This is a genomic window from Glutamicibacter sp. X7 (genome assembly GCF_054889245.1).
Genome location: NZ_CM142678.1, coordinates 2,275,752 through 2,333,422 on the forward strand (window position 1 = coordinate 2,275,752; position 57,671 = coordinate 2,333,422).

Here is a 57,671-nt window from a genome sequence, read left to right on the forward strand (position 1 = left end):
ATTGAGCCCATGCTCACCCTTGGCACCATCGAATGGGATATGTGGGCCGATGACTGGACCGTGACGACCAAGGACCGCAAGCGCACCGCCCAATTCGAACACACTCTGCTGGTGACCGAATCCGGCGCCGAGATCCTCACCCTGCCCTAGCGGCTCCCCTCACGCAAAGGACACCCCCATGAGCGCGCACCCGCAAGCAACCCCGGCCCTGGCTCTCGGCATCGATATCGGCGGCACCGGTATCAAGGGCGGAATCGTCGATCTCGGCACCGGAGAACTATGCGGTGAACGCTTCCGCATCGACACCCCTTCCCCGGCAACCCCGCCGGAGGTAGCCGAGGTCGTCGGTGAGATCTACCGGGAGCTGCTCACGCGCGATCCGAATGTGGGGGTCCAAACCCCGGTGGGCATCACCTTCCCGGGCATCATCCACCACGGGGTGGCGCGTTCCGGAGCCAACGTGGGTAAGCACTGGGTGGGCACCGATATTGCCACGCTCTTTGCTGAGGAACTCGGGCGCGAGGTGCTTGTTCTGAACGACGCCGATGCCGCCGGTCTGGCGGAAGCCGAATACGGTGCGGGGCGTAACCGCAGTGGAACGGTACTGACCCTGACCCTTGGCACCGGCATCGGCTCGGCCTTGGTCCACGATGGCGTGCTGGTGCCGAATTTTGAGCTGGGGCACCTCGAAATTGGTGGGGTGGCTGCCGAAAAGAAGGCGAGCTCGGCCGCGCGCAAACGTGATGACATCAGCTGGGAAAAGTACGCTCGTCGGCTCGAAAAGTACCTGCGGCACGTGCAGTTCCTTTTCTCTCCGGAACTGATCATCCTCGGGGGCGGCATTTCGAAAAAGCCCGAGAAGTTCCTGCCCTATATTGAGTTGGAAACCCCGATCGAAATTGCCCGTAGCGCCAACAACGCCGGAATCATCGGTGCGGCTCTGCAAGCGCAGCGGCTGAACGCACATTAAAACGACGCAGGCTCGATGATCTTACCGACCATCGAGCCTGCGTCTACAGTTTGAGCGTCTGCGGGCAGATCTAACGCCCCCAGGCTACTCGGCCGACAACGGGCGTTGGGTACCACGCGGGGAATTCGAGCGCTGTTCACGCAAACTGGCAATAGCTTTCTCAAAGTCGCCGAGCGACTGGAATCCCTGATACACGCTGGCAAAACGCAAGTAGGCGACCTCGTCGAGGCGCTGCAATGGTTCAAGGATCGCCAGGCCTACCTGATGGGCCGGGATCTCTGCGGCACCGGTGGTGCGCACCGACTCTTCCACTTCCTGTGCGAGAACCGCCAGGTCATGATCCGTTACCGGGCGCCCCTGGCAGGCCTTGCGCACACCGTTGATCACCTTGTTCCGCGAGAACGGTTCGACGGCACCCGACTGCTTGAGCACACTCAAGCTGGCCGTTTCGGTCGTGGTAAAGCGGCGCGAACAGGCACTGCACTGACGGCGTCGACGAATGGAGACGCCATCGTCGGCGACTCGGCTGTCAACCACACGGGAATCCGAGTTTCGACAATACGGGCAGTTCATGGCACCTCCAACAAAGTTGCACTAGGGGTTCGGGACACACCGTCACCGGCTGTCCTCTCACGTCACAGACAGTTTACCGGTTATTGGAATAACGCGCCTTGACGGCATCCCCGTGCGCCGGAAGATCCTCAGCATTCGCAAGATTCACCACGTGCGCGGCCACGTCGTTCAGGGCGTCCTGCCCATAGTTAATGACCTGCACGGCCTTGAGGAAGGTGTTCACGTTCAGCCCCGACGCGTGCAGTGCGGTTCCGCTGGTGGGCAGTACGTGGTTGGACCCTGCACAGTAGTCACCGAGCGAAACCGGCGCATAGTCCCCGACGAAAATTGCCCCGGCCGCGGTAATTTGCTCGGCCACCGCCGAAGCGTTCTCGGTCATGATCTCCAAGTGCTCTGCCGCGTAGGCGTTGCACACCTCGATCCCCTGCGCCAAGTCATCGACCACGATGATGGCCGACTGACGTCCGGAGAGGGCAGCATTTACTCGTTCACGGTGCTTGGTGGCCGCCACCTGGCGCTCAAGTTCGCCACGTACGGCCGCCGCGAGCTGTTCGTCATCCGTGACCAGCACGGCCGCGGCGTTCTCGTCGTGTTCGGCCTGCGAGATCATATCGGCGGCGATCAAATCGGCGCGCGCCGTGCGGTCGGCAAGGATCGCGATCTCAGTTGGACCGGCCTCGGCATCGATGCCCACAACGCCCTTAACCAGCCGCTTGGCGGTGGCGACGAAAAGATTTCCGGGGCCCGAAATCACATCGACCGGGTCGATACCACCACGCGGATCCTCCGGCATGTTCACCCCGTAGGCCAAGGCCGCGATGGCCTGTGCCCCACCGACGGCGTGGACCTCGGTGATCCCCAGCAGCTGGGCGGCAGCCAGAATGGTCGGGTGCGGCAGTCCACCGAACTCACGTTGCGGTGGGCTGACCAAAGCCAGCGAGCTCACCCCGGCGGCCTGCGCCGGAACGGCGTTCATGATGACCGAGGACGGGTACACCGCCAGTCCCCCGGGGACATACAGTCCGACTCGGGTAACCGGAACCCAGCGCTGGGTGACGCTGGCCCCGTTGGGGTAATCAACCGTGGTGTCCTGTGGCAACTGGGCCGCTGCGAAGGTACGGGCGCGGGCAATGGACTCTTCGAGTCCGGCACGCACCTGCGGATCCAGCTGCTCTAGGGCCCGTTCCAACTCCTTAGCCGGAACCCGGGTATGTTCGAGCTCCACCTTATCGAACTGTGCGGCGAGCTGCACCAGGGCAGTCATCCCCTCACGGCGGACCCGCTCGATGATCTGCGAGACCACGTCGGCGGCGGTCTGCGCATTCACTTCGGGGCGCGGCAGAGTCAGCTTCAGCTGCGCGGCCGACAGCTCTTGGCCTCGCCAATCGAGGGTGGCCAGCTGCTCAAATACGGTGGATTCGTTGGTAGTCACCCGCCTAGTTTAACGCCCCACGCGGGGTGCTTTATAGCCGGGTTACTCACCGCGGTCACACGCAACGTCGCACGAGCGGCTACATGTCCACGCAGCTGGGTCCCAACAGTACCTTCAGGTCGCCAAAGAGCGCCGGATTCGGGTTGACCCGGTAGTTCATCCCCAAGCGCATCAGTGAGGTACCCCGGCTGCCGGAGAGCTTGACCCTCACCTCGGTATTTCCACGGTGGGTACGCAACACGTCGCCCAATTGCGAGACCAGTGACTCGGTGGCCTTGTGGGTGGGAATGGCAATAACCACCGGTCCGGTGCCGGAGGCATCGGATAGCTCGGGAATCATCATCTCTTGAGCGTTGAGGGTGATGGAACCATCGTCACGTCGTTGCACGCGCCCCTTGATCACCACGATGAGGTCATCGGCTAGGACTTCGGCGATCGGCTGGTAGGCCTGCCCAAAGAACATAACCTCCATGGAACCGGAAAGGTCCTCGACTTCGCAGCGCGCGTAGGGGTTACCGCTCTTCTTGGCGATACGCCGCTGCAACCCGGTGATCATGCCGGCAATGGAGATGATGTGTCCATCGGCTGGGCCATCGTCTGAGAGCACATGGGTCACGGGCATATCCGCATACTGTTCCAGTGCCGAGCCGAGTCCCTGCAGCGGGTGATCGGAGACGTAGAGCCCCAGCATTTCGCGCTCGTAGCCCAGCTTCTCCTTCTTATCCCAGTCGGGGATGTCGGGAATCGCTACGCTCATCGACTCGCCCGCCTCGGTGGCACCCAGCGCACTGAACAGGTCGAATTGGTTCGCCGCTTCATTGCGCTTGACCGAAATAACCGAGTCAACGGCCTCTTCGTGGATGGCCAGCAAGGCACGTCGCGGGTGGTTCATCGAGTCAAAGGCCCCGGCCTTGATCAACGATTCGATGGTGCGCTTATTGCATACGACCGCCGGCACCTTGTTGAGGTAGTCGGTGAAGTCGGTGAAGGCGCCCTTTTCTTCGCGCGCCTTGACCATCCCATCAACCACGTTTGCGCCCACGTTGCGGATCGCGCCCATACCGAAGCGAATATCGCGGCCCACCGGGGTAAAGGTCATTGCCGATTCGTTGACATCTGGTGGCAGCACGGTGATGCCAATGCGGCGGCACTCATTGAGGTACATGGCCAGCTTGTCTTTGTCGTCACCGACCGAGGTAAGCAACGCGGCCATGTACTCGGCCGGATAATGGGCCTTGAGGTAGGCGGTCCAGAATGAGACCACACCGTAGGCGGCCGAGTGGGCCTTGTTGAATGCGTAGTCGGAGAACGGCAGCAGGATATCCCACAGGGTCTGCACGGCTTCGTCCGAGTAGCCATTGTCGTTCATACCCTGCTTGAAGCCAACGAACTGCTTATCCAGTTCGGACTTCTTCTTCTTACCCATGGCACGACGCAAGATATCCGCTTGGCCCAGCGAGTAGCCGGCCAATTTCTGCGCGATGGCCATAACCTGCTCCTGATACACGATCAGGCCGAAGGTGCCTCCGAGAATATCTTCGAGCGGTTCAGCCAACTCCGGGTGGATCGGCACAACATCTTGAAGCTTGTTCTTACGCAGGGCGTAGTTCGTATGCGCGTTTGCGCCCATAGGTCCCGGGCGATAGAGCGCGAGCACCGCGGAGATATCTTCGAAGTTGTCCGGTCGCATGAGCTTGAGCAGCGAACGCATCGGCCCACCATCGAGCTGGAACACGCCGAGGGTGTCGCCGCGGGCCAGCAACTTATAGGCCTCGGGGTCATCGAGCGGCAAGGTTTCCAGGTCGATGTCGATGTCCTGGTTGTACTTCACGTTCTCCAGCGCGTCGGAGATAATCGTGAGGTTACGCAGGCCCAAGAAGTCCATCTTGATCAGCCCCAAGCCTTCGCAGGTTGGGTAATCGAACTGGGTGATGACCTGGCCGTCCTGCAAACGACGCATAATCGGGATGACGTCGATGATGGGGTCCGAACTCATGATCACGCCGGCTGCGTGTACACCCCATTGGCGCTTCAGCCCTTCGAGACCCTTCGCCGTCTCAAAGACGCGTGCGGCCTCGGGATCGGTCGCGATCAGGTTACGAAAATCCCCGGCCTCGGAGTACCGCTTGGAATTGGGATTCTCGATATCGTTGAGCGGAATATCCTTGGCCATAACCGCCGGCGGCAGTGCCTTGGTGAGGGTCTCGCCCATGCTGAAGGGGTACCCCAGCACACGCGAAGAGTCCTTCAGCGCCTGTTTGGTTTTAATCGAACCGTAGGTGACGATCATCGACACACGCTCGTCGCCGTACTTTTCGGTGACGTATTTGATCACCTCAGAACGGCGCCGATCATCGAAGTCGACGTCGAAGTCGGGCATGGAGACACGTTCCGGGTTCAGGAAGCGCTCGAAAATCAACCCATGCTTGAGCGGATCGAGGTCGGTAATACGCATGGCATAGGCCACCATGGACCCGGCACCCGAACCACGACCGGGGCCCACGCGGATACCGTTGTCCTTGGACCAGTTGATGAAGTCGGCCACGACGAGGAAGTAGCCGGGGAAACCCATCTTGATGATCACATCGAGTTCGTAGTCGGCTTGGCGCCGCACCTCCTCGGGGATCCCGCCCGGGTAACGGTAGTGAAGGCCCTTATCGACTTCCTTGATGAGCCAGCTGGTTTCGTCCTCCCCCGGCGGGCAGGGGAACTTTGGCATGTAGTTGGCGTTGGTATCGAAGCTGACCTCGGCGCGCTCGGCGATCTCAAGGGTGTTATCGCACGCTTGGGGGAACTCGCGGAATAGTTCACGCATTTCGCGCGGGGATTTCAGGTAGTAGCCCGAACCGCTGAAAGCGAAGCGGCTACCGCCCTGATCATAGGTCGGCTCATCGAGGGTGGAACCAGAGTTAATCGCTAGCAAGGCCTCGTGCGCCTTGGCATCCGACTCGTGCGTGTAGTGCAAGTCGTTCGTGGCCAAAAGGGGAATATCGAGTTCCTTGGCCAGGCGCAGCAGATCCTTGGTGACTCGGCGCTCAATGTCTAGGCCGTGGTCCATCAGCTCGCAGTAGTAGTTGCCTTTGCCGAAGATATCTTGGAATTCGGCGGCCGCAGCCTTGGCTTCCTCGTACTGGCCCAAACGGAGCTTGGTTTGCACTTCGCCAGAGGGGCAGCCGGTGGTAGCGATCAGTCCTTCAGCATGGCGGTTCAGTAGCTCGCGGTCCCACCGTGGGTACTTGCCGAACACCGAATCCAAGGAAGCGGTGGAGGAACCCTTGAACAGGTTGTCCATCCCGGTGTTGTTGTAGGAGAGCAGGGTCATATGCGTATATAGACCACCACCGGAGACGTCATCGCCCTTTTGGGCTTCTTCGGTACGCCACTTCACGCGGGTCTTATCGCCGCGTTCGGTGCCCGGAGTTACATAGGCTTCGACGCCGATAATGGGTTTCACTCCGGCGCTGGTCGCCTTGCTCCAGAAGTCGAAGGCTCCGAATAGGTACCCATGGTCGGTGATGGCCATGGCGTCCATGCCGTGCCGGTTGGCTTCCTCGAAGAGTTCAGTAAGCCGTGCCGCACCGTCCAGCATGGAGTATTCGGTGTGGGTATGCAGGTGTACGAATCCATCACGTGTCGCGCTCACCAAAACAGTCTACTAGGCCACCTAGGGCCCAGCGGTGGAAGCTAGGTGAGAACTCTCATGTTGAGGTTCGCGCTAGACCGTTCCCTCGCGTAGCAACTCCAAGGCACCGGCGAGATCATGCGGGTACTGGCTCTCGTAGCTCATCCAATCACCGGAGACCGGGTGGGTGAATCCTAGACGTTTGGCATGAAGCCACTGGCGGGTCAGGCCCAACGCCGCTCCGAGTTTGGGGTTGGCCCCGTAGGTTTGGTCGCCCACGCAGGGATGACCGAAGGCAGAAAAATGCACGCGGATCTGGTGGGTGCGCCCGGTTTCCAGATGCACTTCAACAAGGCTTGCTTTCCCGAAGGCCTCGATGACCTTGTAATGGGTAACCGAGTCCCGTCCCCCGTCAAGCACCCCAAACTTCCAATCGTGGCCCGGGTGCCGGCCAATCGGGGCGTCGATGGTTCCCTGTAGCGGATCGGGCAGCCCTTGGACGACGGCGTGGTAGACCTTCTCCGGCGTGCGTTCCTTGAACGCGTTTTTCAGCACGCTGTAGGCGCGTTCGGATTTGGCGACGACCATCAGACCACTGGTGCCCACGTCCAGACGGTGCACGATGCCCTGTCGTTCTGGTGCACCGGAGGTGGAGATCGAGTAACCTTCAGCGGCAAGCGCCCCCACGACGGTCGGACCAACCCAGCCCGGGGATGGATGTGCGGCCACGCCGACCGGCTTGTCGATCACGACATAGTCCGGATCGTCGGCGATGATCTTGAGGTTCTCCACTTTTTCCACCTTCACAGCCAGAGGGTCTTCACGTTCCGGAATGTTCACGACGATCTGATCGCCGGTCTTGAGCTTTCCCGATTTGGCGACCGTCTTACCATTGAGCCGAATCATTCCGGTCTTGCACAGCTCGGCTGCGAAAGCGCGTGGCAGGTCAAGGGTGTGCGAAATAAAGGCGTCGAGGCGCTGCCCGGCGGCTACCTCTGAAACACTTAGTTCGTGGGTCGCTGCCTCGTATGGTCCACCGCTCACTTCTCGTCGTCCTCATCAACGGGCTTATCGCCACTGAGCTCTCCGCCCTTCGGCTCGGAGCTTTCCCGGGTACCGTCGAAGTTCACACCACGGATCAGCAGCAGTGCGACCATGATCATGGAGCAAACGATAAACGAGTCGGCCACGTTGAAAATCGCGAAGCCGTGGACCGAAAACATGTCCACCACATGCCCCATGCCGAAGGACGGTTCACGGAACAAACGGTCGTAGAGGTTCCCGGCCACGCCCCCGAGCAGACACCCAAGGACGATCCCCCAGCTTAGGGTGCTGACCTTGCGAATCAGCAGGTACCCGCAGTACACCGCAACGGCGGCCTGCAGGAGGGTAAAGACCACGGTGAACTGCTCGCCGAAGGAGAACGCTGCACCGGAATTGAGAATGTAGTGGATGTCGAAGAATCCGGGAATCACTTCGATAGCTTGACCTAGGGTCATATTTGCTTCGACGCTGAACTTGACGACTTGGTCCGCGACGAAGGCCAGGGCAGCAAGTGCTAGCCCGAGCCAGAGAAATTTGCGGCCTGCCGTGGCGGGAGTCGCCGGGTTCACACCGGATGTCATATTTGTTGTCCTTGGTTAAAAAATCAACGGTGGCACCGGATCATTCCGGAGCCACCGTTAACTTTACTGATGTTTGTTTCAGCCCAACAAACTAGCCTTGACTAGTTCGCCTTAGCCGCGCCGCCGTCAACCGGGGCCGAGGCCTCGAGTTCACGCAGCTGGCCTTCGATGTAGGTCTTCAGGCGTGCACGGTAGTCACGCTCGAAGCTACGCAGCTGATCGAGCTTGCGCTCAAGGACGGCCTTCTGCTGCTCCAGGGCCGACAAAGTCTTCTTGCTCTTCTCTTCGGCGGAGGTGACCAGGTTGTTGGCCTCGGTCTTCGCCTCGGAGATGATCTTATCGCGCTGCTCGACACCGGATGCGACGTACTCGTCGTGCAGGCGCTGAGCCATGGCCAACACGTTGGCTGCAGACTCGGCAGTGTTTTCGGTAGCAGGCTTGGCAGCCGCGGCAGGTGCTGCCGGCGCCGCAGCGGGCGCTGCATCCTTCTTGGCTTCGGCAGGCTTCGCCGGAGCTTCGGCCTTCTTCTCCTCGGCAGGCTTCGCCGGGGCTTCGGCCTTCTTCTCCTCGGCAGGCTTCGCCGGGGCTTCAGCCTTCTTCTCCTCGGCAGGCTTGCCCGGAGCGGCGGCCACTGGAGCGGGCACGGCCTGCTCCTTCGAACCGGCCACGTCTTCACCAAGGGCGGCTAGACGGCTGCGGAGCTCGTCGTTCTCAGCGTTCAGGCGACGGAGTTCGACGACGATCTCGTCGAGGAAATCATCTACCTCGTCCTGATCGTAGCCCTCGCGAAACTTGGTCGGCTGAAACCGCTTATTGACTACGTCTTCTGGCGTCAAAGCCATTTGGTCACCTCAATACTGGGGTCTTTTCCGCTCGACCATTAGTTTGGTTGGCGAAACACTTACCGTTCTACAGTGCCACAGCCTGCGAAGCCGAAGCACCATTTCTTAAAGGATATAACGATTTGGTCACTGATGACGAAACCAGACGGGCTGTCTGCTCTCTCAATCATGAATCTACATGGTCATTTGTCCTAAGACAACACTAGTCAGTGAGAGATTCACGGACTACAGCGAAGTTTGAATGCCTAAGTTGCGAACAATGGCGTGCGCGATAATGACCACAATAAACAGGATGATGAAGGACAAATCCAAACGGATTCCGCCGAAATCGACGGGTTTAATCCAACGCCGTAGCCAGCGTAGGGGTGGATCCGTAATTGTCACAATCACGGTGGCCGTCAACAACGCTATTCCCGCTGGTCGCCATGAACGAGCGAAATTTTCCGTCACGTCAAGGACAATTCTCATCAGCAGCAGGATCTGCAGGATGCTGAGTGCGAGATAGAGGGTGCCGAAAATCATGAAACTCTGACCGGTCGCGATCCGCTACTAGCTCTGGTTAAAGAAGGTAGCCTGCGCCTCGGACTGCTTGCGGTCCTCGCCGAGCACCTCGACGGTTGACGGTGAGAGCAGGAAGACCTTGTTCGTGACTCGCTCGATGGAGCCATGCAGCGCGAATACGAGGCCGGCGGAGAAATCCACCAGGCGCTTGGCGTCGGTCTCACCCATGTCGGTAACGTTCATAATCACCGGGATACCGTCACGGAAGTTCTCTCCAATAATCTTCGCATCATTGTAAGAGCGCGGGTGGACGGTTGTAATCTGACGCAATTCGGAATCCTCATCCCGTACTGAAGGGGCACGCTTGATCGGGGTAACCGGTGCCCGATACTCGGTGTCCGGTTCATTGACTTCTGGACGCGGAACAGCGGCCTTGGCCGGAGCTGGCGCCGGGGTGCGGGGAGTTTCCGCAGGTTTGCTGTATTCGGGTTCTTCCACCACTCGAACCTGGCTCTTGGCCTCAGGCTTCTCGACCGGAGTCTCGTCCTGCTCGACGGCGTCGGCCAGACCGAGATAGACCATTGCTTTACGCAGTCCGTCAGCTGCCATGATTCTTCTCCTCGTTATCCCTTGCATGCCACCGCAAGTTGCATGATTCCGCTACTTCGACGCTACAGCACCGTGCGCCGTTTGCCAGCGTTCATCCGCTGACTTTCGCGGGCGTGTCGCCCGGGAATTCGCTGACTTTATCTTCGCCACACAACTCCGGCCAGCCGTCCGCACCCCGAGTCTCGACGGTAGGAATAGAAACGTTCATCTTCAAGCGTGCATGGCTGGTGCGATCGTACGCTCACATCCAAGGATTCAAGGTACCGCCGAGCCGTTCCAGGTAAATCCAGGCCGGCACTGCCCCAACGGGTCTGACTTGAGATTCCTGGCATGAGCGATTCGGACTCGAGCTGCATGTGCTCGGGCACTTCATAGCAGGAGCCGCAGATAGCCGGTCCGATCACAGCCTCGATTTCTTCGGCACCCCATTGATGCAAGCGTTCAACGGTGACACCAAGAATTCCGTCCAACAGACCGCGGCGTCCAGCGTGCACCGCCGCAGTTGCCAACTGCCCTTCGGCATGTCGAGCCACGAAGAGCACCGGCAGGCAATCTGCCACCATGACGGCCAGCGGTGTGGCAGCACCGAAGGAGAGGAGACCGTCACAGGTTGGGGCCGCCGGGTCGCTCCAACTAGTGCGCTGCCCCGGCTCCACCTGAACAACGTCGGCGGAGTGGACCTGATTCATGAAGGCCAAGGAAAAACGAGGGACCCCGATCCGTTCCTCCAACATGGTCCGATTGGCCTCGACAAGCGAGGGATCGTCATTCACGTGCAGTGCGAGGTTACCCTCTGCCTGCGTGGTGAATGCCAGTTGGATGGACGGATCGAGGTCCGACGTGAAACGTAGCACGGGATATAACGCCCTTAGTTACTTCAAGAACTCCGGGACGTCCAGGTCGTCGCTCGAACCCTTGAGGTCAGAGTCAACCACGTCGGGCAGGTCCTGGAAGGAGGAGTTCTGCTCGGCGGCAACCGGCTTCGACTCCACTGGAGCGCTGGCGACCGGCGTAGCGGTCGGTTCCGGCTTGCTCTCAGCAACCGGAGCCTGCTCGGTTTCGGCCGGGCGTGCGGCGACCGGGCGCGCAGCTGGCTGAACGGCTGGCTTGCTGGTCACATCCGGCTCGTCGAAGCCGGCGGCGATGACGGTCACGCGAGCCTCATCACCCAGTGCATCGTCGATCACGGCACCGAAGATGATGTTGGCTTCGGGGTGGGCGACTTCCTGCACCAGACGTGCCGCTTCGTTGATTTCGAACAGGCCCAAGTCCGAGCCACCCTGAATCGAGAGCAGCACACCGTGGGCGCCGTCGATCGAGGCCTCCAGCAGCGGAGAAGCTATTGCCAATTCGGCGGCCTTGACGGCGCGATCTTCACCCCGTGCCGAACCGATACCCATGAGGGCCGAGCCAGCACCCTGCATCACAGACTTGACGTCGGCGAAGTCGAGGTTGATCAGACCCGAGGTGGTGATCAGGTCGGTGATGCCCTGCACGCCGGAGAGCAGGACCTGGTCGGCCTGACGGAAGGCATCCAGTACCGAGACGTTGCGGTCCGAGATGGAGAGCAAACGGTCGTTCGGGATCACGATCAGCGTGTCGACTTCGTCGCGCAGGGCTTCAATGCCCGACTCGGCGGAGTTGGCACGGCGGCGACCTTCGAAGGTGAATGGACGAGTGACCACACCGATGGTCAGCGCGCCGAGCGAGCGTGCCACGCGGGCGACAACTGGCGCACCACCGGTACCGGTGCCACCACCTTCACCGGCAGTGACGAAGACCATGTCGGCGCCGCGCAGGACGTCTTCGATCTCCTCCACGTGGTCTTCGGCTGCCTGGCGTCCCACATCGGGGTTGGCGCCGGCGCCGAGGCCGCGAGTAAGTTCGCGTCCCACGTCGAGCTTCACGTCTGCGTCGCTCATCAGCAGCGCCTGGGCATCCGTATTAATGGCGATGAATTCAACGCCCTTGAGGCCGACTTCGATCATGCGGTTTACGGCGTTGACACCGCCACCGCCGATGCCTACGACTTTAATGACCGCGAGGTAATTCTGTGGAGCTGCCACGTCCCGCTTCCCTTGTTAGTTGTGCTACGTATTCACGACTTGCGTTTCGAACCTTCACCCTGAGCCATAAGGTGTTAGTTCCTCATGCTTCCGCTAGTTGAACGCTATGAGCCATGGTGTCTTTCTGCAACGACCGCCTTGGCGTGTCGTCTATCCCCTACTATCTTTCCAGATGTTCGATGCGCCTTGGTTCACCACACACCACGAGTTGAGAAACTTTCGTTCAAGCTAGTACGTGACTGGGCTTTCAGGGTTGGAAATATCAATTGACTTCGGCGCGTCGTTGTTTTCCTTCAGGTCCTTCAGGAAGATCGCCGCAACCTTATTCTTCAAAGCGGCATCACTTCCATCACCCCAGACGAGGACGCGCTTCTTCGGTAGTTGGAGCTCGACGAAACCTGCCTTGGTCACGGTCGCGGCACTCGACTGGGCAAGCACCTTCTCATCTACCGTAGCCAATACCTCGGTCAGCAGAGCGAAAGACTCCGGGCTCTTGGCCTCGTCGCTCAATTTCACCGTGGGTAGTTTGGTCTTGTCTTTCTTCCCGAGTTTCTTGAGTTTATCGCCCTCGGAGGAGACCAGATACCGGGTCTTGCCCTCCACCAGGATGGCTACGGGTACCTGTTCGACGACCTCAACCACGAGCGTGTCGGGCATCTGGGCGCGCACCACAAGTTCCTTAATCGCCGGCTGGTCACCGATCAGGTCGCTGACCCTGCCTTCGGAGATGCGCGGTAGCGGCACGCCTTGGAGGGTTTGGAGCTTCTCGGTGAGTTGCTTTTCGCTCACGAGCTTCGTGCCCGTCACAGAAATATTTCGCGCCGCCAGCAATGGCGAAAAGCTCAACACGAGCACTGCTGCAACACTCAGCGCCACGATCGCGCCGATAATGATGAACAGTAGCTTGCGGCGCCGCGCCTGGTCGGTGACCGGTAGCGGTAGAACTTTCGAATTTTCTGACATCAGCGCACCGCTCCCCTAGCGTGCTTCGAGGGCTCGAACGATTTGGTCTCCAAGCGCCGTGACGTCCCCGGCACCCACGGTCATGATGAGATCTCCGGCGACCGCATCGGCGACCACGGCCTGAACCGCCTGTTCGGGTGTCAGCACGCGTGCCGGTACCTGAACTCGCTCGGCCACCAGTTCGCTGGTAATGCCGGCGATCGGTTCTTCACGCGCCGGATAGATCTCGAGCAGATTGACGGAGTCCGCCAGCGATAACGCCTCGGCAAACTCCGCATAGAACTCGGCGGTGCGGGAGAACAGGTGCGGCTGGAACACCACGTGTAGCCGTCCATCTTCGGCCACGGCACGACCGGCGCGCAGTGCGGCGGTGACCTCCGTGGGATGGTGTGCGTAGTCGTCATACACGCACACGCCTGCCGCTTCGCCCTTGAATTCAAAGCGTCGAGCCGCCCCGGAGAAGCTCGCTAGTGCGCGCAACGCCTCGTCGGCTTCCAGACCGGCGTCCAGTCCCACGGCTAATGCGGCGACCGCATTGAGCAGATTGTGCTGCCCTGGCACGTTCAGAACCAGCTCGTGGCTCTGTCCGCTGCCCCATTCGATCGTCGCGGCGAACCGGCCATCGGCCAGCGGGCGCGCATCGCTCAGTCGGCGATCGGCGTTCGGGGCAAAACCATAGGTCTGCACCCGCAGTCCCGGTCGCCGTACTCGCATGGTGTTCGCCAGCGCGTGAGCACCGGGGTCATCGGCGCAGCAGATCAGCAATCCACCATCGGGCAGCAGTCCGGCGAACTCTTCGAAGGCGCGGTGCACGGCGTCGGCGCTGCCGTAGTGATCCAGATGGTCGGCCTCGACGTTGGTCACCACCACCACGTCGGGACGGTAGTTCAAGAAGGAGGCGTCGGACTCGTCGGCTTCGGCCACGAAGATCTTGCCGTCACCCAGTTCGGCATTAGTGCCCAAGGACGGGATATTCGCCCCCACCGCGTAGCTCGGCGCCAAGCCAGCGGCCTTCAACATGTGGGCCGTCAACGAGGTCGTCGTCGTTTTACCGTGGGTACCGGCAATAGTCACCACGCACTGGTGTCCACGCATGGTGGCGGCCAAACCTTCGGAGCGGTGCAAAATGCGTAGCCCCTTATCGAGGGCCAGATCGTATTCGGCATTGCCCGGTTTGATAATGGAGGAGGCAATCACCGTGTCGGCGTCCTGCAGGTTCGCCGGATCGTAGCCCACATGGATGCGCGCGCCGCGGTTACGCAAGTCGTGCATCACCGGCAGGTCCTTCGCGTCGCTGCCGGAAACCGGCACTCCGGCATCCAAGAGCAATCGCGCGACGGCGGAGACTCCGACCCCGCCCACACCCATGAGGTGGACGCGGCCCAATTCCGTCAGGTGTGCTGGTGCACCCATAGTTCTAGCCTTCCTTGAGCGCGGCGCGGCGCCCGGCAACTTCGTCAGTGATCAGCCGCGCCATTTGCTCGGCGGCGTCACGGTGTCCTTGGCTGGCCGCGGCGACGGCCATTTGCTTCAGTGTAGAGGCATCGTTGAGCAACGGTATGACCGTCTGCGCAATGTAGCCGGCAGTGAACTTCGCATCGTCGACCAGCAGTGCTCCGCCGGCGGCCACAAGGTCGCGCGCGTTGAGTCGCTGCTCGCCGTTGCCGATCGGCAGCGGCACCAAAATCGAGGGACGCCCGGCGACCGCCAATTCGCACACGGTCCCCGCACCGGAGCGACAGATCATCAAGTCGGCCGCGGCATAGCCGTAGTCCATGCGGTCTAGGTACTCCAGTTGGGTGTACCCGGGTGCGGAAAGGAGTTCACCGCGTTCGTCACGCACGGCCTTGTCTCGCCCGGTCACGTGCACCACCTGAATTCCGGCCTCGAGCAGTGCCGGCAGGGCCCGAGCAACGGCCGTATTCACACTGGCCGCCCCCGAGGAGCCGCCGCTAATGACGAGCACCGGTGCGCCGCTTCGTGGCACGTTGAAGAAGTCGCGGGCCTCATCGCGCAATGCGTCGGCATCCATCTGAGCCACATTCGAGCGCATGGGCATGCCCACAACCTGTTCGCCGGGTAGCCCGGTGTTGGAGAAAGTCGTTCGTACCACCGCGGCGTTTTTGGCGCCCACCTTGTTCGCCATGCCGGCAATCGAGTTGGCTTCATGCACGATGATCGAAACCCCCAGGCTTCGGGCGGCCAGATAGGCCGGGGTGCACACATACCCCCCGACGCCCAGCAGGGCCTCCGCCCGGGTTTCGCGCAGAACCGCCTTCGCCCGTCGCACGGCTTTGACGAAGCGCACGGGGAACTTGAGCAGGTCCGCGTTGAGGCTTCGCGGCAAGGGTGCCTTGGGAATCAGTTCCAAGCGGTACCCGGCCTCCGGGACCAACCGGGTTTCCAGCCCCTCTGGCGAACCAAGTGCGGTGATTTGCGCCTCGGGGTTTTCCGCCTTCACGGCGTCCGCAATGGCCAACATGGGAGAAATATGTCCGGTGGTTCCGCCACCGGCGACCACCAGTCGGATCGGTTCGCTCATGCTTCGTCTGTTCCTTGCTTTTTCGTCTGCGCTGGGCTGGCCGTCACGGCCTGAGCCAGCAGTTCTCGTTTTTGATCGCGCGCGCTGGAGAGCGCAAAGCCCATGGCCATCATCACTGCGAGCATCGCCGAGCCACCCGAGGAGATAAAGGGCAGCGGCACACCAATCACCGGTAGCAGACCACTGACGGTGCCGAGGTTCACGAAGGTTTGCCCAATGATCCAAGAGATCAGGCAACCCATTAGAACCCGCGTATATAGATCCGTTGCGCGCATGGCGATGCGATACATCGCCAGGGCGATCAATGCGAAGAGCACCAGTACCGCCAGCACACCCAGAAACCCGAACTCTTCACCCAGAATGGAGAAGATGAAGTCGTTCTGTGCCTCGGGCACATAGGACCATTTCATACGCGACTGGCCAGGCCCTACCCCGAACCAGCCGCCGGAGGCGAAGGCGTGCAGACCCATGGACGACTGAAGGCAGGCATCACCATTCGAACCGCAGTCAATTCCAAGCCACGCCTTGATACGGGTGCGGCGGTTGCCAGACATCAGCACCGCTCCGGCGAAGCCGATGAAACCGATGGCAACGGAGATCAACAACCACTTGAAGCGCATGCCCGCAAGAAACAACGCCGTGGCCAACACCATCACGAGGATCAGCACGGTACCCACGTCGTGGCCTAGCAGCACGAGCACCACAATCGCGCCACCGACCGGTGCCAGCACCGGTACCAGCAGATGCTTCACGTCCCCGAGCAGATTCTGCTTCTTTTCAAACATGAAGGCGGCGAAAACTGCTAGGGATAATTTCGCGAATTCGCTGGGCTGCAGACGAACGCTACCTATGGAGATCCAGTTCTTATTACCCAGCACCTCGTGACCCAGCGGCGTGAAGGCCACCAGGAAAAGCAGGAGGATGGCCAGTAAAGCAGCAGCCCACGCAAACTTTTTCAGTGTCTGTGGGGAGATGAACTGCATGATGAGCATCAGCACGATGCCCACCCCGGCGAAGATCGCCTGCGACAGCGCAACGGTAAAGCCGTCCTGTCCCTTGGCGATGGCTTCCACCGAGGCTGAGGACTGCACCATCAGCACACCGAAACAGGCGAGAAGAATCGAGCACACCAAAATCAGCGTGTAATCCAACGCCACCGTTCGGGCACTGCCCGCTTCGATGGTATCGATCAGACGGCCCGGCCATGAGCGGCGGTTGGTAGTCTCACCCTTGGGCTTAGGCCGACGTGCCACCGGTGCCTCCCGTCCTCGTTCGTTGTGCTTAGTTGCCGTTTCCAGCGCTTTCATCCATCAGATCACTGACCGCGCTGATGAAGGCGTTGCCACGCTGTGCATAGGAACTGAATTGATCCATGGAAGCGGCTGCAGGTGCCATGAGTACCGTGTCGCCGGCTTCGGCGATACCCGCCGCGGCGCGCACCGCACGCGTCATCACCTGTGGCCCGCTGACCGTTGAACCCGAGTCGCTTACCTGAGCGGTGACATCGTGCACAGGAACATCAGCGGCGTGCCGGGCCAAGGCCTCACGCAGCGAGTCGTTGTCGGTGCCGATGAGCAGGACGCTGCGCAGTCGGTGGGCGTGCTCGGCCACCAGCTCGTCATAGTCCACGCCCTTGGACAGGCCACCGGCGATCCAGACCACCTTGCTGAACGCGGCCAAAGAGGCGTTCGCTGCATGCGGGTTGGTGGCCTTCGAGTCGTTGACCCAGAGAATATCGTCGCGTCGCGCCACCGCCTGGATTCGGTGATCGCCTGCGTCGAAACCACGCAACCCGTCGGCCACCGCTTCCGCAGAGACCCCGTAGGCGCGGGTCAGGGCCGCGGCGGCCGCAGCATTCGCCGCGGTATGCCGTGGAACGATTTCGCCGATTTCCTTCAGTGCCACGAGCTCCAGCGCCTGGCTGCGTCGTTCGGCGATGAACGCGCGGTCCACCAGCAGGTTCTCGACTACCCCGACCATGGACACGGCCGGCGAATCGGTGGTGAAGCCAATGGCGCGGCACCCCTCGACCACGTCGGCGTTTTCAACCATGGTGATGGTCTCGGGGGCCTGGGCGTTGAAGATCGCAGCCTTCTGCGTGCGCTCGTAAATCTTGGCCTTATCGGCGCGGTACCCCGCGAAGTCACCGTGCCAGTCCACGTGGTCCTCGGCCAGGTTCAACACCACGGAGGCCAAGGGGGAAATGCTGTGCGTGTAGTGCAGCTGGAAGCTCGAGAGCTCCACGGCGAACACCTCATAGTCCACCGGGTCGCGGACCGCATCGAGAATCGGGGTTCCAACGTTGCCAACCGCAATAGCCTTCAGCCCGGCCGCCTGCAGGATCGACTCGGTCATTCCCACCGTGGTGGTTTTTCCGTTGGTGCCGGTGATGGCCAGCCACTGCGGTGCGGTACGCCCTTCACGGTGCTGCACTCGCCAGGCCAATTCGACATCGGACCACAGCTCAATGCCGGCCGCTTGCGCCTCGACGAGCACCGGTTGACGCGGGTTCCACCCCGGGGACACCAGCAAGAGTTCGGGCTGTTGGCCATCGACCAGCGGCAGACGTTCGACGTGCTGCTCGCCCAGTAGCACCTCGTGGGCACCGACGATCTTCAGGGTGCTGGCACGCTGCTGGTTCAATTCGTCGTCCCGGCCGTCAATGACGGTGACGACCGCACCCAGCTCGATGAGGGTATCGGCGGCCGAGAATCCGCTGAGGCCCAGACCGGCCACGACGACGCGTAGCCCAGCCCAGTCAGAGTCCCAGCTCGTTAGCTCCGACAACTTTTCACTCACAGTGCGACAACCCATTCAGAATAGAAAATACCGAGACCGGCGGCGACAAAGAGGCCGGCCAATATCCAGAAGCGAACCACGACGTTCTCTTCGCTCCACCCGGCGAGTTCGAAGTGGTGCTGCAACGGCGCCATACGGAAGACGCGCTTGCCGCCGGAGAGTTTGAAGTAACCAACCTGGATGATCACCGAGGCCGAAATGATGACGAACAGACCCGCGATCACCACGAGCAGCAGTTCGGTGCGCGACAGAATCGCCATGGCTGCCACGGCACCGCCGATGGCCAGTGACCCGGTGTCGCCCATGAAAATCTTGGCTGGCTTAGCGTTCCACCAGAGGAAGGCCACGAGGGCGCCGGAGATCGTGGCGCTGAGCAGGGCCAGATCCTGCGGGTCACGCACGGTGTAGCACACCTCGAGAGCGTTGGCCGTGCCGCAGGCTTGGTTCTGCTGCCAAATGCCGATTAGCGTGTACGCGCCAAAGACCATAATTGAGGCGCCGGCGGCCAACCCGTCCAGCCCGTCGGTGAGGTTCACACCGTTGGTGGCCGCGGTGACAATGAAATTCGACCAGATCACAAAGAGCAGCAACCCGATCAGCGGTCCGGCGAAGGCCAGATCAATGTTGGTATCGCGGAGCACCGAGATGGCCGTGGAGGCCGGGGTCAACCCGTCCTGATTGGGAAATTGCAGGGCCAGGACACCGAAGCTGATGCCCACCACGGCCTGCAGCACGATCTTCTGCCAGGCCCGCAAACCCAGGGAACGCTTCATGGCGATCTTGATGAAGTCATCGAGGAAGCCGACCAGACCCATGCCGGCGAAGAGCAGCAAGACCAATAGACCACTGGCGGTAATGCCGGTGCTGGTGCGCCCCATGAGGGTCAGGATCCCGTGCGTGGCGAAGTAGCTAACGATCACCGAAAGCACGATGACCACACCGCCCATGGTGGGCGTTCCGGACTTCACGGAGTGTGAATTCGGGCCGTCATCGCGTACCACCTGACCGTACTGCTTCTTGGTCAGCAGCCGAATATAAAACGGCATCGTCAGCATGGTCAGCACGAGGGCGATCCCCGCCCCCAGTATCAATGCGATCATGTCTAACCTTCCCTCACAGCTGCCGCGACCTCGTCGCCTAGAAATCGAAGTCCCGCCCCGTTGGAGGACTTGAACAAAACTATGTCGCCGGCGCGTAGCTGCTCGTCGAGCAGCGTCCGCGCTTCCTCGAGCGTCTCCACATAATGCGCTTCGTCGCCCCAGCTGCCCTCGAGCACGGCCGAGTTATATGCGGCCTTCGCTCCGGAACCGATGATAACGAGCTTAGCGATATTCAGCCGTACCGCCATACGCCCGAGTAGATCGTGTTCGTGCACGGAGTCTTCGCCGAGTTCGCGCATCTCCCCGAGCACCGCCCAGGTCCGTCGGGCCGGTTGCGTGCCGTCCCCACGGCCCAGTTCGGCCAGCGTGACCAGGGCCGCGCGCATCGAATCCGGGTTGGCGTTATACGCATCGTTAATGATGCTCACGCCATCGGAACGCTCAATGCGTTCCATGCGCCAGCGGCTACCGGCGCCCCGCCCATGCAGGGCCGCGGCGATCCGGGCCGGCTCGACCCCGACGGCTTGGGCGGCCGAGGCGGCGGCCAGAATGTTGCTTACGTGGTGCCGACCCAGTAGGCCGCTGGTAATCCTGTGCGTGCTGCCGTCGGCAAAAACCAGTGTCAGTTCCGGTTGGCCGGCGCTGTTGACCTGAACCTCGCGGGCCCAGACGGCTCCGGGCTGCGCCTCCGGATCGGCCGGTTCCTGCCCGAAGTACCGTACCTGGGCCGTGGCGCGCGAGGCCATCCGGGCCACGCGTGGATCATCGGCATTCAGCAGGGCGGTGCCCGTAGCCTCGAGGGACTCCACCAGCTCCCCCTTGGCGCGCTCGATATTGTCGACGCCCCCGAATTCGCCGGCGTGAGCCGTACCCACGCAGAGCACCACGCCGATCTGCGGGTGGACCATATCGCATAGGTAGTTCAGGTGCCCGATACCGGTGGCGCCCATTTCAATCACCAGGTACTTGGTGTCCGCGGTGGCCTGGAAGACCGTCAGCGGCACTCCGACCTCGCCGTTATAGGAGCCGATTGGTGAGACGGTCGGCGCCTCGGCGCTGAGGATGCCAGCGAGCAAGTCCTTGGTCGTGGTTTTGCCAGCCGAACCAGTAATGCCAATGACCGTCGCGTCATTGGTGGCCTTGAGGTGCCGCACGATATGCGCGGCGATCTGACCCATGGCTTCCACCGCGTCGGGGACGATGATCGCCGGGTGAACGGCCCGCGAGTCGTCGTAGGTTTCGCGCTCCGCAAGGGCTAGCACGGCTCCGGCGTTCAACGCCTGATCGATGAAGGCGTGCCCGTCGGAGAACTCACCGGGCTTGGCCACAAAAAGGCCGCCGGGTACTACTTCGCGCGAATCGGTGGTGACGGCGGAAACAGCGATGTCACCGACGGCGGAACGGGTGGCCCGGCCTCCGGTAATCGCGATCAGCTCGTTTAAAGACAGTTCAATCATGGCACTTAGGACTTTACACTCGACGGGCACGGAACCCGGGGTTAGGCATGGGTCGCGACGGTCACAAAACCGCGGCGCGTCAATGCCGCGGACAGCTCGGTGCGATCATCAAGTTCCAGATCGACGCCGGCGACTTCCTGACTAACTTCATGTCCGCGCCCGGCAATCAGAATCGCGTCGGCCACACCGGCCAATTCCACGGCCTTGTCGATGGCCGCCGCGCGAGGTGCGACGTTGAGCAGCTGGACGGCACGACCGGAGACGGCAATGGCCTGCCGGGCACCGGCGGCCACCTGCTCACGAATCGGCGCGGGGTCTTCCCCGTGCGGATCGTCGTCAGTGACAATCACAATGTCGGCATGCTCGGCCGCCACCCGCCCCATATCGGGTCGTTTGGTCTTATCGCGCTCACCGGTCGCCCCAAAGACCACGATTCGACGCCCCCCGGGGCCCGGCCGCATGGACTCCAGGGCCTTCACCAAGGCATCGGAGTTGTGCGCAAAGTCCACGACGGCCACCGGTTCATGACCGATGACCTGCATCCGTCCCGGCACGGCCACGGAGAGCGGGTCGTGGACGTCCAAGGCTGCCTGCAGGTCCTCTAGCGCGACGCCCGAGGCGTGCACCATCAGCACCGCGAGGGCCGCGTTGGCCACATTAAACATGGCAGGCAATGCCGTGTGGGCGCGTAGTTCGGCGCCCTGCCGGTCGCGCAGCACAAAGCGGTGCCCGAGCTTCTCGACGGTGACATCCTGCACGCGCCACTGGGCCGTCGGGTGGTGCGCATCCAGGCTCAACGACAACGTCGGAATTTCGGCGTTCTCGGCAAGACGTTGCCCATACTCATCGTCCACCATCACCACGGCGCGCTGGGCGCGCTGGGCGGTAAACAGGGCCGCCTTCGTCGCGAAGTACTCCTCCATCGAGCCGTGGAGATCCAAATGATCCTGCGTCAGGTTGGTGTAGCCGGCCACGGCGAAGCGCAGCCCGTCGACACGACCATAGGACAGCGAGTGGCTCGAAACCTCCATGGCGATATGCCCGACGCCCTGCTGGTCCATGTTCGCGACGATCGCATGCAGTTGCGTGGCCTCGGGGGTGGTCAGCACCGAGGGGATGATCTGCCCGCGCGCCGAAATTTCGATGGTCCCCACGATGCCGCAGGGCCGCGAGAGCGCCTCCAGCAAGGACTGGATCATGAAGGTGGTGGTGGTTTTGCCGTTCGTTCCGGTGACGCCGAAAAGCTCCGGCGCCCCATCCGTGGTGCCATAGATCATCCGAGCCGCGGGGCCGGCCAGCGCCCGTACATTCTCGGTGAGGGCCACCGGTACTTCGACGGTGGGCCCGAGGATGTCATAACCTGCCTGGTCGGTAAGGATCGCGGCGGCACCGTGGTCCAGTGCGGTAGCGGCGAACTCTGCGCCGTGTCGGTTCGCACCGGCGATGGCCAGAAACAGATCGCCGGGCAGAACCAGTTGCGGATTCATGCTCACACCGCTTAGTTGCACCGATGCGTTCTGGTCTGCGGTGCGTGAGCTGACCTCCAGTCTGCTGCAAAGCTCGGCAAAGGTAATACCGGGCGTCGCCGCCGGTCGCATGAGCTGTTCGAGCTCGCGGGGCGAGCGCAGGTCCTTTTCTACCAAGGCTTCTTCTGATCCTTACCGACGAAGACTTTGTAGGCCTCCGACTTCGTTGAGCTCGGCGGCACATTGAATGTGTTCAATGTGTGCTCCATAACTTCGGTGAACGTGTCGGCCACCGAGAATTCTTTCCAGCTACCCTGTGGGCGGTACATCGTGGCCACCACCACAAACTGCGGGTCTTCCAATGGGGCGACGCCAGCAAAGGAGTAAGTGTAACCGTCGTATCCGCCGCTGGGGCCGGCCGCCTGTCCGGTACCGGTTTTGCCGCCGACACGGTAACCCGGAATCCTCATTTTACCGCCAGTGCCGGAATCCACGACGGACTCCATGAGCTTGAGCATCTCGTCGGCGGTCTTCTTCTTAACCACCCGGCGCTGCTCCGGCTTCTCACGTTCGATGACGTTGCCATCGGCATCCACATAGTGATCGATCAGGCTCGGGGCGATCCGCACCCCGCCGTTGGCCAGCGTCTGGAAGATCGAAGCGGTATGCAGCACGGTCTGCGAATAACCCTGGCCGAACATGGTGGTGTACTGCTGACGACGATCCCAACTATCCGGCGCTGCAAGCTGCCCGGCGCTGGCACCGTTCAGACCCATTTGGATCGATTCGCCCAACCCGAAAGCACGCATGTAGTCGTAGCGCTGCTGTTTGCTGAGCTTATTACCCACCATCACGGTGCCGGTGTTGTAGGAACGGGCGAAGATGCCGGCCACGGTCATATCGTAGGTCGAGTGCGGCAGGGAGTCGTGGATCGTTTCCTTGGTGAAGGTTTTTTGGTGCGGTACACGCATCTCATCCAGCGGCGACACCACGCCGGCATCGATGGCCGCGGCAAAGATCGGGGCCTTACCGGTCGAGCCGGGTTCGAAGGCTCGTGTAATCGAGGTCGAACGACGGAACTCCGGCTTGGTGGCCCCCGGGTCATTGGGGTCCAGCTGTGCGGAGTCACCGATAGCCAAGACCTTGCCCGTCTTGACCTCCATAGCCACCACCGAAACCCACTCGGCGCTAAATTGCTTCTGCTTCTTCTCCGCTTCGCGTTGGGCGATGTAGTTAATGTCGGAGTCGATCGTCAGTTGAACATCCTGCCCGTTGACCGCCGGAGTCTCTTCAATATCGGTAATCGGGATGCGCACACCATCGGCGCCGACCTCATACTTGCGGCGCCCGTCGGTACCGCGCAGATGTTCTTCCTGGCTGAGTTCCAGGCCTTCGGCGCCGACCAGCGAGGTCTGATCCTCAGAATTGCGCACAAAACCGAGCAATGGTCCGGCAATGACACCCTGCGGGTATTGGCGCTCGCTACGTAGAAGGGCATTCAACCGGGGAATGCCGACTTCCATGACCTCATTCTTGATCTCCGGGGTCACACCCTTGGCCAGAATGACATACCCCTTCGGCTTGGCATCGCCCTGCGGACGCACCAGCTTCTTCAGGTCCTCGGGATCCTGGTTCAACAGTCCAGCGAGTTCTTTGATCGCCTGATCCCAGCTAACCTTCTCGCGCCCATTCGAGCCATCGCGCTTCTTGCGGGTGACCTCATCTTCCTGTTCACGCTGGTCAATGACCAGATCGTAGCGGTCAACGCTCACCGCCAAGGTGGTGCCATTTCGATCGAGAATAGACCCGCGGGTGGGAGTTATGACTTCCTCACGCTGGCGCACTTGCTGGGCTTTTTCGGCGACAGTCGCGGCATTAATGCCTTGAATCCAGAAGAGACGCCCGGCAATAGCCAAAAGGGCCGCCAGCGAGAGGATGAGGACAACCCTCATACGTTTCTTGGCGGTGGTCGATGCGGTAGAAATCACTGGTGCCCATTCCCGTCAGCATTGGTCTGATGAAGCTCGATCAAGCGCTGTCACTGAATGATACGCGCCAATTCTAGGAGGTCGGTGTGCTCAAGCTCGGGGCGGGAATCGTGCCGCCGTTGAGCTCGCCCTCGGTAAATACTGGACGGCCATCTTTCTGTGCTCGCTCGGTAGCGGCCTTCGAGGCCTTAGCCTTCTCGTCGCTCCCCTTGGCGGCGGCCTTCGCGTCGGCTTCGGCTTTTGTCTCGGCCTCCTTCTTAGCGGCCAGTTCCTTTTCCTTGGCTTCGGCCTTGGCCTTCAGCGCCTCACCGGGAAGCGGAAGATTGACGTACTTGGTACCGTCTTCGGGCTTCGTCGCAGCCTTGGCCTCCTGTGAGATCTTGTTCTCATCAAGATTCACTAGGCCCGGCGCACCGGGAGCCACCAGCCCCAGGTCCTTAGCCTCTTTGGCAAGCGCCTGTGGCGCGGACAGCGACTGTGCTTCTTTCAGCAGCGCCTGGTTCTCTTGCGAGAGGGCCCGCTCCTGACCGCGGAGCGATACAATTTCGTACTGTCGCTGCGCCACGGTTGTGTTGAGCAGCACCAGAGTCACCACCACGGCAACGGCCAAGGCCACCAGTATGGAGAACATGACGATCAACGAACGCCGGTTATTCTGGTCGCGTTTCGGCACCAAAGACAGCGTGACGCGTCTTTTGGTCTCAGCGAACTGTAAGTCGGCAGCCGGAACGGGTTCGGGGCGCGCGGCACGAGCAGCGCTGCCCTCCACAACCGGTGCGGTGCCCGGGAAGGCAGACTTCTGAATACGGCGTGGTGCTCGTTGAGTCATGCTAGCTCCTCTTCAGTACGCGTTCCACCGCTCGCAAGCGGGCCGATGCTGCACGTGAATTCTCAGCGATTTCTGCATCGCTGGGCTTTTCGGTTCCCTTGGTCAAGACCTTGAATTCGGCCTTATGTTCTTCGAGCTCCACCGGGAAACCCGGAGGCGCCGATGAAGTCGATCCCTGCACGAAGTGACGTTTGGTGATCTTGTCCTCCAGCGAGTGATAGCTCATGACCACCACACGCCCGCCGACATTTAGCGCCCCCATGGCCGCCGGAATCGCTTCTTCCAGCACATCGAGCTCTTCATTGACGGCGATTCGAAGTGCTTGAAAGGTGCGTTTCGCCGGATGCCCGGAGTTACGGGCTGCGGCGGCTGGAACGACGGCGCGAATGACCTCTACCAGTTGCGCGGTGGTAACGATCCGTTCGCTGGCGCGCGCTTCGACTATCGCTCGTGCGATCCGACCTGCGAATTTTTCTTCGCCCCACTGTCGGATGATGCGCTGTAGCTCGGCCTGTTCGAGGTCATTGACTAGGTCTTCCGCGGTGGGCCCTACCGAGGTGTCCATACGCATATCCAGCGGGGCATCGTAGGAGTAGGCAAAGCCGCGCTCCCGTTCGTCGAGTTGCAGGCTCGAAACGCCTAGGTCGAAGAGCACGCCATCAACACCGGCGAATCCAAGGTCCTCCACCACGTCTGCGATCTCGTTATAGACGGCGTGCACCAGATCGGTGCGATCGGCAAATTTTGCCAGACGAGCCCCGGCGAGCGCATGGGCCTGCTCGTCTCGGTCCAGTCCAATGAGGTGCAGGTCGGGGAAACGGGTCAGCAGAGCCTCGGAATGACCGCCCATACCCAAGGTGCAGTCAACGACCACGGCCTGGCGCCCCTGAGCCTGTGCGTTGTGAATTCCAGGCGCAAGCAGATTCACGCAACGATCCAGAAGTACCGGAACATGCCGTTCCGCCGCTGGTCGCTCATTCTGCGATGCTGCCACTAGTATCCCTTTCTCCAGCCCCGCCGCTGATGTCAGGTCCCCCTCCAACCCCCGGCAACGATTCGTTCTGGCTCCGGGGAAGTGAAGCCAGAGCTTATCGCTCCGCGAGATGGCTGGAGATCTCACACCAGCGTCATGATTCTCAAATTCGTAGATTGTCAGTCTTCGTCGTCGGTTTCGGAGAAGGCATCTTCCTGCTCTTGCAGGTAGGTTTGCCAGGAATCCGTGTCCCAGATTTCTACGCGGTTGCCAGCGCCGATCACGGTGACCTCGCGCTCCAACCCTGCATAGCTACGCAGAATCTGAGGAATCGTGACGCGCCCCTGCTTATCCGGCAGCTCATCCGATGCGCCCGAGAGAAACACTCGGGCATAATCACGAGCCTTACGCGAGGTCAACGAAGCCTGAGCCATCTGCTCATGTTGCTTCTCGAACTCGGCCTGACTGAAGACATAGATGCAACGCTCTTGTCCTCGAGTAAGCACCAAACCGCGTGAGAGTTCGTCACGATATTTCGCGGGGAGGATCAGTCGCCCCTTCTCGTCCAAGCGCGGCGTGTACGTCCCGAGGAACATTCACGCCACCTCCTGAAAATGGTCCGAAACGACCCCAGCCCCTCTACTACGCTCCACTTTACTCCACGACCCTCCACTGTCAACGCACATCTTCCCTTTCCACTAGGTCTTGGAATAAAAAATCCGCGTCCTATCGCGGGAGATCGACGCGCAGAGCGAGTGGGCGGAGTAGTGGAGCGTGTGAGCTTCGCGAGGCTCATCCGGGCGTAATTCCGCGAGTTAACGTGCGTTTTGGGAGGGACCTGAGCCTTCGGTGGCGCAAAGTGGAGGGCCGTGGAAACCGGGCAGATGAACGCCGGGTGTGAAAAATCGCGAAAACCTAGGAATCTCCGGAGAATCACTTTCCGCCCCGAGTTCAATGCAGAGCATTTCGCCCCTGCAGCGCGAGGCGATCGTCCGTAAATCCCGAGCGTTGGCTCTTCGAGGGAGTGATGTGGAGGAACAGGTGATGGTTCGCCGTAGCTGCACGCCTGGGCCCTACCTCTTAGAGGCAGTGATGCGGGGGCCTGCGCCTTCGGGCGCGAAAAAGGGCGTAGCCGCCATGGCTACGCCCTTTTTAGAAAACCGTTGATGAGTGTTAGTCGTCTTGATCTCGCTTGCGCTGATCCCAGCGCTCCTCAAGTCCCGACATGAAGGAGGACCCCTGCTTACGTCCCTGCCCCTTGGTGCCGGGAGCCCCAGTTCCACCCAGCTTGCCCGAAGCAGACTTACGCATGGCCAGCAATACGCCACCGAACATGAGTGCAAAACCCAGCACACCCAACGGGATCCACTGCTGTGAAATACCGAAAATCAGTACCGCGACACCGGCAATTGCCAGCAGAATACCCAGTGCGATGTTGCGCGTCGAGAACCGGCCGTTCACGGGAGCCTTCATACTTGAGGCAAAACGGCGATCTTCATGCAGCTGTTTTTCCAGCTGCTCCAACAGACGTTGCTCATGTTCTGATAGTGGCATCGTCCTCTCCTTCCACACGCAATTGATGCTTCTCACCCATCAATTCGTATAACGCACCATGCGCCGCTTTTGTTCCCCATTCTTAAGGGACCGTGCCTACATATCTAGGATAGTCTCATTTTGGCTTCTCGTGGCCCTCGCGCGGTAATTCTGAAGTTTCCATCAGACTCTGCTCGGCACGTGAACGTTCGGCAGGCGCCCCGAGCAAGCTCGCTGGCTTGACCACCGATCCGGGAAACCGCTCGTTAATACGATCAATCGCGAGTTCCGACTCACGCTCCCGCTCACCGCTCTCGTCCAAGGTGAATTGCAATCCCTCGCTCGGGCTACCCAGCTTCTCCACGCGCAAGCCAATAAGGCGGACCGGTTGCGCCAATGGCAAGAGCTTTTGCAGTAGCGGTTTAGCTTCCCGGGCCAAAGTAGCCGTCGAATCGGTAGCCGCCGGCAAGGTACGTGAGCGGTTGGCGACGCTAAAGTCGGCATACTTGAGCTTGAGCCCGAGCCCGGCTGCGGTATGCCCTTGCCTTCGCAAACGGCGCCCCAGCCGATAGGCCAGGTCCACCAGTTCGCGCTCGACCGCTTGCGGATCACGTAGATCCGTGGCCAATGTATGCTCCACGGAGATGCTCTTCTCCTGGTGCTCCGGTTGTACCGGCCGATTGTCAATTCCCAGCGCCAGCTGATGGAGCGACCGCCCGGATTCGCCGAATCGTGCCACAAGACGCGAAACCGGCTGCGCGGCGAGGTCCGCAATACTGGCAATACCCATGGTGAGCAGTTGCTCACGGGTCTTCGCTCCGACTCCCCACATATGCGCGATAGGTAGTTCGTGAAGAAACTCCAACGTCCGTTCGGGAGGAACGACAATGAGACCGTTGGGTTTGGCCCGAGTGGACGCCAGCTTGGCTACGAACTTATTTCTGGCAATGCCAACACTGGAAGGCAGCCCGAGGTTGTGTGCAATGTACTGACGAATCTGGTGAGCAATATTCACCGGCCCACCAAGCAGGCGCATGGAACCGGTAACGTCGAGGAAGGCCTCGTCGATACTGACCTGTTCTAGTAGCGGTGTGATCGTGGCGAAATACTCCATCACGGCCCGCGAAGCCGCCTCGTAGCGTTCCCGATGTGGCGGGACAATGACAGCGTGTGGCGCCAGAGCCATGGCCTTACTCATGGGCATGGCCGAGCGTACGCCCAGTGCGCGGCAATCATAGGACGCCGACAACACGACGCTACGCCCTTGCGGGCTACCGACGATCACCGGGCGGGAGGCCAGCTCTGGGTCGTAAAGCCGTTCCACCGACACGAAGAACGCATCCATATCCACATGCAAGATTGCGCGCTCGGGGCCGGTTTCCATGCCAATAGTCTAATTCCCGACCCCGACAGTGAGCACCGAGCCCCCTAGCTGTCTCGACACCGGCCACCACCACCGTGCAAGGTAAGCTGAAGATGTCCGATATTGCCTTGTGTAGAAAAGATGTCGAATGTCGCTCCCCGATTCATCCACCGCTCTCGAAAAAGAAGCAGGGCGCTTAAGCATCGCCTATGCATCCTCGGTGGCCGAGTCACTGACCGAGTTCTTGGATCTCAAGGAACAGGAAGTCGCGCAAATCACGAACTCCGCCACTGAGATTGTCCGCGCGATTAAAGACCTCTCGGCCGGCGGAAAACGTCTTCGCCCACTCTTTGCCTACTGGGGATTCCGTGGTGCTGGAGGTCCCGAACAGTCGCAGGACATTGTCAAGGTCGGCGTTTCCCTAGAACTCTTCCAGGCAGCGGCTCTGATCCACGATGACCTCATCGACAATTCGGATACGCGACGCGGACAGCCAAGCGTACATAAGCGCTTCGAGGCGCAGCATGCCCGCTTGGGCCTCAGCGGGGACGCCGTCCGTTACGGAGCGGCGAGCGCTATTCTCACCGGGGATCTGTGCCTGTCGCTCAGTGAAGAGGTTTTCTCTTCCATCGACCGAGACGGCCATGCGGCGCGACGAATCTTCAATTCCATGCGCACGCAGGTTATGGCCGGTCAGTACCTGGATGTACTCGAGGAGTTCGCGGGGTCGGTCTACGACCCCGCCGAAGCGGTCAAGCGCGCCCGAACCATCGTGCGCTACAAGTCTGCGAAGTATTCCACTGAAAATCCCCTATTGCTCGGCGGAGCCTTGGGAGGTGCCGACGAGCACCTGCTAGCCGCCTATGGCAATTTCGCATTACCGCTCGGCGAAGCTTTTCAGCTTCGAGACGACGTGCTCGGAGTCTTTGGAGACCCCTCGATTACCGGGAAGCCAGCAGGCGATGACCTGCGCGAGGGAAAGCGAACCGAGATCATCGCCCACGCCCTTTCGTTGGCCAGCGATGACGAGGTGGAATTTATTCAGACGCGCCTCGGTGCCCGTGACCTATCGGAGCACGAAGTGTCGCGGCTCAGCGGCATTTTGCGCGACAGCGGCGCCCTGGCGGCTACCGAGGAAAGCATCGACGCGCTCACCGCACAGGCCCTGCAGGCCTTGGATGAGCTCGGGATCGACCGTTTAGCTCATACCGGTCTGCGCTGGCTCAGTGACGCGGTCACCAAACGAGCTAAGTAACGTCAAAAGCCTCAGGGTCAGAACCTTCCGGTTCTGACCCTGAGGCTTTAACACTGTTGGTCGCTCAGGGGTTACCAGCCCAGAGCCTGCGCACGGCGACGAATCTCCGTTTTACGCCCCGTGCGAAGGCAGTGCATGGGTGTTCCGGGCAGACTGTCGTCTTCGGTAAACAACCACTGCACGGCTTCTTCATCGGAGAATCCAGAGTCCCGCAGCACCGAAAGAGTGCCCTTTAGACTTTCGACGATTGCCCCGTCCTGGACGAACTGTGCAGGCACGCTCTTGATGCCGCGTTCGCCCACGCGCAACACGACGATGGCGCGCTCGTCAACGAGTCGATGGACACGACGAATATCAATATCCAGTAGCTCCGCCAGATCCGGCAAGGTCAGCCATTCACCGACCAATTTTTCGATATCACTCACTCCACTAGGTTCCCACATGGGTCGTGGACAAAAAAACTTTCGCCAATCCAGTCACACTGGTTTCCTTGCGACTCATTAGTAGTGTAAATTCACAAGTATCACTTTGATAACAATTGCATCACGAACTAATTGCCAGTGGCTGGTCGTTTGTTATGCGCGGATCGTTGCCCACAACTTTTGATATGAGGAACCCCCAAATGTCCCCAGAGTCGAAACATGTTGCTATGCATGCCTTAGGTGTCGTGGCTACCGCATCCATTCCGGCAGCCGTCATTGGTAGCCTCGCGGCCGCGCCCGCCATGGCACTACCCGTGGAGACCTCTAAGACCCAGGCATTCGCGCCCAAGTCGGTAAATCCGCAAACCGTCAAAAAGGCCGAGCAGCACATCAAGGCCCATCTACTCTCTTCGAGCGTGACAACGCTCGGGTTGCCGGCACATCGCTCCGTCAGCGAAATCACGGTTCCCGAGGGCGCCTCGCTCTGGAGCATCGCCCGGGAGTACGACACCACCGTTGATAAGCTGCGTAAGCTCAACGACATCAAGGGCGATCACATTGTCGCTGGTCAGAAGCTCAAGATTTCGGGCGACTCGTCGGGCTCGTCAAGCCCCAAGAAGACCTCGTCGTCGAAGACCAAGGCCACGTACTACACGGTCAAGTCCGGCGATACCCTCAGCGGCATTGCTTACAAGCACAAGCTGTCTCTCGATAGCCTGCTGAAGAAGAACGACCTTTCGCGTTCCTCCAAGATCTTCCCTGGCGACAAGCTGCTCGTGGATGGCCAGAAGAGCGCCCCACAACAGCACAAGAGCGGCCCGGCCCCCAAGTCCAGTGGCGGCTCCAGCTACACCGTGACCTCAGGCGATACCTTGGGCGGCATCGCCTACAAGCACAAGCTATCGCTGGCGGAGCTGCTCAAGCTCAACCCGAAGCTCAGCAAGAACTCGGTGATCCACCCGGGCGACAAGATTCGCGTGGGCGCAGGATCCAGCTCGGAGACCAAGTCAACCGGCAAGAGCACCCCCACGAAGAGTGGCAACGGAACGTACACCATTCAGTCCGGTGACACCCTCTCGGGCATTGCTCACAAGTTCGGCATGAGCACCAAGGACTTGGCCGCCAAGAACAACATGCGAGTCAGCGACACCATTTACGTCGGGAAGACTCTGGTCGTCTCGGGTCAAAAAACTGGTGGCTCGAACAACTCCAAGCCACAGGCCCCGTCGAAGACCAAGACCTCGACCTACACCGTCAAGGCTGGCGATACCTTGGGCCAGATTGCCAACTCCCACGGGATGCGGCTTTCACAGCTGCTGGATCTGAATCCGCACGTAAGTGTCGACGCTCCCTTGAAGATCGGCACCCAGCTGAAGCTGTCCGGCTCCTCCGTCGCACCGAGCGGTGAGGTCAAGAAGGAGACGCGCAAGATCGGCAACTCCTTCAACGGACGCACCTACCCCGAGACCACCGTCGACAACGCCAACGAGAACAAGAACAAGCTCGACGCCATGGATGTGCCCAGCCGAGGCCAGATGGAAGCGATGGTGCGTTCAACCGCCCAGTCCATGGGTGTTGACCCTGCACTGGCGTTGGCCCACGCCTACCAGGAATCCGGCTTCAACATGCGGGCGGTGTCCCCAGCCAACGCACTGGGCGTCATGCAGGTCATCCCCTCCACCGGCGAATGGATTTCCGGACGCATCGGGCGCCAGCTGAACTTGCTCAACCCGCAGGACAACGTGACCGCCGGCGTGGCCACCATCGCGTACAACCTGGACAACACCGACAACTTGGATCACGCCATTGCGGCCTACTACCAGGGGCTCGGCGGTGTGCGTAAGTACGGCATGTACGAGGACACGAAGCACTACGTCGCCAGCGTCAAGGCGCATATGAAGCGCTTCCGCTAAAAGCGCGACGGCGCCAAAACGTAGGGGGTGGATCCACATTTGAGTGGATCCACCCCCTACGTCGTTAACTCCTTAGCGACGCTCGATATCCAGCGGCAAGTTGATCTCAACTTGAGTCCCGCCATCGGGCGCAGGCAGCCACTGGATGTCTCCGGAGAGCTCACCGGAGACGAGAGTCTGCACAATCTGTAGCCCTAGGCCCTGGCGCCGCGGTTCGGGCGGCAATCCATGCCCGTCATCGCTGATAACGACCTTCAACCAGTTGCGGGCGTCGGCTCCACGGTAGCGTGCAGCATGCAGGATCACGGTGCCATCACGCCCCGCAAGACCGTGCTCCACCGCATTGGTCACCAACTCGTTAATCACCAGCGACAGCGGAGTCGCAAGGTCCGCCGGAAGCATCCCGAACTCCCCCTCACGGCGCGTGGTGACACGCTGTTCCGGGGAGGCAATCTCGACGATGAGCCGGAACTGGCGATCCATCAGATCGTCGAACTTGACGCTCTCGTTCAGTCCCTTGGACAAGAAGTCATGCACGGATGCAATCGTGGAGACTCGGCGCATGGCCTGTTCGAGCCCCTGTTTACCTTCGGGAGAATCCATGCGCCGCGACTGCATGCGCAGCAGGGCCGCCACCGTTTGCAGGTTGTTCTTCACTCGGTGGTGGATCTCGCGAATGGTGGCGTCCTTGGAGACGAGCTCCTTCTCCCGCCGACGCAACTCGGTGACATCGCGGCACAGCACGAGCGCGGCGAAACGGCGCTTGGCGTCGCGCAAGGGAATGGCCCGAAGCGACAGCGTGACCCCGTGAAATTCCACTTCGGTACGCCAGGGCATCTTGCCCTGAAGCACCAGCGGCAACGTCTCATCGACTACGCGTCGATTGCGCACTAGAGCCATGGTCAGTTCTGCCAGCGGTTGGCCTTGCAATACTTCCGCGGCACCCAGTCGGCGGAAGGCGGAGACCGCATTGGGACTGGCGTATTCGACGACCCCTTCGGTGTTCAGCCGGATAAAGCCATCGCCGACACGCGGCGCGCCGCGCCGTGACCCGGTGGGGCTAGCAAAATCGGGCCACAAACCGCGCGTGCCCATCACCAGCAGATCTTCGGCGCTTTGCCGATACACCAGCTCCAAATTAGACGGGGTGCGGCTTGGCGACTGATCGTAGTGCGTGGTGATCACCGCGATGGGGCGTCCCTCGCGGGCCATCGGTACTGCCTGCACGCTGGGCTGGCCCAGAATAATCTCGGTGCTGGGGATGGCTGTGGAGCGCTGAATCTCTAGCGTCTGCCAGGCTTCGTCCACCATGATCCGCAAATCTTTACGGATGCGCTCCCCCACGAAGTCCGTGTGGAATGACGTGTGCGAGGTGGAGGGACGCACATGAGCCAGCGCAACATAGGATCCATCGCCGGTGGGGAACCAGAGCACCAGGTCGGCGAACGCGAGGTCCGCGACCAGCTGCCAGTCCCCCACCAACAGGTGGAGCCAGTCCTCATCACCGGGCTTCAAGTCGGCATGTTGGCGCAATTGCTCGGTGATGAGGGCCATAGATACTTACCTTCGAACGACGGAACGCAGCAGGCGTAGAGCCACTGACAGCGACGCCATATCGTCGCGGGCCAGCGAGTTCACCTCGGCGAACATGCTCTCCGCACGTTCAAGGTTAGTCGCGTTCGCTTCCTCCCACTGTGCAACACGCTCGTCAATATCGGCCACGTCGGCACCGATCTCCAACACGTTGGCCGTGATGTCGATGATGGTCGTGTATAGATCGTCGCGCATCGCGCCACGAGCCAGGGCTTGCCAGCGGTCAGCACGTGGCAGCGAGGTGATGCGGTTCAGCAGGTTGTCGACGTCGAATCGTGCGAACAGTGCGTAGTAGGTCTCGGCGACCAAACGCGCCTCGAGTTCCGAACGTGTCACGTAACCGGCGATGTCCAACAAGGCGTAGGACTCGAACTGGGTAGCCCAGGTTTCGGCCAGCTGCTCGCTGACACCCTTCTCGAGGGCCTCGGCCCGCCACTGCTGGAAACGCTCCTGGTCGACGCCGCGCAACAGGGTCGGCAGTTGACCACGCAGGCTCGCCACCGTTGGCCCGAAGCGGTTGACGGCTTCCTCGACCAGCAGCTGCTCGTCGACGTGGTTAATGAACCAGCGCGTTGCACGGTCCAGCAGACGGCGCAGGTCGTGATGCTGCTGACCCCAGTGATCCAGGTCGGTGCCGGCCGGCTGTTCGTTAATCATGGCGAACTGCTTGTCGAATCCGTAGATCTCGCGCAGGGCGCAGAACACCTTGGCAATCTGAACTTCGCTGGCGCCGGTCTCTTCCATTGCACGGAAAATGTAGGTGATGCCGCCGATGTTCACGACTTCGTTGGCGACGACGGTGGCAATGATCTCCCGGCGCAACGGATGCGACTGGATATCGTCGCCAAAACGCTCGACCAGTTCCTGCGGGAAGTAGCGGCGCAAGGTGGCGGCGAAGTACGGGTCGTCGGCCATATCCGAATCGGCGAGGGCCCCTGCCAACTGGATCTTGGCGTAGGCGGCCAGCACCGACAGTTCCGGTGCCGTCATCGGCTCACCGTTGGTGCGACGTTCTTCCAACTGCTCCGCGGTAGGCAGGAATTCCAACTCGCGGTTCAGATCAGCATGCTCCTCAAGCCACTGCATCAAGCGCTCATAGGCCGGGGCCCACGTGAGTGCCGCGTGCTTCTCGTTGACGAGCAATACGTTCTGATCGGCGTTGGTGCGCAACACCAAATCGCCAACGGTGTCGGTCATCTTCAAGAGGAATTCGGCGCGATGCTCGGGGGCGATGGCACCGGCCTTGACCTGACGGTCCACGAAGATCTTGATGTTCACTTCGCGGTCCGAGGTGTCCACACCGGCGGAGTTATCGATCGCGTCGGTGTTGAGCAACACGCCGTGGCGGGCGGCCTCGATACGGCCAAGCTGGGTCATACCCAAGTTGCCGCCTTCGCCGATGACCTTGGCCCGGACCTGCTTGCCATCCACACGGATGGCGTCGTTGGCGCGGTCGCCGACTTGCGAGTGGGTCTCGACGCTGGACTTGATGTAGGTACCGATACCGCCGTTGTAGAGCAGGTCAACATCGGCCGCGAGAATTGCCTTGAGCAACTCATTCGGGCTGAGTTTCACGACATTGGCGTCCAGGCCCAGAGCTTCGCGCACCTCGGCGCTAATCGGCACGGACTTCAGGCTGCGCGAGTAGACACCGCCACCGGCCGAGATGAGTTCCTTGTTGTAGTCAGCCCAGGAAGAGCGCGGCAGATCATACAACCGCTGACGTTCGGCAAAGGAAACCTCGGGATCCGGATTCGGATCCAAGAAGATATCGCGGTGGTCGAATGCCGCGACCAGCTTCACGGTCTTGGTGCGCAGCAGGCCATTGCCGAAGACGTCGCCGGACATGTCACCGATACCCACGGCGGTGAATTCTTCACGCTGGGTGTCGAGGCCAAGTTCGAAGAAGTGACGCTTCACGGACTCCCAGGCGCCGCGGGCGGTAATACCCATGGCCTTGTGGTCGTAACCTACCGAGCCGCCCGAGGCGAATGCGTCGCCCAACCAGTGATGCTTCTCCTCCGAAATGGAGTTGGCGATATCGGAGAAGCTCGCCGTACCCTTATCGGCTGCGACCACCAAGTAGGAGTCGTCGCCGTCACGGCGCACCACATCCACCGGCGGAACGGTGCGTTCGCCGGACTCATCGGTGATGACATTGTCGGTCAGATCCAGCAGGGTGCGGATGAAGACGCGGTATGCGCCCTTGCCTTCTTCCATCCAAGCACCACGGTCAACGGCCGGGTTGGGCAGCTGCTTGGCAAAGAATCCGCCTTTGGCGCCGGTAGGAACAATCACCGAGTTCTTGACCATCTGAGCCTTGACCAGACCCAGAACTTCGGTGCGGAAATCCTCTCGACGGTCCGACCAGCGCAAGCCACCACGGGCGACCGCGCCGAAACGGAAGTGCACGCCTTCGACGCGTGGCGAGTACACCCACAGTTCATGCATGGGGCGTGGGAACGGCGCGAAGTCAATCTCGCGCGGAGCCAGCTTGAAGCCCAGGGCCTGCTTGGCGGCGTAGTAGTTGGTTCGCTTCGTTGCTTCGATAACCTTCACGATGCGACGCAGCAAGGTATCGGCATCGAGGGTCGGCACGGACTCGAGGGCCTCACGAATCTGCTCGTGTGCGAGATCGCGTGCGGTCGCGGACTCCTCCGGGCTCAGGGCCGGATCGAAGGTCGCGTGGAACAGGTTCACGATGCCATGGGTGACCGCGGCGTTGGCGACCAGCGTGTCGGCGATGAACACCGTGGAATTCGGCACGCCAAGCTGAAGCAGGTAGTGGGTGTAGGCGCGCAACATGGCAACTTCCTGCCATGACAAGCCTTCACGCAGGACCAGTGCGTTGAGCTTATCCGACTCGGCGTCCTGGTTGACGACCGCGGTGTAGGCGGCAGCAACCTTTTCCTGCACCGAGACGAAGTCCATGCGCTCGTCGAGCTTCAGGCCCATGTCGTAGATGTAACGCTGTCCGACACCGGCCGGATTCAGTTCGTAGGGGCGCTCGTCGACAACGTCGAGCCCCAGATCCTGCAATACCGGCAGGATGCGTGAAAGCAGCAGCGGCTCGTCGACAAAAATCTTCATGCGCACCGAGACGAGCGAGTCTTCATCGACGGACGGCGTGTAGAACGAGACAACCGGGCCCTTGCGTTCAGGCTGCTCGAGCTCGCTGAGCAGGTCGATATCGTCCAGCGCGTCCTGGATATCGAACTGCACCTTGTAGGAGGCGGGGAAAGCCTCAGACCACGTGCTGGAAACTCGACGTGCCGTCGTGGTTTCCATGCTTTCGCGTGCGGTGTCGGTGATCGCTTCGCCCCAAGAGCGAACGGCCTTGGCGATCTTGTCTTCGAGGCTCAGCCGGTCAACCACCGGAGCCTGACCGTGCTTTTGCAGGCGCAGGCGGTAGAACAGGCGCACCAGTGAGCCGGTGCCCAGCTGAAGCTCGTACTCCTTGAACTCAGGATTGAAGCTCTCTTCAAGGACCTCTTCGACGCGGTAGCGGATCTCCGTGGAGAAACGATCACGCGGAATGAAGATCATTGCGGTGACGAATCGGCCATAGTCCTCGGTACGCAGGAAGACCGAGGTGCGACGACGCTCCTGCAGACGCAAGATACCCAGCGCGATGTTGGTCAGATCTTCAACGGAAATCTGGAACAGCTCGTCACGCGGGTAGGACTCGAGAATGGTGACAATGTCTTTACCCGAGTGGGAATCCGAGGCGAAACCTGTATTGCGCAGTACCGCTTCAACCTTTTCGCGCACGACCGGGATGCTCTTGACACTGGAGGTGTACACCGTCGAAGAGAACAGGCCGATGAAGCGACGCTCGCCGTTGACTTCGCCATTGGCGTCGAAGCTCTTGATACCTACGTAGTCCAGGTACACGCCACGGTGCACGGTCGAACGCGTATTGGCCTTGGTCAGCACCAGTGCGCGCTTTTCTCGAGCGGTGGCTCGGCCGCGCTTGGTCAGGTGCAGCACACCGGGGTCTCCGGATTCGCGCATCAATCCCAGCCCGCTGTCCTCGCGGGCGCGCAGGACGTCCTCGCCGTGCTCGGTGACCAGATCGTATTCGCGGTAGCCGAGGAACGTGAATCGTCCGTCGGTCATCCAGTTCAGCAGCTCAACGGCTTGGTCAAGATCCGGGATTTCTTCGCTACCAACGGTCTGCTCGAGGGTCGCGGCAACCTCGTGGGCGCGATCGAGCATGGCCGGCCAGTCTTCGACCGAGACGCGTACGTCTGCAAGAACCTTCTGCAGTCCCTCAACGATGGTCTTGGCCATCTCATCGCTGATCTCCGTGGCCAGTTCCACCGAAATCCAGGACTCCACCTTGGTGTTCGAGTTGGGATTCAGTAGTCCGCTGAGATCAGAGTGCGCGGCGGTGTCGCCGCTAGCGATCAGTTGGGTACCGGTGCTTTTCAGGGACTTGATATCGCCCTGTTCCAAATCACGTGAGACCACGAAAGTTGGGTGTACCACGAGCTGGATTGGCGCTTCGAGACGCACCAGTTCGCTAGTAACCGAATCAACCAGGAAGGGCATATCGTCGGTGACAATATGCACCACCGACAACCCGTCGTTCCGGGTAACCGCGACATTCGCGGTTTCTGGCTCACGGCTAAATCCAACCTCTAGGTGAGCCGCCACCCGAGATTCGAGTTCGTCGGGCGAATAGGCCGCAACGTCCTCTCGCGCGATTTGGCCATAGTACTCGCTCACCAGTTGTGGGGTGAGAGTCGCATCCATGAATGATTCAGACATGCTGGATTCCGACGAGTTCAACTGAACGCCTCCAAGAATGAAGTTCAACGTATCCGCATCTTTGCGGATGTCCGGTAGCACAACCCTATCGCGTTTGACCGTCGATAGTTCACTTACGTGCGCCGAGCAACAATCGACCTCGGCCATGCCTGGATTTTCCCCCAGAATGGCCAAGAATCGCTCGAATTTCGCGGCGCAACGAACACCGTGGAGAGATCTCCAACAGCGGGCTCCCAGCCAACACTGCCGCATCGCAAACGGTAGCGTCATTGGGCAAATAGCCAATCACCGGGTGCATCGGACCAAAGCGCTGCCAAGCCTCCGCAAGCCTTCGTTGCGGACTCGCACCCACCCCGGCGGCACTGACCTTATTGAACAAGATCTTCACCGGTGCCCCGGGGACTTGCTCGTCGAGTTCATCGAGTGCGCGGATGGCCCGAGGCACGCCAATACTGTCGGCCGCGACAACCATAACGACCTCGTCGGCGATACGCATGAGCTCCAGCGGGACGCCATTTCGTTGCGGAGCGTGCGTGTCGAAACTCAATTGCTCATCGGTCTCAATACAGGATGAGAGATCGACGACGACACGGTCGAATCGTTGCCGCAACAAGGTCACCGCCTTGCGCAAGGCGCTTGGGCGAACCTCGGGCCAGCGACTTGCCCGGGGAATGCCGGTTGCGACGCTCAAATTGGCATCACCCACACGAACATTGAGGCACTGCGCTTCCATGCGCAGAGCGTCGGCGCCCACACCGTCTACGGCTCGGCACAGTTGCACCACGGCAGCGGATTCCTCCATGAGCCCCAGCAGAGACGCAATTGAAGCAGCATAGGTATCGGCGTCAATGAGCACAACCGACTCCCCCGCGTTGGCCGCCTCCGCCGCATAGTTCAACGAAACGGTGCTGCGCCCGGGTGCGCCGGGCGCTCCCCAGAAGCAAACTACGCGACCGTTCTGTCCGGTCTGCCCTGCTCCCACATCTGGCACATCAGGGAAGTCCAACTTCTCCAGGGCATCGGTAATTCCCGCTTCCAACACTTCGGCGGCGGCATCGGGTGAAAATCGGACGATGTCCTCGGCGAGCGCACGCTCGTCATCGTCCTCGACGAGGACTGCCAAGATGACACGCTGGGCGACGACCAAATCGATTTGCTCAGGCGATGGCATCAGGCTTGTCTGGGCTACGAGAAGGACACTGGCACCGCCCGCCGCGCACAGGGCAACGGCTTCGCTCATCTCTTCGCAGACGCGTGTGACAACCAGCTCTCCGCGGTGACCCTCGATGCGCCGGATTAGCAGCTCGTCCCCACCAAGCACGACTACCGGGATACTCATGAACGTTCCCCTAGCGGGTTATAAACCACGATAATTCGTGATTCGTTAGCCAGCGCCTGCAGTAGCGCGTCGAGATAATCCGGTTCTACGAGTAGCTCGAGATTCGTGCCGCCCTGTCCAACGAGCCCGCCGTCGCGGGCAGTCCGTCGGGACACCTCGATCATTTCAGCTAGGCGGGTGGGTGAGTTAAACCCTTGACCACGCTCGGCCTTCTCCGCGATCCACACATCAACGAAGCTTCCCGCGGTAATGGCCGGACTCAGGTCGAGGGGCTGGTCTACATTGATCGGACGCCGCGAGCCCAGTTCGCTGCGTGCCACCGCATTGCGTGGGATCAGTTGCCCTGCGGCGATAAATCCATTGGACCGTACGCCTTCGAGCAGTTTCGGATCGGCGGGCAAGTAGTTCTGCGTCAGCTCTCCTAGGCGGACTTCTTCCGTTCGAAGATTGTCGGTGCTGAGCTCCTCGCCCAAGGTGATATTTCGCGTACTGACGTAGACGCCGGTAGTGCTGTTGAGCTCCTCGATCAAAACCACGGTGCCGGCGGTTGACGCCACGACAAGGACGATGCCGAGGGCCAAGCGGGGGTCTTTCCAGGTGGGCCGTTTATGCCGCACCGCGGTACGTGACGAAAGTCCATCACCGGGTTGCTCGCTGCCCATGGTGGCCTCCTGAAGCGTGAACGTCAGTTTCAGTTATAGTTCGTGAGCCTACGACACCAAGCGTGAGCTGTGAAGATCCACTTTCGGGTTGTTGATTAATCCCAGTCTGTGGCCACGACCCAACCGAGATTCGCCGTCGGCAGCAAATACTGATGGTCGGGACGATCCGAACGGGGAAATTCTCCGAGCGGGTGCGCATGAAGTTCCACAAAGTCTGCGCCAACTTGTATCAGGCGCCCGCTTCCAAGGTGTGTGCCATCGCTGGCGTGCAGTTGCACGTGCGAGCGGTCGCGAAGTGCGGCCCGTAAGACGGCGTTGAGCGAAACTCGCGAGGCCTCACCCCGGCGAAGCATCCGCGAGCTGGTGCGGATAAAGCGCAACGCCGCAAAGGTTACGACGTAGAGCTTTCCCACGCAGTCGAGACTCAGGTAGCCATCACCGACCGTAAGGAGTCGGCCGCGGCAATCCCCGACCGTTGGCAACTCGAGGACTACTTGCTGCCCTACCGCCCAGAGAAGCCGCTCGGTCAACGTCTGACGTGCCTTCTCCACACGTAGCCCCTCGGCGACCTCTTGGCGGGCATCTTCGGCTAGTTGAGCTTCGAACTGAGTCTCGAGGTCTTCGAACAATTTCTCCCAACGCATGTGCTCACTGTACGAGTTCAACAAATAATCCCCAAGAGGTTCCCACCAACGTACTTAGGTGGCACAATGATGCTCAACTTTCATCAAATAGCATCAAATGAAAGTAGATGAGTAGTAATGGCAGTCAAGCTAGCAAAATTGGCGCTCGGTGTCGGCATCGTTTTCATAGCCGCACTCACCCTGCGGCAGTGCCTACGTCACCAAGACCTGCTCCTGGTGGACCTGTCCCCGCTCGCCAATGATGTACAACGCCTGGCGATTGCGGCCATGCTCATGCTGGCAGGGCTGTATGGGGCCGTGATTCTCACTGTGCGTCTGGCCCTGCTGGCGGCGCGTCGCGGACACACTCTCGGACTACGGCTTTGCTACAGCATCGCGCCTCGCACCGTGCGCACCCTACTCGGTTCGGCCCTTACCGGATCACTCTTGCTCACCGCCCTACCGGCTAGCCAACCCGGCGCGTGGGGGCTGTCCCCGCAGGGCGAAGTGACCCTAGTTTCGGGAGAGACCACAACCAGTCGTGGAATCGACAGACTCGCGGCGCCGAACGAAACACTTGAGGCTCCGAGTCCGCAATGGCTTCCTCACCGAGTGTCGGTGCCCATTAGCCGGCTGATTTCGGAGGCTCCACAAGCGAAGAAGCGGTCAGCAGAACCCCCGGAAACGGTCGTTGTTGCCGGCGACTCGCTGTGGAGCATTGCCGCTAAGCACCTTGGCGCGCAGGCCACGGTCGCAGATATTGCCGCGTACTGGCCACAGATTTATCGCACCAATCGAGACCGCATTGGCACCGACCCCGATGTACTGCGCATCGGCACCACGCTCCAACTCCCCACCCCAACTACGATCAAGGAGTCAGGCCATGACCATCACTAGCGAAGCGCCTACCGTGCCAGCGGCATCCTCGACACTGATAGCCGATGAACATTCTGCGCCCGTCGCCGGCGAATCGCCGACACATCTGGTCCGCTCACTCAACCACATTTTTCGACGTCCCGATACGCTCGAATCCGACCACATCCGGGTGGTCAAACTGGTCCACGCCATTTCACGTGCCGTCTTCGAAATCCTCGCTGGCTATCGATCTCTGCAACAGTTGGCCTTCGCCGTGGAACCCACCTGCGTGGAAAAACTACGCCACCAACGAATTCTGCAATGTGCAGATCATGCGGGCGCGGCGGACTTTTGCCACTGCGCAATACGCTCGGTACACCTCTCGCGCAACTCGGCCGACGCTTTTGAATGCACGAGCATTCTGGCCTTTAAAGACCGCGTCCGTGCCGTAGCGCTCCGGGTTGAGCGCTGGCACGGACGCTGGCAAGTAACTAGCCTTGAAGTTCTCTAGCGCTTCTTGCTCTTCTTCTTACCCTTGGTCTTTGCAGGCTTTTCCGAGGCAGCCTGCTGGCGGGTGACACTTGCCTGTCCGTCTTCGTCGGGACCGGTAAACTGCAGGTTCTGCGGCTTCGCCGGAGCCTGCACCGGGGCGCTCTGTGCCTCCGCATCCGGAATCTCCAGATTGAACAGGGTGCCAATGCTCTCCTCGCGGATGGATTCCATCATCGCCTGGAACATGTTGTAACCCTCGCGCTGGTACTCCACCAGCGGATCACGCTGCGCCATGGCTCGAAGGCCGATACCTTCCTTGAGGTAGTCCATTTCGTACAGGTGTTCCTGCCACTTACGACCAATGGTTGAGAGCACCACACGACGCTCTAGATCGCGCATGGTTCCAGCGCCAACGGCTGCCTCGCGGGCGCGGTATTGGTGTTGTGCGTCGGAATGAATTTCGCGTTCAAGGAACTCGGCGGTCAAGTGTGCCTTACCACCGGCTTCCTCGATGACCTCGTCAATGGACAAGGAGATCGGGTAGAGCTGCTTGAAATTCGTCCACAGCTGCTTCAGATCCCACTCATCCGGGTTACCGATCGCGGTAGCCTCGACCACCATGGCCTTGACCACGTCTTCAAGGAAGTGCTCGACCTTCTCGTGGATGTCATCGCCCTCAAGAATGGAACGACGATCATCGTAAATAGCCTGACGCTGACGGTTCATCACGTCGTCGTACTTGAGCACATTCTTACGCTGTTCGGCGTTGACGCCTTCAACCTGTGCCTGCGCCGACTCGATGGCCTTTGAAACCATCTTCGATTCCAGGGCCACGTCGTCGGGCATCGTCGGGTTGTTCATGATGCGTTCGGCCAGTGCCGAGTTGAAACGGCGCATCAGGTCATCGGTCATCGAAAGGTAGAAGCGCGATTCACCCGGGTCGCCCTGACGGCCGGCACGACCACGGAGCTGGTTATCGATACGCCGCGACTCGTGACGCTCGGTACCCAGTACATACAGGCCGCCGAGCTCGGCGACTTCCTTGGCTTCGGCTGCGACGGTGTTCTTCGCATTAGCAAAGACCTCGTCCCACTGCTTTTCGTACTCTTCGGTGTTGTTCTCGGGATCCAGGCCGCGGCGTTCCATTTCGGCGACGGCCAAGAACTCGGCGTTACCACCGAGCATAATATCGGTACCGCGACCGGCCATATTGGTAGCCACGGTGACCGCACCCTTACGACCGGCCATCGCGACCACGGCAGCCTCGCGAGCGTGCTGCTTTGCGTTGAGCACCTCATGTCGGATGCCCTTCTTCGCCAGCAGTCGGGAGAGGTATTCGCTCTTCTCCACGCTGGTGGTACCCACCAGAATTGGCTGTCCGGTCTTGTGGCGCTCGGCAATATCCTCAACGACCGCGTCGAACTTCGCGATTTCGTTCTTGTAGATCAAGTCCGACTGATCTTGGCGGATCGCCGGCTTATTCGTAGGAATCTCGACAACGCCAAGTTGGTAGGTCCCCATGAATTCGGCGGCCTCGGTCTGCGCGGTACCGGTCATGCCCGAGATCTTGTCGTACATGCGGAAGTAGTTCTGCAGGGTAATGGTGGCCAGCGTCTGGTTTTCGGCCTTAATCTCGACGCCTTCTTTGGCTTCGATGGCCTGGTGCATACCCTCCGAGTAGCGACGTCCCTGCAACGCACGGCCGGTGTGCTCATCGACGATCATGACCTCGCCGTTCACAACGACGTAGTCCTTATCCTTCTTGAACAGTTCCTTGGCCTTGATGGCGTTGTTCAAGAAACCAATCAGCGGGGTGTTGTTGGACTCGTAGAGGTTATCGATCCCGAGGTGGTCCTCGACCTTTTCGATACCTTCCTCGAGGACACCGACGGTGCGCTTCTTCTCGTCGACCTCGTAGTCTTCATCTCGCTTCAGCCGATTCACGATCTTGGAGAATTCGGTGTACCAGCGGTTCACATCCCCCGAGGCCTGTCCGGAGATGATCAGAGGCGTACGTGCTTCATCGATCAGGATCGAGTCGACCTCATCGACGATGACAAAGTTGTGCCCGCGCTGAACCAACTCATCTCGGCTCCACGCCATGTTGTCGCGCAGGTAGTCGAAGCCAAATTCGTTGTTCGTACCGTAGGTGATGTCCGCGGCGTACTGCTTGCGACGCGCCGCCGGGTCCATGTTGGCCAAGATACAACCGGTGGTCAGACCCAGGAAGCGGAAAACACGACCCATAAGGTCCGACTGGTACTCGGCCAAGAAGTCGTTAACGGTCACCACGTGAACGCCCTTGCCGGTGAGCGCGTTTAGATAAGCCGGCGCGGTGGCGACCAGAGTTTTACCTTCACCAGTTCGCATTTCGGCGATGTTGCCCATGTGGAGTGCCGCTCCACCCATGAGCTGGACGTCGAAGTGACGCATGCCCAGCACACGATCGGCGGCCTCACGGACGGTGGCGAATGCCTCGGGCAAGAGCGAATCTAGCGACTCACCATTGGCCAGGCGTTCCTTGAACTTCTGGGTTTCATTCTTCAGCTCGGCATCGGAGAGCTGCCGGAATTCCTCGTCCAGCGTATTGATGGTGTCGGCATAGGCCCGCAGCTTCTTGAGGGTCTTTTTGTCGCCGGTCCGAAGAATTCGTTCAAGCAGTGATGCCACGTGGTTGCTCCCATTATCTAAAGCGCAGGAAATCTGGCCAAATACAGTCTACGTGAGGATTACTCGCCCTTCGGCGATTTAGTTCGTGCGTCAGCCATTCGCGGAATAATATCGACTGACCATCAGCTGTTTCACAGCCGATGTTCGACGCGGTCCAAGCTCAGCCAACGCGCCATCTCGTTCAATTCATCAAGCAACAGACTCCGATGCGTGCCGTCATCCTCCCCTTCCGGATGATAGGACTGCACCCGAAGACAACCTGCCGCTCGGTCGGCTTTTAGGTCGACGCGACCAATGAATCGATCGCCGCGCAGGATCGGAAAAACATAATATCCGTATCGACGTTGCGCCTGTGGCACGTAAATTTCGACGCGGTAATCAAAGCCGAAGAATTTCGCTAACCTGCGTCGATTGATAATCATCGGGTCGAAGGGCGAGAGTAGCCGGAGCTGATCATCGATTTTTCTGGGGATACGCGTTTCCGGCAACAGATACACCGCCTCCGCAATATCCGCCACGCTCGCTAGCACAACGGATCCCTCATCCACCATGCTGCGAAGCACCTGGCGCACAGGTTGCACCGGAAGCCGAAAATAGTCGGCGACGCAGTGCGCTGTCCCGAGCCCTTGGGCTTGCAGCGACGCGATCACGAGCCGACGTAACGCAATCTCCGACTCCTCGGCTTCCAGTGGCCGTCCGATCACGTGCTCGGCTAAGGCGAAGCGACGTTCAAAGTGCTGGTTTCGCCCGAGCGACAAGATCTTTCCCCGCGCGAACAGCGACTCGGTAATAACCTTGGTCTCGTTCCAGTTCCATCCCCAGTGTTCGCGGTCCGTCGTGGCCGGAACCTCCAAGGCCTTACTGATCTCCCGTGCCGTAACGCCCGGTCTCTGCTTCAAGTAAGAGAGGATCGCGTCGCTGAGCTGGTGCTGCGAATCGGTGAAGTGTTCCGAACGGTCCACCCAACGTCGGCGCTGCCAAGGGATCAAACTCGGCACAAGCTCGGCGCAAAGGTAGCTGGCCTCATGCCCCCAGTATTCGGTGACCGTCGAGCGAGGCGAAGAAACCAGACGATCCAGTAGCGCAGTGTCGTAATGGCCAAGACGCGCAAAGTATGCAAGGTAGTGTGCCCGCTGCACGACGTTTATTGAGTCGATCTGCACCTGCGCTAAAGACGCGTGTAGCCGACTCAGCGCACGTTGCGTTACCGGTTTCCCGGGTTTGCCACGGGCCAATGATTGAGCGGCCAACGCCACCCGACGAGCCTGCATAAGGCTCAGGTGGCGTTGGCCGCTCACGGTCGTGCTGCTAATGACTAACCTTCCGTTGATGCGACGGTGTCTCGGTAACCGCGCGTCTCAATTGGCAGTTCATCTCCGTCACCCAGCGATGGGTCCAGGGTGATGACGCCGTAGTTGTAAGTTTGGCGATGGTAAACCACCGAGTGCGCACCCGTGGCTTCATCGATGAACAGGTAGAAGGGATGTCCCACCAGTTCCATGCGGTCCACGGCGTCGTCGATGCTCATCACCTCGGCAGGGAAGACCTTGCGACGAATGACCACCGGCGAATACTCCGGTTCCTGCGCATTTTCAGCGGCTTCGGCTTCGGCCTGTGCCTTCAGGGTCTGTTCGGCAAGGGTTTCGCCGGTAGCGGCTGGCGGCAGCAAGCTCGTGGCTTCGTGTACGGCAATCGGCGCGTGGTTGCCGCGGTGGACCTTGCGCTTGTCGCGTGCCTTACGCAGGCGTTCGAGGAGCTTTGCGAACGCCGTGTCGAAGGCTGCAAACTTATCGGCCCCGCGTGCTTCGGCGCGTATCGCCGGCCCGCGTCCAACAACGGTCAATTCAACGGCCAGAGCGTCGCTCTGGTTGCGTGCGTGGCTTTCCTTGACGACCTTCACGTCGATGCGCTGGATCTTAGTGGCCAGTTGTTCGACTTTGGCGATCTTCTCGTCCACGTACTCGCGGAATCGATCCGAAACGGTGATGTTTCGTCCGCTGTAGTTCAGCTCCATGGTGTCCTCCAAAATAGAGTCGGGTGACACAACAATCTGAAGTTTCTGCTGTCTTCAGGTTGAAGATGGGCCTTCGCTGCATCTGTGATGCAACCCATACTTCACCATATGCCAGTTCTGTAAAGATGCAACTGAAAACGCCGTAGATTTCTTATCGCGTATAGCGAACTGTACTAGTGCACCTCGTGATCCGGGGCCGGCGTCACCGCCAAGACAACCGCACCTACCACGCGGTAGCCAGCGACTTGGCAAGCGGAGACCGCCTGCTTCATGGTGTGGCCGGTGGTCAGTACGTCATCGACGAGGATCACCGCCGGTGCGGGGCATGCCGGAGGTTCGGCACGAAACTTCCCGTAGCCCTGTCTACGTCCTTGAGCCGTGCGTCCCTTCTGGGCTCCGCCGAATTGCCCATGGACGGTATAACGCAAGATTGGTCGCACCCGAGTATGCGCAGGCATCCATCCCTGCTGGACAACGAAACGCAAAATATCGTGCACCGGGCAAAAACCGCGGCGTGAACGTGCCCTGACCGAAGTGGGCATCGGCACCACGAGCAGATCACCGCCAGGCCCATATCTCGTGGACATCATCTCGAGGGCTACCCCCATGGCGGGACCGAACGCAGAGCGCAAAAAGTAACGTTGGCGATTCTTGTAGGCCAGGATCGCCCGGGCCAGCGCATGGGTGTAGACACCGCAACCCAGTACCGGAATGTCCGCGGGTAGATCGGGCAGGGTGAGGCTACTGTACACAGGCTCCCCGGTGCGCAGCCCTGAAAATTCTTCACGAAGTTCTTGGGCGCACTGGGCGCATAGTCGGTCCCCCGCTCGACTGCACAGCGCGCAACTGGCCGGAACCCAGAGGTCGGCAACTTCCTGTCCGGCCCGTACCAGGGTGCGGGTGAGCCGGGCATGCCACAAGTTGTCGAGAAACACTAGCCAACGATGCGCCATGCCATCAGCATGACGCGACTCGACGGCACCCTGCGCGGCATCCTGCTTACTGTGAATAGCAAGCTGCACAGCGTCTAGCCCGGGTAGGAAATATCTTTCGCGTAGTCATCGAGCTCATGCCAAGAATTGCCCACGCGTGTGAGCAATTTATCGGCGGTCTCCGCATACACCGGACGACGATCGCCTGGACCGGCGGAAATCCCCTTCATTCCCAGCAGATACGAGAAGAGTTCCGAACCGTTCTGAAGTGTGATTTCCTCGGCCTGAACCGACTGATCGCCACTCACTTCGGCCACGATAATCGACGTGTCCGAGGACCACACCGCGGTGTTCACTGGCACCTGAGCGAAGACCTCCATGGGGTTCTCGCTCAGCCCTCGCGGAACACCGTCGGCGTCGCGAATGACGCCTGCGATATACACATGGGTGCTACGCCCCTTGGACAGAACAATCAAAGCACGTGCGCCGTCGCGGGAGATTCGTAACGACTCAATCTTCGAGTCATCTAGCCACGGCACGCTCAGCGGGCGGTACTCCCCCATGGTTTCGATATCCTCGGGAACCACCACCAGTGGCTGCTTTTCCGTGTTATCTGCGGTCCACGTCCACCCGAACGCGTCCATACTCGGACGGACTAGGGACCCACCCGTGGCAGCCAGTCGCAGCTCTCCGACATCACTGACAGACCACAGCTGGGTGCGTTTGCCGTTGAGGAAGGTATAACGGTTACCCACCGGTGACATGGCCGGGTCGCGCGGTGCGTAGGGCGAAAGATCTGGCATTCCGCCCACGGGTATCACCGAACGCCCCTTGACGAAGGCTAGGCTCTGATCGGCCACTGCAATTTGCGTGTCGGGAACACTCGGGTTGATTTGGGCGGCCTCGAAATTTGGTGCAGGGTCCCCCAGATTAACCTCGGTATCGTTCTCCTTCATCGTGACCTGGTTGACCGCGGCCACCGAGTCCAAGGTGACTTCGAGCTGCTGTTGCATCAGCTGACGTGAGAGGTCGGTAGCCTCGGCGAAGGTCTCTTTGTTCAAGTCCACGGTGGCGACCCCATCGCTGACTGGCACGGCCGAGCGCACCAACTGGCTGGCCTGTGAGAACGCAGAGGTTACGGCGTTTTCCAAATACGGTGCTGGTCCATCGAGCATGGCCTCGACCATTGAGGTTGCCGTTCCAGTGCCGGCAGCAAACCAACGAACGTCGGGTACGAGGTACTTGTAACTGCTGTCGTAAAAGTAGATCGAGCGCGGCGAAAAAATACGGGGGAACGTGGAGGCCTCGAGCATAATCCCATCGGGGGCCCGGGAAATACGCCACTGACCTTCGACCTTGGTCAGTTCCACATCGACGGCGCGCGTCGAATGCGGCGGATAAAGGGTTCGCACTCCCTTGGCGTCGACTTCGCCGGTCACCTCGAGCTGGATCGTGTAGGAGTCGGTCACGGCGCCGGCGAGTACCTCGCTCGCCTCATAGATCAAGACCCGCGAATTGCCCTTCCACTTATCCGAGAGTTCTTTGGTCATGAACTCGCGGGCAATCCGGTAGTCTTCCTTGATCGAGGCTCCGGCCTCGATGAATCCCTCGACAATCTGCCGCGGTTCGGCATTCTCCACCGGCCCCACCCCGTCGAAGCGATAGGGCTCTTGCAATTCGGAATCGGTGTTCGACTCAATCTGTCGGATCGCCGAGGATTTCGGGATACTGGCACATCCGCTGAGCATAAGGACGACCATGAGCAGTCCCACGGTCAATCGAACTAAGAACGGCCGTTGCTTCATGCCTGTCCCTCCCCACGGTGTCGGCTCGCTTCGGGGTCGGTCACATCATCGGGCAGATCATCGTCTTCCAATACCAGCGGCGTGTACCCAATCCGGGGCACCTCTCCGGTAAGCGGGAAGGTGTCGGACAGGACCCTTTCAACGCGTTCGGGCACCGCGGGTTCCAGCGGCAACGGTGAGTTCTCGATGGTCTGCTCCCCGGTGAGCGGCAGGGTCAGACGGAACACCGATCCGACGCCGAGCTTCCCCCAAGCTTCCAGTCGACCGTTGTGCAACCTAGTATCTTCCATGGCGATCGAAAGGCCCAGTCCGGAGCCACCGGTGGTCCGTGCCCGAGCAGGATCGGCACGCCAGAAACGGTCAAAGACGTGCGCCGCGGCTTCCTCGCTCATGCCGATACCGTAATCTCGCACGCTAATGGCTACGGCGTCCGCATTTTGCGCGACCGTAATATCAATCGGCTTTCCTTCGCCGTGTTCGACGGCGTTGAGCACGAGGTTTCGAATAATGCGCTCCACGCGGCGAGGGTCGAACTCCGCAACGCAACCATCCGGTGGCGCGTTTAGCCGAAGGAGGGAACCGTACTCGTCGGCGACAGGCGTGGCCGTATCCATCACCTTGCGGGCGATCACGACCAAGTCGGTGGATTCACGATCCAGCACCGCTACTCCGGCATCAAAGCGCGAAACTTCCAGCAGATCGTTGAGCAAGTGTTCAAAGCGTTCAATCTGGTCATACATCAGCTCCGCGGAACGCGCCGTCAACGGGTCGAAGTTCTCGCGGGATTCAAAAATCATCTCGGAAGCCATCCGCACCGTGGTCAACGGGGTCCGCAATTCGTGGGAGACGTCCGAAACGAAACGTTGTTGCATGGCCGAGAGGTTATTGAGCTGAATGATCTGGTCCTGTAGCGACTGGGCCATGTGGTTAAAGGCCGTCCCGAGACGGGCCACTTCATCCTTGCCGGCAACCTTCATACGGCGGTCGAGGTCACCGGCCGCGATGCGCTCGGAAACATAGGCCGCATCGGCGACCGGACGCACCACCGTGCGCGAAACCGACCAAGAAATAAATCCGACGACGAGCAGGAGCACCAGGCCGGTGAAGACCATGGCCCGGTTAATAAACGACAGGGTGTCTTGGACGCTACTGAGGTCATAAACAAGGTAGAGACCGTAGTCCCGGCCCGGCGGAATGAGCACCTTCGTGCCCACAATGATGCCCGGAGTTCGCTCCGCGGCAACACCCAATTCGACCGAACGCCAAAAAATGCCTTGCTGGGCTTGGACGGCTTCGGCGAGGTCTGCGGGCACAACCCGCGAGGTGAGCTGGCCGGAAGCGGTCGGACCGACATAAAGATTCTCGGCTCCCGGCATGGGGACCAGCACGAAGTCGCGCACCACCGTGGCACCGTCGCCTTCCAGGGTTGCCAAGGTGGAGTTGACCAACGACTGTGTGGCAACACGATCCGTGGTTGCCGCTGATTCGAAAATCGAACGCGCCTGAGTGAGGCCGCGCTCCGATTCCTTGGAAATCTGGCTAAAACGCTCGTTGAACAGCGCTGAAGCGATCTGGTTGGACAGAAACGCACCGGCGGCCAGCAGCGCCAAGGTGGTAAAGAGGAGCGTGGAGACCACCGTGCGGTACATCAAGTACCGGTGCCAGCGGTCCTTGGCCATCGCCCACAGGCGCTTGAACCGCAGACGAATGCGACGAATGCGGCTCACGGCCGGTGGAGTTGGGCCAGCCGAGCCCACCGCCACGAGCTCGCTGCCAGCGCTACCAGGTCCAGTCAAATTAGGAACCGGCCTTGTACCCTACACCGCGGATAGTCTGAATAACCTGAGGCTTTTCCGGGTCCATTTCGATTTTGGAACGAAGCCGCTGCACGTGCACGTTCACGAGGCGGGTATCGGCGGCGTGACGGTAGCCCCAGACCGCTTCGAGTAGCTGTTCACGGCTGAAGACCTGCCAAGGCTTGCGAGCCATGGTCACCAACAACTCGAATTCCAGTGGCGTCAGGCCGATTTGCTCATCGCCCCGGGTCACTCGGTGACCGGCTACATCGATAGTGATATCGCCTAGGTGCAGGGTTTCGGCGGCGTGCGTCTCGCCCGGACGCAGACGTGCGCGCACGCGGGCGACCAGTTCGGCTGGCTTGAATGGCTTGGGCACATAATCATCGGCCCCCGATTCAAGACCGCGCACCACATCTGCGGTATCCGACTTCGCGGTGAGCATCACAATTGGCACATCCGATTCGGCGCGGATCTGCTTGCACACCTCGATGCCATCAATCCCCGGAAGCATCAGGTCTAGTAGCACAAGGTCGGGGTTGTGCTCGCGAAAGGCTTCAATGGCGCCCGTGCCTTCATAACAGAACTCAGGAGCGAATCCGTCGTTTTGCAGCACGATGCCGATCATTTCCGACAGCGCTTCATCATCATCGACGACGAGAATTCGTGCTTTCACTCTTCCCCCTGAATACCAATGCACATTGGTGATCGTGCCGTTTTACACCCCACGAGCGGCGATGTCTTTATCTCCTAAGATACATCACGTCACCAACGGTTTTCGATGATCCTTAAGAGGTATTCGGCGCGGCGCTCAGGCATCGACTCGTGTTTGCTCCAGCGCGACAGCCCACTCATTGAGCCGTTCAAGACAGCGCTGCGCGTCGGTCGCCGAGCTCCCTGCAAAGTCACCGATCGGCATTAGTGTCAGAGCGCCCAGGTCCCGGTCGGATAGCCCCAACTGATGCCATGGCCGCAGTAGCTGCTTGACGCCTTCGACCACCCCTGGGTGACGGCCGGTGGGGGCCAGAGCTTGCAGAAAAATCCCGCTGCCCTTTTCGACGAGGGCCGCGACCTTTTCCCATTGCGAGTAATTCATGGTCCGCGAATTCATCACGAACCCATGGGCTCCGGCCTGTTCGAGCAATTCAATGCGCTCGGTCAACTGCGGATCTTCGGCGCGAAGGTTAGCAATCACCCGCACGTCATAACGCTCGGTAATCACCTCGAGGAACTGCGTGTAGCCTTCACGGACCTCGGAACGCGGTATGGACCGAATCGTTCGATAGCCACTGGCGGTAGGCACGCGACCGTCGAGCACCTGATCGAGTACGGGCTCATCGAGTTGCACCGTGAATTTGGTGATTCCGGTGGCCCGCGCCAGACGACCTAAATGCTCTTGAACGCCGTGAGCATACGCTTGGCGGATATCGCGCCGCGCCCCATGGTCGCTAATGGTCTTTTCTCCATTGCCCAAGCTGAGTTCGGCACACAAGGACCAAGTGCCTAGCATGCTGACTTTGAGTTCATCGGTGACTTTAGTTTCAGCGCCCAGGATGTCTGCGAGCAGGTTCTCGTCGCTGCGTAAGGTCGCACGGGCACGCCGGGCATCAATTCCGTCGGACACGCCGACGCGCCACCCATGTGGTTGGAGATCGAAGCCCATATCGGCGAGCATGCTCGCACTTCGGCCAATAGGCTGTGACCAGACACCACGGTCGGGCAGCTGCACCAGCACCCCGAGATTGGGAGCACCAAGTTCACCGCGCACCAGCGGGTAAACCTGTTCCGCGTCCTTAGTTGGATACTGGCAGAAGGAGGTGACGCGCACCTGAGAGGGTGTTGCTTCGCTGTTAGTCATTCTGATGAGTGTCGGAAATGTGTCGATGATGCCGGATAACCTCGGAAATAATGAAGTTCAGCACTTTCTCTGCGAACTCCGGATCAAGGTTGGCACTCTGCGCCAGCTCGCGCAAACGTTCAATTTGGGCCTTTTCGCGATTCGGATCGCTCGGCGGCAACTTGTGGTGCGCCTTCAGATGGCCCACGCGTTGCGTCGCTTTGAACCTTTCGGCAAGCAGATACACCAACTGCGCATCGAAGTTATCGATACTGCCACGGATGGCATACAACTCATCCAATACGCCCTGATCCACCTGGCCTTCGAGAGAGCTGGCGTGCGGGTCGAAGGTCGGAGAATCATCGGTGAAGTTCGGCTCGCTCATAATCGGTAGTCTACGGCCTCTCTCGGCCACAAACGAAGCGGGTGACGCTCCATGAGCGCCACCCGCTTGCGATTATTCAGTCCTGCTGGTTCAGCGACTGAATCAGCGCCCGACGCTGGGCCTGCTCGGCCGGATCCGGCACCGGCAAGGACGCGATCAGGCGGCGGGTGTAGGCGTGGCGCGGATTGCTCAGCACCTGCGAGCCGAGCCCCTCCTCGAGTAGCGAGCCGCGGTAGAGCACACCCACCCAGGTAGACAGCAAGTCCACGACGGCCAGGTCGTGCGAAATGAACAGCGCCGCAAAGCCCAGTTCATCCTGTAGGTCCTTGAAGAGTTCAAGGACCTTGGCCTGCACCGAAACATCCAGCGCGCTGGTTGGTTCGTCGGCGATCAGCAATTTCGGATCCAGCGCCAAGGCACGCCCCAGCGAGGCGCGCTGGCGTTGCCCGCCCGATAATTCATGGGGGTAGCGTTGCGCGAAACCGGCCGGAAGCTGAACCGCCTCGAGAAGCGAAGCAACCTTGGCGCGCATTTCCCGCTCATTCAACGAGGTATGCACACGTAGCGGCTCGGCCACACATTCACCGACGGTCAGGTGTGGGTTGAAGCTCGCGGCCGGATCCTGGAAAACGAATCCGATCTGACGACGCAGCGGCTTGAAGCTTCGTTCCTTGAATTGGGCCATCTCATAGCCCAGCACATTAAGCGACCCGCCGGTCATGTGGTTCAGCCCGGCAATGGTGCGCCCAATGGTGGTCTTGCCGGAACCGGACTCCCCCACCAGGCCGTACACCTCGCCCGCATGGATCTTTAGGCTCACCCCGTCCACCGCGGTGAATCCGGGAGCCCCCAGCCGGCCCGGGAAGTGAATGCGCAGGTCGCGGGCCTCGACCACAACTTCGCCCTGCGCATGCGGACGCTCGCTGAGGCCTTCCGAGGCGCTATTGCGTCCCAAATGTGGGACCGCCGCTAAGAGCGAGCGGGTGTAGTCGTCGCGCGGCTGCCCAAACAATTGCTCGGCCGGGGCCTGTTCGACGATTCTTCCCTGGTTCATGACAATCACACGGTCGGCGATATCGGCCACCACACCCATATTGTGTGTGATGATCACGATCGCGGTGCCCAATTCCTCACGCAGCGTGCGCAACAACTGCAGGATTTCGGCCTGCACGGTCACATCCAGTGCCGTGGTCGGCTCGTCGGCGACAATCAACGCCGGCTTCAATGCCAGCGCGGCGGCGATCACTACGCGCTGTTTTTGCCCGCCGGAGAACTGGTGCGGGTAGTAGTCCACGCGCGATTCGGGGTCGGGGATCCCGACCTGGCGCATGGCCTCAATGGCCTGGGCGCGGGCTTCTTTCTTCGATACCTTGCCGTGGGCGCGGATGCCTTCCATGATCTGCCAACCCACCGTGAAAACCGGGTTGAGCGCGGTCGATGGTTCCTGGAACACCATCGACACGTCACGCCCGCGCGCGGCGCGCAACTCGGCCGCGTCGAGGTGCAACATGTCCTGGCCCTTGAGATATACGGCTCCCTGGGCGGCACCGTTCTCGGCCAGCATGCCAAGGGCGGTACGCGCGGTGACCGACTTACCCGAGCCGGACTCGCCGACGATCGCCAGGATTTCGCCCGGTGCCACGCTGAAATCAACACCGCGCACCGCCGGCACGGCCCCCGAATCGGTGACGAAATCGATGTTGAGGTCTTCAACGGATAGCACCGCCGCAGGCTTGGTCATTTCGGGTGCGTTCACAGCGTTCATTTACTTGCTCCTGCCTGAGAAATGCGCTTGGCCCGGCGGCGGCTGAAACGTCGCAACCGTGGGTCGTTCAGGTCATTCATCGACTCGCCGACGAGGGTCAATCCCAGCACGGTCAGCACAATGGCCAGACCCGGGAAGAGCCCGGTCCACCAAATGCCACTGGTGGCATCGGCCATGGCCCGGTTCAAGTCAAAGCCCCACTCGGAGGCGCTGGTTGGCTCAATGCCGAAGCCGAGGAAGCCCAATCCAGCCAGGGTCAGCAGGGCTTCGGTGGCGTTCAAGGTGAAGATCAGCGGCAACGTACGGGTCGCGTTGCGGAACAAGTGTACGCCCATAATCCGCCACGGGCTGGCACCGATCACCTGCGCCGATTCCACAAACGGCTCGGCCTTCAGGCGCATCACTTCGGCGCGGATGACGCGGAAATACTGTGGCACGAACACGACCGTGATCGATACGGCTGCGGCCATAATGCCTCCGAGCATCCCGGACTGGCCTTGTGAAATCACAATGGACATCACGATCGCCAGCAGCAGCGAGGGGAATGCGTAGATTGCGTCGGCTAATACGACGGCAATCCGGTCGAACCAGCCACCCAAGTACCCTGAGATCAGTCCGAGGAACACGCCGAGGAACAGCGACATGATGACGGCGGCAATAATCACAAGGATCGCGGTGCGGGCACCGAAGATCGTACGTGAGAAGACGTCAAAACCCGAGACCGTGGTCCCCCAAATGAACTTGCCATCCGGTGCGGCCTGACGCGGGAAGTCTCCGCTGGCGTCGGCCGACTGGGCGAAGTCAAAGGGTGCAATCACCGGTGCGAACAGTGCGACCAGCACGAACAAGCCGGCGAGGATGAGCCCGGCGATGAGCATGCCACGTTGCAGACCGGAGGAGATTTTCAGGTGGGAAACGACCGGCAACTTGCCGATCCAGGCGGTGTTGGAGCGCGGTTTCAATTCTGTGATGGTCATGATTAGTACCTGATTCTCGGATCGATCAGCGCGGCCAGGATGTCGACGATGAAGTTGGTAAAGGCCACGATGATGGCCAGCAACACCACGATGCCCTGCACGGCAACGAAGTCACGGGCGGTGAGGTATTCGGCGAGCTTGAAGCCCAACCCCTTCCACTCGAACGTCGTTTCGGTCAGCACCGCACCACCCAGCAGCATCGCAATCTGCATTCCCATCACGGTGATGATGGGAATCAATGCCGGGCGGTAGGCGTGCTTGGTGACCAGCCGGAATTCGGAGACACCGCGCGAGCGTCCGGCCTGGACAT

48 protein-coding genes (2 of these 48 cut by a window edge) are annotated in these 57,671 nt (G+C 60.5%); 6 read left to right on the forward strand and 42 right to left on the reverse strand.

Going from position 1 to position 57,671, the window contains the following annotated elements; translation table 11 throughout:
• Together map and ppgK are read left to right on the forward strand one after the other, a co-directional pair.
• Positions 1-150 carry the 3' portion of a type I methionyl aminopeptidase gene (gene map / locus ACYU0X_RS10895; RefSeq protein ID WP_461900666.1) on the forward strand. 729 nt of this gene lie to the left of the window's left edge, so the window shows 150 of its 879 coding nt (coding positions 730-879); the start codon falls outside the window, past its left edge; its stop codon occupies positions 148-150.
• Between the two features lie 28 nt (positions 151-178).
• Positions 179-970 carry a polyphosphate--glucose phosphotransferase gene (gene ppgK / locus ACYU0X_RS10900; protein ID WP_461900667.1) on the forward strand — a complete coding sequence of 264 codons (792 nt, stop codon included), beginning with the start codon at positions 179-181 and terminating at the stop codon, positions 968-970.
• A gap of 84 nt (positions 971-1,054) precedes the next feature.
• Here ppgK and nrdR read toward each other — a convergent pair whose 3' ends face one another.
• The 24 genes from nrdR to dinB all read right to left on the reverse strand — a co-directional run bounded on the left by nrdR (position 1,055) and on the right by dinB (position 29,274).
• Entirely contained in the window at positions 1,055-1,543 is a 489-nt protein-coding gene (gene nrdR, locus ACYU0X_RS10905) for a transcriptional regulator NrdR (protein WP_461900669.1), read from the reverse strand.
• Between the two features lie 73 nt (positions 1,544-1,616).
• Entirely contained in the window at positions 1,617-2,975 is a 1,359-nt protein-coding gene (gene hisD / locus ACYU0X_RS10910; protein WP_461900671.1) for a histidinol dehydrogenase, read from the reverse strand.
• Positions 2,976-3,054: 79 nt separating this feature from the next.
• Positions 3,055-6,618 (reverse strand): DNA polymerase III subunit alpha, encoded by a 3,564-nt coding sequence (gene dnaE / locus ACYU0X_RS10915; RefSeq protein WP_461900672.1) that lies wholly within the window; start codon positions 6,616-6,618, stop codon positions 3,055-3,057.
• A 72-nt stretch (positions 6,619-6,690) separates the two neighbouring features.
• On the reverse strand, positions 6,691-7,641 hold the full coding sequence (locus ACYU0X_RS10920) for an RluA family pseudouridine synthase (RefSeq protein WP_418906942.1): 951 nt from the start codon (positions 7,639-7,641) through the stop codon (positions 6,691-6,693).
• On the reverse strand, positions 7,638-8,222 hold the full coding sequence (lspA, locus tag ACYU0X_RS10925; protein WP_418906943.1) for a signal peptidase II: 585 nt from the start codon (positions 8,220-8,222) through the stop codon (positions 7,638-7,640). Before lspA ends, ACYU0X_RS10920 begins: the two co-directional genes overlap by 4 nt.
• 101 nt (positions 8,223-8,323) lie before the next feature.
• Positions 8,324-9,064 carry a DivIVA domain-containing protein gene (locus ACYU0X_RS10930; protein ID WP_459273624.1) on the reverse strand — a complete coding sequence of 247 codons (741 nt, stop codon included), beginning with the start codon at positions 9,062-9,064 and terminating at the stop codon, positions 8,324-8,326.
• 225 nt (positions 9,065-9,289) lie between these two features.
• The gene (locus ACYU0X_RS10935) at positions 9,290-9,586 is read right to left on the reverse strand and encodes a YggT family protein (protein ID WP_461900675.1); all 297 of its coding nucleotides are present in this window, start codon (positions 9,584-9,586) and stop codon (positions 9,290-9,292) included.
• Positions 9,587-9,613: 27 nt separating this feature from the next.
• On the reverse strand, positions 9,614-10,174 hold the full coding sequence (locus tag ACYU0X_RS10940) for a cell division protein SepF (protein WP_309406561.1): 561 nt from the start codon (positions 10,172-10,174) through the stop codon (positions 9,614-9,616).
• Positions 10,175-10,311: 137 nt separating this feature from the next.
• Positions 10,312-11,028: a polyphenol oxidase family protein gene (locus tag ACYU0X_RS10945; RefSeq protein WP_461900677.1), complete on the reverse strand. Its 717-nt coding sequence runs from the start codon at positions 11,026-11,028 to the stop codon at positions 10,312-10,314.
• Between the two features lie 18 nt (positions 11,029-11,046).
• The gene (gene ftsZ / locus ACYU0X_RS10950) at positions 11,047-12,240 is read right to left on the reverse strand and encodes a cell division protein FtsZ (protein WP_461900679.1); all 1,194 of its coding nucleotides are present in this window, start codon (positions 12,238-12,240) and stop codon (positions 11,047-11,049) included.
• A gap of 228 nt (positions 12,241-12,468) precedes the next feature.
• A complete protein-coding gene (locus ACYU0X_RS10955) occupies positions 12,469-13,203 on the reverse strand; it encodes a cell division protein FtsQ/DivIB (RefSeq protein WP_418906946.1) in 735 nt (244 codons plus the stop codon).
• Between the two features lie 15 nt (positions 13,204-13,218).
• Positions 13,219-14,616 carry a UDP-N-acetylmuramate--L-alanine ligase gene (gene murC / locus ACYU0X_RS10960; protein ID WP_461900681.1) on the reverse strand — a complete coding sequence of 466 codons (1,398 nt, stop codon included), beginning with the start codon at positions 14,614-14,616 and terminating at the stop codon, positions 13,219-13,221.
• 4 nt (positions 14,617-14,620) lie between these two features.
• Positions 14,621-15,745, reverse strand: a complete 1,125-nt coding sequence (gene murG / locus ACYU0X_RS10965; RefSeq protein ID WP_461900683.1) for an undecaprenyldiphospho-muramoylpentapeptide beta-N-acetylglucosaminyltransferase — start codon at positions 15,743-15,745, stop codon at positions 14,621-14,623.
• Complete coding sequence (ftsW, locus tag ACYU0X_RS10970; protein ID WP_461900685.1) at positions 15,742-17,052, reverse strand: putative lipid II flippase FtsW; 1,311 nt, start codon at positions 17,050-17,052, stop codon at positions 15,742-15,744. The genes murG and ftsW overlap by 4 nt, the downstream gene beginning before the upstream one ends.
• Positions 17,027-18,559 carry a UDP-N-acetylmuramoyl-L-alanine--D-glutamate ligase gene (gene murD / locus ACYU0X_RS10975; RefSeq protein ID WP_418906950.1) on the reverse strand — a complete coding sequence of 511 codons (1,533 nt, stop codon included), beginning with the start codon at positions 18,557-18,559 and terminating at the stop codon, positions 17,027-17,029. The genes ftsW and murD overlap by 26 nt, the downstream gene beginning before the upstream one ends.
• Positions 18,541-19,644 carry a phospho-N-acetylmuramoyl-pentapeptide-transferase gene (gene mraY, locus ACYU0X_RS10980; protein WP_418906951.1) on the reverse strand — a complete coding sequence of 368 codons (1,104 nt, stop codon included), beginning with the start codon at positions 19,642-19,644 and terminating at the stop codon, positions 18,541-18,543. The genes murD and mraY overlap by 19 nt, the downstream gene beginning before the upstream one ends.
• A gap of 2 nt (positions 19,645-19,646) precedes the next feature.
• Positions 19,647-21,101: a UDP-N-acetylmuramoyl-tripeptide--D-alanyl-D-alanine ligase gene (locus ACYU0X_RS10985; RefSeq protein WP_461900687.1), complete on the reverse strand. Its 1,455-nt coding sequence runs from the start codon at positions 21,099-21,101 to the stop codon at positions 19,647-19,649.
• 41 nt (positions 21,102-21,142) lie between these two features.
• Positions 21,143-22,744: a UDP-N-acetylmuramoyl-L-alanyl-D-glutamate--2,6-diaminopimelate ligase gene (locus tag ACYU0X_RS10990; RefSeq protein WP_461900689.1), complete on the reverse strand. Its 1,602-nt coding sequence runs from the start codon at positions 22,742-22,744 to the stop codon at positions 21,143-21,145.
• On the reverse strand, positions 22,738-24,519 hold the full coding sequence (locus ACYU0X_RS10995) for a peptidoglycan D,D-transpeptidase FtsI family protein (RefSeq protein WP_461900691.1): 1,782 nt from the start codon (positions 24,517-24,519) through the stop codon (positions 22,738-22,740). Before ACYU0X_RS10995 ends, ACYU0X_RS10990 begins: the two co-directional genes overlap by 7 nt.
• A 109-nt stretch (positions 24,520-24,628) precedes the next feature.
• Positions 24,629-25,384: a hypothetical protein gene (locus tag ACYU0X_RS11000; protein ID WP_461900692.1), complete on the reverse strand. Its 756-nt coding sequence runs from the start codon at positions 25,382-25,384 to the stop codon at positions 24,629-24,631.
• A 1-nt stretch (position 25,385) separates the two neighbouring features.
• A complete protein-coding gene (rsmH, locus tag ACYU0X_RS11005) occupies positions 25,386-26,378 on the reverse strand; it encodes a 16S rRNA (cytosine(1402)-N(4))-methyltransferase RsmH (protein WP_461900693.1) in 993 nt (330 codons plus the stop codon).
• A gap of 158 nt (positions 26,379-26,536) precedes the next feature.
• Complete coding sequence (mraZ, locus tag ACYU0X_RS11010; protein ID WP_309406537.1) at positions 26,537-26,953, reverse strand: division/cell wall cluster transcriptional repressor MraZ; 417 nt, start codon at positions 26,951-26,953, stop codon at positions 26,537-26,539.
• A 577-nt stretch (positions 26,954-27,530) separates the two neighbouring features.
• Positions 27,531-27,911 (reverse strand): DUF3040 domain-containing protein, encoded by a 381-nt coding sequence (locus ACYU0X_RS11015; protein ID WP_461900695.1) that lies wholly within the window; start codon positions 27,909-27,911, stop codon positions 27,531-27,533.
• 115 nt (positions 27,912-28,026) lie between these two features.
• Complete coding sequence (dinB, locus tag ACYU0X_RS11020; RefSeq protein WP_461900697.1) at positions 28,027-29,274, reverse strand: DNA polymerase IV; 1,248 nt, start codon at positions 29,272-29,274, stop codon at positions 28,027-28,029.
• Positions 29,275-29,401: 127 nt separating this feature from the next.
• Here dinB and ACYU0X_RS11025 point away from each other — a divergent pair, with 127 nt between their 5' ends.
• Positions 29,402-30,508, forward strand: a complete 1,107-nt coding sequence (locus ACYU0X_RS11025) for a polyprenyl synthetase family protein (protein ID WP_461900699.1) — start codon at positions 29,402-29,404, stop codon at positions 30,506-30,508.
• Positions 30,509-30,579: 71 nt separating this feature from the next.
• Here the strand turns inward: ACYU0X_RS11025 and ACYU0X_RS11030 are convergent, their stop codons facing one another.
• A complete protein-coding gene (locus tag ACYU0X_RS11030; RefSeq protein WP_309406532.1) occupies positions 30,580-30,933 on the reverse strand; it encodes an Rv2175c family DNA-binding protein in 354 nt (117 codons plus the stop codon).
• Between the two features lie 242 nt (positions 30,934-31,175).
• Here ACYU0X_RS11030 and ACYU0X_RS11035 point away from each other — a divergent pair, with 242 nt between their 5' ends.
• The gene (locus ACYU0X_RS11035; RefSeq protein WP_461900701.1) at positions 31,176-32,843 is read left to right on the forward strand and encodes a LysM peptidoglycan-binding domain-containing protein; all 1,668 of its coding nucleotides are present in this window, start codon (positions 31,176-31,178) and stop codon (positions 32,841-32,843) included.
• A 72-nt stretch (positions 32,844-32,915) separates the two neighbouring features.
• On the opposite strand, the gene ACYU0X_RS11040 is transcribed toward ACYU0X_RS11035, so the two are convergent.
• The 5 genes from ACYU0X_RS11040 to ACYU0X_RS11060 form a co-directional block, all read right to left on the reverse strand.
• Positions 32,916-34,397: a sensor histidine kinase gene (locus ACYU0X_RS11040; protein WP_309406528.1), complete on the reverse strand. Its 1,482-nt coding sequence runs from the start codon at positions 34,395-34,397 to the stop codon at positions 32,916-32,918.
• Between the two features lie 6 nt (positions 34,398-34,403).
• On the reverse strand, positions 34,404-39,209 hold the full coding sequence (locus ACYU0X_RS11045) for an NAD-glutamate dehydrogenase (RefSeq protein ID WP_461900703.1): 4,806 nt from the start codon (positions 39,207-39,209) through the stop codon (positions 34,404-34,406).
• Between the two features lie 109 nt (positions 39,210-39,318).
• Complete coding sequence (locus ACYU0X_RS11050) at positions 39,319-40,548, reverse strand: AAA family ATPase (protein WP_461900704.1); 1,230 nt, start codon at positions 40,546-40,548, stop codon at positions 39,319-39,321.
• Entirely contained in the window at positions 40,545-41,210 is a 666-nt protein-coding gene (locus tag ACYU0X_RS11055) for an SAF domain-containing protein (RefSeq protein ID WP_418906963.1), read from the reverse strand. The genes ACYU0X_RS11050 and ACYU0X_RS11055 overlap by 4 nt, the downstream gene beginning before the upstream one ends.
• Positions 41,211-41,305: 95 nt before the next feature.
• Positions 41,306-41,854: a hypothetical protein gene (locus tag ACYU0X_RS11060; RefSeq protein WP_461900705.1), complete on the reverse strand. Its 549-nt coding sequence runs from the start codon at positions 41,852-41,854 to the stop codon at positions 41,306-41,308.
• 117 nt (positions 41,855-41,971) lie between these two features.
• Between ACYU0X_RS11060 and ACYU0X_RS11065 the strand changes: the two genes are divergently transcribed.
• Together ACYU0X_RS11065 and ACYU0X_RS11070 are read left to right on the forward strand one after the other, a co-directional pair.
• On the forward strand, positions 41,972-42,730 hold the full coding sequence (locus ACYU0X_RS11065; RefSeq protein WP_461900706.1) for a LysM peptidoglycan-binding domain-containing protein: 759 nt from the start codon (positions 41,972-41,974) through the stop codon (positions 42,728-42,730).
• A complete protein-coding gene (locus ACYU0X_RS11070; protein WP_418906966.1) occupies positions 42,717-43,199 on the forward strand; it encodes an Rv3235 family protein in 483 nt (160 codons plus the stop codon). The genes ACYU0X_RS11065 and ACYU0X_RS11070 overlap by 14 nt, the downstream gene beginning before the upstream one ends.
• Here ACYU0X_RS11070 and secA read toward each other — a convergent pair.
• From secA to ACYU0X_RS11130, 12 genes are all read right to left on the reverse strand, one after another.
• A complete protein-coding gene (gene secA / locus ACYU0X_RS11075; protein ID WP_418906967.1) occupies positions 43,196-45,850 on the reverse strand; it encodes a preprotein translocase subunit SecA in 2,655 nt (884 codons plus the stop codon). The two genes, ACYU0X_RS11070 and secA, sit on opposite strands and share 4 nt — an antisense overlap.
• 131 nt (positions 45,851-45,981) lie before the next feature.
• Entirely contained in the window at positions 45,982-47,148 is a 1,167-nt protein-coding gene (locus tag ACYU0X_RS11080) for a winged helix-turn-helix domain-containing protein (protein WP_418906968.1), read from the reverse strand.
• A 17-nt stretch (positions 47,149-47,165) separates the two neighbouring features.
• The gene (hpf, locus tag ACYU0X_RS11085; protein WP_309406513.1) at positions 47,166-47,864 is read right to left on the reverse strand and encodes a ribosome hibernation-promoting factor, HPF/YfiA family; all 699 of its coding nucleotides are present in this window, start codon (positions 47,862-47,864) and stop codon (positions 47,166-47,168) included.
• 173 nt (positions 47,865-48,037) lie between these two features.
• On the reverse strand, positions 48,038-48,817 hold the full coding sequence (locus tag ACYU0X_RS11090) for a ComF family protein (protein WP_461900707.1): 780 nt from the start codon (positions 48,815-48,817) through the stop codon (positions 48,038-48,040).
• 74 nt (positions 48,818-48,891) lie between these two features.
• The gene (locus ACYU0X_RS11095) at positions 48,892-50,601 is read right to left on the reverse strand and encodes an LpqB family beta-propeller domain-containing protein (protein ID WP_418906970.1); all 1,710 of its coding nucleotides are present in this window, start codon (positions 50,599-50,601) and stop codon (positions 48,892-48,894) included.
• The gene (gene mtrB / locus ACYU0X_RS11100) at positions 50,598-52,328 is read right to left on the reverse strand and encodes an MtrAB system histidine kinase MtrB (RefSeq protein WP_418906971.1); all 1,731 of its coding nucleotides are present in this window, start codon (positions 52,326-52,328) and stop codon (positions 50,598-50,600) included. The genes ACYU0X_RS11095 and mtrB overlap by 4 nt, the downstream gene beginning before the upstream one ends.
• 70 nt (positions 52,329-52,398) lie before the next feature.
• The gene (gene mtrA, locus ACYU0X_RS11105) at positions 52,399-53,073 is read right to left on the reverse strand and encodes an MtrAB system response regulator MtrA (protein ID WP_309406507.1); all 675 of its coding nucleotides are present in this window, start codon (positions 53,071-53,073) and stop codon (positions 52,399-52,401) included.
• 135 nt (positions 53,074-53,208) lie between these two features.
• Positions 53,209-54,255, reverse strand: a complete 1,047-nt coding sequence (locus tag ACYU0X_RS11110) for a uroporphyrinogen decarboxylase/cobalamine-independent methonine synthase family protein (protein WP_418906972.1) — start codon at positions 54,253-54,255, stop codon at positions 53,209-53,211.
• Positions 54,248-54,619, reverse strand: a complete 372-nt coding sequence (locus ACYU0X_RS11115) for a chorismate mutase (protein ID WP_309406504.1) — start codon at positions 54,617-54,619, stop codon at positions 54,248-54,250. Before ACYU0X_RS11115 ends, ACYU0X_RS11110 begins: the two co-directional genes overlap by 8 nt.
• Before the next feature lie 76 nt (positions 54,620-54,695).
• Entirely contained in the window at positions 54,696-56,384 is a 1,689-nt protein-coding gene (locus tag ACYU0X_RS11120) for a dipeptide ABC transporter ATP-binding protein (protein WP_418906973.1), read from the reverse strand.
• The gene (locus ACYU0X_RS11125) at positions 56,381-57,361 is read right to left on the reverse strand and encodes an ABC transporter permease (protein ID WP_418906974.1); all 981 of its coding nucleotides are present in this window, start codon (positions 57,359-57,361) and stop codon (positions 56,381-56,383) included. Before ACYU0X_RS11125 ends, ACYU0X_RS11120 begins: the two co-directional genes overlap by 4 nt.
• Positions 57,362-57,363: 2 nt before the next feature.
• Positions 57,364-57,671 carry the 3' end of an ABC transporter permease gene (locus ACYU0X_RS11130; protein WP_461900710.1) on the reverse strand. Its footprint extends 784 nt past the window's final position, so only the last 308 of its 1,092 coding nucleotides appear in the window; the start codon falls outside the window, past its right edge; it ends in the stop codon at positions 57,364-57,366.

What these genes read in the sequence shown, in the direction of transcription:
- ftsW (WP_461900685.1), bottom strand. Translation starts at nt 17,052, where the DNA reads ATGAAAGCGCTGGAAACGGCAACTAAGCACAACGAACGAGGACGGGAG.
- ACYU0X_RS11060 (WP_461900705.1), bottom strand. Translation starts at nt 41,854, where the DNA reads ATGCGTTGGGAGAAATTGTTCGAAGACCTCGAGACTCAGTTCGAAGCT.
- mraY (WP_418906951.1), bottom strand. Translation starts at nt 19,644, where the DNA reads ATGATCGCATTGATACTGGGGGCGGGGATCGCCCTCGTGCTGACCATG.
- ACYU0X_RS11025 (WP_461900699.1), top strand. Translation starts at nt 29,402, where the DNA reads ATGTCGCTCCCCGATTCATCCACCGCTCTCGAAAAAGAAGCAGGGCGC.
- ACYU0X_RS10985 (WP_461900687.1), bottom strand. Translation starts at nt 21,101, where the DNA reads ATGATTGAACTGTCTTTAAACGAGCTGATCGCGATTACCGGAGGCCGG.
- ACYU0X_RS11120 (WP_418906973.1), bottom strand. Translation starts at nt 56,384, where the DNA reads ATGAACGCTGTGAACGCACCCGAAATGACCAAGCCTGCGGCGGTGCTA.
- ppgK (WP_461900667.1), top strand. Translation starts at nt 179, where the DNA reads ATGAGCGCGCACCCGCAAGCAACCCCGGCCCTGGCTCTCGGCATCGAT.
- ACYU0X_RS11015 (WP_461900695.1), bottom strand. Translation starts at nt 27,911, where the DNA reads ATGCCACTATCAGAACATGAGCAACGTCTGTTGGAGCAGCTGGAAAAA.
- ACYU0X_RS11115 (WP_309406504.1), bottom strand. Translation starts at nt 54,619, where the DNA reads ATGAGCGAGCCGAACTTCACCGATGATTCTCCGACCTTCGACCCGCAC.
- ACYU0X_RS10935 (WP_461900675.1), bottom strand. Translation starts at nt 9,586, where the DNA reads ATGATTTTCGGCACCCTCTATCTCGCACTCAGCATCCTGCAGATCCTG.
- ACYU0X_RS11095 (WP_418906970.1), bottom strand. Translation starts at nt 50,601, where the DNA reads ATGAAGCAACGGCCGTTCTTAGTTCGATTGACCGTGGGACTGCTCATG.
- ACYU0X_RS11125 (WP_418906974.1), bottom strand. Translation starts at nt 57,361, where the DNA reads ATGACCATCACAGAATTGAAACCGCGCTCCAACACCGCCTGGATCGGC.
- ACYU0X_RS10955 (WP_418906946.1), bottom strand. Translation starts at nt 13,203, where the DNA reads ATGTCAGAAAATTCGAAAGTTCTACCGCTACCGGTCACCGACCAGGCG.
- ACYU0X_RS10930 (WP_459273624.1), bottom strand. Translation starts at nt 9,064, where the DNA reads ATGGCTTTGACGCCAGAAGACGTAGTCAATAAGCGGTTTCAGCCGACC.
- ACYU0X_RS11000 (WP_461900692.1), bottom strand. Translation starts at nt 25,384, where the DNA reads ATGACTCAACGAGCACCACGCCGTATTCAGAAGTCTGCCTTCCCGGGC.
- ACYU0X_RS10940 (WP_309406561.1), bottom strand. Translation starts at nt 10,174, where the DNA reads ATGGCAGCTGACGGACTGCGTAAAGCAATGGTCTATCTCGGTCTGGCC.
- murD (WP_418906950.1), bottom strand. Translation starts at nt 18,559, where the DNA reads ATGGGTTGTCGCACTGTGAGTGAAAAGTTGTCGGAGCTAACGAGCTGG.
- murG (WP_461900683.1), bottom strand. Translation starts at nt 15,745, where the DNA reads ATGAGCGAACCGATCCGACTGGTGGTCGCCGGTGGCGGAACCACCGGA.
- ACYU0X_RS11090 (WP_461900707.1), bottom strand. Translation starts at nt 48,817, where the DNA reads ATGGCGCATCGTTGGCTAGTGTTTCTCGACAACTTGTGGCATGCCCGG.
- ACYU0X_RS11055 (WP_418906963.1), bottom strand. Translation starts at nt 41,210, where the DNA reads ATGGGCAGCGAGCAACCCGGTGATGGACTTTCGTCACGTACCGCGGTG.
- ACYU0X_RS11050 (WP_461900704.1), bottom strand. Translation starts at nt 40,548, where the DNA reads ATGAGTATCCCGGTAGTCGTGCTTGGTGGGGACGAGCTGCTAATCCGG.
- ACYU0X_RS11045 (WP_461900703.1), bottom strand. Translation starts at nt 39,209, where the DNA reads ATGTCTGAATCATTCATGGATGCGACTCTCACCCCACAACTGGTGAGC.
- hpf (WP_309406513.1), bottom strand. Translation starts at nt 47,864, where the DNA reads ATGGAGCTGAACTACAGCGGACGAAACATCACCGTTTCGGATCGATTC.
- murC (WP_461900681.1), bottom strand. Translation starts at nt 14,616, where the DNA reads ATGGGTGCACCAGCACACCTGACGGAATTGGGCCGCGTCCACCTCATG.
- mraZ (WP_309406537.1), bottom strand. Translation starts at nt 26,953, where the DNA reads ATGTTCCTCGGGACGTACACGCCGCGCTTGGACGAGAAGGGGCGACTG.
- ACYU0X_RS11040 (WP_309406528.1), bottom strand. Translation starts at nt 34,397, where the DNA reads ATGGCCCTCATCACCGAGCAATTGCGCCAACATGCCGACTTGAAGCCC.
- ACYU0X_RS11065 (WP_461900706.1), top strand. Translation starts at nt 41,972, where the DNA reads ATGGCAGTCAAGCTAGCAAAATTGGCGCTCGGTGTCGGCATCGTTTTC.
- ACYU0X_RS11070 (WP_418906966.1), top strand. Translation starts at nt 42,717, where the DNA reads ATGACCATCACTAGCGAAGCGCCTACCGTGCCAGCGGCATCCTCGACA.
- nrdR (WP_461900669.1), bottom strand. Translation starts at nt 1,543, where the DNA reads ATGAACTGCCCGTATTGTCGAAACTCGGATTCCCGTGTGGTTGACAGC.
- dinB (WP_461900697.1), bottom strand. Translation starts at nt 29,274, where the DNA reads ATGGAAACCGGCCCCGAGCGCGCAATCTTGCATGTGGATATGGATGCG.
- ACYU0X_RS10995 (WP_461900691.1), bottom strand. Translation starts at nt 24,519, where the DNA reads ATGAGGGTTGTCCTCATCCTCTCGCTGGCGGCCCTTTTGGCTATTGCC.
- lspA (WP_418906943.1), bottom strand. Translation starts at nt 8,222, where the DNA reads ATGACATCCGGTGTGAACCCGGCGACTCCCGCCACGGCAGGCCGCAAA.
- ACYU0X_RS11110 (WP_418906972.1), bottom strand. Translation starts at nt 54,255, where the DNA reads ATGACTAACAGCGAAGCAACACCCTCTCAGGTGCGCGTCACCTCCTTC.